We start from the raw sequence: 56,316 nt of genomic DNA on the forward strand, positions 1-56,316 counted from the left end.
GTGATGGCATCGAGATCGAGCTTCGCGGTGTCGACCAGGCGAGTACCGACCGAGCAATGTTCGAGGATCGCGTCGTCGATGTAGGTACCGGCGTAGACACACACCGGACTGGATCGCAGGAACTCGACGGCCCGCAACGTGAGCAGGTCTGCCGCTCCGGGTCCGGCTCCGATGAAGTGCACAGTCACAGGTGGAAAGCGTAGGTGACGCGCCCGACGCGCCGCGCCATTGGAACTTCCCGGCTGTGGCTAACTGTCAAGCTAAGGTTTAGCCTTGTGTCTGATGGGACTCATGTTGCTGATGTGATTCATATTGTTCAGCAGTGGGAGATCCTACGACGCGTACCTACCACCAACCAGGGAGTACCGCCTTGCCGAACCGTCGAACGAAGCCGTCGATCGTTCTCGGTGCTGTCGCACTACTCGCCGTCGCGACCCCGTTTGCGGTCGCTGGGCTGACAGACAGCACGACCACCGGAGTTCGACCGGCCAACGAGACAACCCCGGTCACCGTGCCGACGAAGATCGTCGAGACCGCGCTGAGCGCAGCACCGGACATCGTCATTCCGCTGCAGGAGCTCACCGGCCTGCCGCTGCCCGATCTGCGGCTCTCCGATCTGAAATACCTGCCGCTGCCGGACTCCATCGTGATCCCGCCGATCGAGATTCCCGACATCCCGGGTCTCACGACGCCGGCTCCGGGTGGCGCAACCGCGCAGGCCCCGATCCCCAGGGTGGACGCCTCGGCACCGGTCAATCCTGAAGCTGCCGACCCCACCGGGCCGCCGCTCGGAGCGGCAGTCAAGGAGATCTCGCAGGACACCCCGTTCAGCATGGTGGCGTTGACCTCCGAGCAGCTGAACGGCGCGAGCGCACAGGTTCGACGTCAGCTCGAGGACGGATCCTGGGGCCCGTGGCTGCAGACCGCACCGGTGGATACCACTGCGAGCGACGCCGTTCCCGCTGCGGAAAAGCAGGGCACCGAACCGATCTTCGTGGGGCTCACCAAGGCCGTGCAGGTGCTGTTGACTCCGCTGACGAGCAGCGCTGCTCCCGAAAGCTTTGCAACGCCGCCGGTTCCGGAGGTCCCGGTTGTTCCGCTGCCTTCCGATGCCACTGCACCTGCTCCCGCCGTTGCGGAGCAGCCTTTGGGCTACACACCCGCGTCGTCGAGCAAGCCGCTGCGCCAACAGGATCCGGCACCGACAGAGCCTGCTGCGCCCGAAGCCGCTCCTGAGGTGTCGGCCGAGCAGTTGGCGTCGGCAGTGAGCGACATCAGCGCCGTGCTCATCACCCCCGGCACGTCCCCCGCCGATTCGGCGTTGAGCGACCTCGCTACTCCGGTGGCGGGCGATGCAGGTCCCAACGTCATCACCCGCGCCCAGTGGGGTGCCGACGAGTCGATCCGTTGCGCCAACCCGACAATCGACGATTTCATCGGCGGTGCCACCGTGCACCACACCGCGGGCAGCAACGACTACTCGAAGTCCGAGTCGGCCGAGATCGTCCGCGCCATCTACGCGTACCACGCGCAGACTCTGGGCTGGTGCGACATCGGCTACAACGCACTCGTCGACAAGTACGGCCAGATCTTCGAGGGTCGCGCCGGCGGCTTGGACAAGCCGGTCCAGGGTGCGCACGCCGGTGGATTCAACGAGAACACCGTCGGAGTGGCCATGATGGGCGACTACTCCACTCAGGATCCGTCGCAGGAGACCGTCGATTCGGTCGGCAAGTTCCTCGGCTGGCGACTCGGCAAGGCCGGTCTGGATCCCAAGGGGACCACGACGATGACCTCCGAGGGAACGGATTTCACGTTCATCGGCAAAGGCAAGACCGTCGACCTGCCGGTGATCTTCGGTCACCGCGACGTCGGCAACACCGAATGCCCCGGTGACGCCGGATACGCCAGGCTCGGGGAGATCCGCGACATCGCGGCCGCGAACCTCGGCGGTGGCGGCGATGTCACACCGGCAGCACCCGAGACCGCGCCCGATGCCACCGCACCGGATACCGCGGTGACCGACCCGGCACCGTCACGCCCGGGCACGGACGTCAGTTCGACTCTGGGCGAGAACATCCCGGCCCTGGTCGCAGAATTGCAGCGCCTGGCGTCGACGAGCCCCGTCGCGCAGAAGTGGTTGTCCTCGGGCGGCGAAACCGGCGCTCTCGGCGTACCGGTCAGCGGCCTGGTTCAGGTCAGCGGCGGCCGCGAGAAGGCGCAGTTCCAGAACGGCGAGATCATCACCAACATGGCCGGCCAGGCCGTGGCCGTCATCGGCAAGATCTTCCAGCAGTACCTGCAGCAGGGCGGTGTCGACGGCGTCCTCGGTCTGCCGCTCACCGACGAGTTCAAGGTGCCGGAGGGCTTCCGAACGGACTTCGAGAACGGTTCGCTCATCTTCAACGAGCTCACCGGCATCGTGACCACGGTCATCAAGACGTACAACGACACCTACAACGCAGAAATGCAGAAGCCGGTCGCCGCGCCGGTGGAGCCGGCACCTGTTGCCGAGCCCGCTCCGGCACCGGAGCCCGCACCCGCGGGCTGAGTTCAGACAGTCGACAAGGGCCGAGTCACCGTGGTGACTCGGCCCTTGTCGTGTTCGATGCGCCGCTCTATCAGCGAATCACCACCAGCGTTCGAGTACCTGCGCCACTCCGTCGTCTGCGTTGGTGACGGTCACTTCGTCCGCGGCGGCGACGGCGGCCGGATGCGCGTTGCCCATGGCGACGCCCAGGCCGACCATCGACAGCATCGGGACGTCGTTGGGCATGTCCCCGAAGGCGACGATATCGGCGACGTCCACGGACAGCGTCTCGGCGACCTTCGCCAGGCCCGACGCCTTCGTGACGCCCGGCGCCGACAGTTCGATGAGCCCGTTGTCGGTGGAGAAGGTCAGGTCGGCGCGGCCGGAGATCAGCGGCGAGAGAATGTTTGCCATATGGCCGCTGGTCGATCCCGACAGACGTATCAGCAGCTTCACCGCGGGGACGTCGACGACGTCGTCCTCGGACATCTCGACGTTGTCGGGATTGAGCCACGCGTGCTCGTAGCCGGGCGAGCTGACGAACTGCGGCGTCGCCGCGTCGTGCGCCGATCGACCGACGCGCTCGGCCGCGAGACCGCAGCCGGGTAGCGCGCGGTACGCGACGTCGGCCAGCCACTGCAACGTCTCGACATCGAGGGTCTCCGCACTGAGCACGCGATCGGTGGCCGCGTCGTAGATGACCGCACCGTTGGCGCACACCGACATCGGCGCGTATCCGAGACCGTCGACGACGGGGTGGATCCACCGCGGCGGCCTGCCGGTGGACAGCACGAACGGCACTCCGTCCGCTACGACGGCTGCGACAGCTCGCTTGGTGCGTTCACTGACACGTTCGTGCTGGTCGAGCAGGGTCCCGTCGACATCGCTGGCGACGAGGCGAGGGGCGAGGCGGGCGGTGTTCGGCGCGTTGGTCATCGTGACGTCATTCTGCCCTAGTGTCGAAGGACCCTGTTTTCGACATGCACGTCTTCGATGTGGAAGGAACGGTAGATGACATCCGTGAACCGTCAGATCCGCTTGGCTCAGCGGCCCGTGGGGCGTCCCGACGAGTCGACGTGGGATCTCACCGAGGAACCCATCCCCACCCCGGGCGACGGGGAATTCGTCGTCACCGTCGACTACGTCTCCCTCGATCCCGCCATGCGCGGTTGGCTCAACGATGCGCGCTCGTACGTGCCTCCCGTCGGCATCGGTGAGGTGATGCGTGCTCATGCCGTCGGCCGCGTCCTCGAGTCCCGGCATCCGGATTACGCTGTCGGCGAAGTCGTTTCGGGCTCGTTCGGCGTCACCGAGCATGCGATCTCGGACGGGTCGGGAGTGCAGAAGGTCGACGAATCGATCGCACCGGCACCCACCTGGCTCGGTGCCCTCGGCTTCCCGGGATTGACGGCCTACTTCGGGTTGATGGACGTCGGCAAGCTGGCCGAGGGCGACACCGTCGTCATCTCCGGGGCGGCTGGCGCCGTCGGCAGCATCGCGGGTCAGATCGCGAAAGCCAAGGGAGCCACCGTGATCGGGATTGCCGGCGGACCCGAGAAGTGCGCCTGGCTCACCGAGGAGCTGGGCTTCGACGCGGCGATCGACTACAAGAACGAGTCGGTGTACAAGGCCCTGAAGGCCGCCGCACCGAAGGGCATCGACGTCTATTTCGACAACGTCGGCGGCGAGATTCTCGATGCGGCGCTCTCGCGCCTGCGTAAGGGTGCGCGAGTGGTGTTGTGCGGGGCCATCTCCGGCTACAACGCCACCGAACCGCAGCCCGGACCCGCGCACTACCTGTCCCTGCTGATCAACCGTGCGTCGATGACCGGGTTCATCATCTTCGACTATCTCGACCGCTACCAGGAAGGCGTCGACGCTCTGTCGGAGCTGCTCACCAGCGGCAAGATGACCGCGCGCGAGCAGATCGAGATCGGCGGAATCACGGCGTTCGGATCGACGCTCAACCTGTTGTTCGACGGTGCCAATACCGGCAAACTCGTCCTCGAGGTCGGCGAACGTACCCACGATTCGGAATTATGAGGACGACTCGTTCGTTGAACCCCACGTATCGCTCGATAGAGAACTAGGAGAGCACATGTCTGCAGCCACCGAAACCGCCATTCTCGCCGGAGGATGCTTCTGGGGAGCCGAAGAGCTCGTCCGCAAGCTGCCCGGGGTGGTCTCCACTCGCGTCGGCTACACCGGCGGTGAAATCCCCAACGCGACGTACCGCAACCACGGCAACCATGCCGAAGGCCTCGAAGTGGTCTACGACCCCACCCAGACGTCGTACCGGGATCTGCTGGAGTTCTTCTTCCAGATCCACGATCCCACCACGAAGAATCGTCAGGGCAACGACATCGGAGCCAGCTACCGCTCGGCCATCTTCTACCTGAACGACGAGCAGAAGCGCCTGGCCGAGGACACGATCGCCGATGTCGACGCGTCGGGCCTGTGGCCGGGCAAGGTCGTCACCGAGGTGACCCCGGCAGGAGATTTCTGGGAAGCCGAGCCCGAGCACCAGGACTACCTGCAGAAGTACCCCGAGGGCTACACCTGCCACTGGGTTCGCCCGGACTGGAAGCTGCCGCGTCGCGCAACCGCCTAGGAGCGGCTGCGCCGCATGTGCATGGAACTTCGTAGCCTGCTACGAAGTTCCGTGCACATGGGTAGGCGTAACGCCCATTCCGGACGGCCGACGGTCCACAGGTAGAACTACCGCGCACATGGAAGCCGAACTTGCGACACTGATCCGGTGACACCCGACAGAACCCCACGGTCGATGGCCGACGTCCTTCGTTCGCCGCGCTTCTGGCTCGCTCCGATCCTTGTCGTCTCGACCCTCATGTCGTTTCTCGCGGCCCTGTATCTGGGCGGCGTTCTCGATCCACGGGGCAACTTGCACGATCTGCCCATTGCGATCGTCAACCAGGACGAGGGCGACACCCTTGCGGGTGAGCAACGCAATATCGGCAACGACATCGTCGACGGATTGATTCAGAACGTCGATTCCGAGAAGGTCGCGTTCCGCGAGGTCGGCCCTGCGCAGGCCGAATCGTTGTTGTCCACGGCCGAGGTCTACGGCTCCATCGTCATCCCCAGTGATTTCACCAAGAGAATGGGAATCCTGGCCGAGGGCAGCATCATTCCCGGTGATATCGAGAAGCCGATCATCACCGTCTACACCAATCCGCGGGCGGGTAGCTTCGGGATGTCGCTCGTGACCGGAGTGGCCACTCCTGCCTTCGAATCGGTGAATCAGACCGTGGGCCAACAGATCACCGATCAGGTTCGCCAGCAGCTCGGCGACACTCCACTGGCCGGCGCGAGCGCACTGACGTTGGCGCAGCCGATCGATGTGATTGTTGCCCAGCACGATCCACTGCCCGACGGTACCGGCGGTGGCCTGTCTGCGTTCTACTACGCGCTACTGCTCGTCTTGGCGGGATTCACCGGTGCGACCATCGTCAGCACCCTCGTCGACGGCTTATTGGGGTTCACTCCCACCGAAATCGGCCCGAAGTACATCCACCGCGGACCCACCCGGATCAGCCGGTTCCAGACGCTGTTGGTCAAGTGGCTGGTGATGTTCGTTCTGGCCATGCTCGTATCCGCCCTGTACCTACTGATCAGCCACTTGCTGAGCATGCCCATCACCCATGCGTGGACCCTGTGGATGTACGGCGCGTTCGCGATCACCGCCGTCGGATTCACGGCGCTGGCGGTGATGTCCGCATTCGGCACAGCAGGGTTGCTGGTCAACTTGGCCGTCTTCATCATCCTGGCCCTGCCGTCCTCGGGTGGCACGATTCCTCTCGAGGCGAGCCCGCCGATTTTCACGTGGCTGGCCCAGTTCGAGCCGATGCATCAGATCTTCCTCGGCACCCGATCGATCCTGTACTTCAACGCCTCGCCCGACGCCGGCCTGCTGCATTCGGTGGGTATGACGTCCCTCGGACTGCTCATCGGGCTCGTGTTCGGCCTGGTATTCACCCTTCTCTACGACCGCAAGGGCCTCGACAGAAGCCTCGATTCTCCGGGTGTCATCAGCTGACGCCGGTACACTCGATCCAATGCTTGCTGTCAACCCAGCCGGGAGCGTCGCACCTCGACGGGCCGTCCGCGCTTACCTCGACGTCGCCATCGTCGTTCTCGTGCTCGTGGGCACCAACCTCATCGCACACTTCACCACGGTGTGGGCGAGTATCGCGACGGTTCCGATCGCCGCCGTTCTCCTGGTGATCCTGTCGAACCGTCGCGGACTCGGATGGGCCGAGCTGGGACTGTCACCCAAGCAGTGGAAGACGGGTTCGCTCTACGCACTCGGTGCCGTCGGCATCGTCCTGACGGTCATGGCCATCGGTGCATTACTGCCGATGACGCGGCCCTTCTTCATGGCCGATCGCTATGCCACCATCTCCGCGGCGCTGGTCGCCTCGATGATCGTCATCCCGCTGCAAACGGTCATCCCGGAAGAACTCGCGTTCCGTGGAGTGCTGCACGGCACGTTGGGCCGCATCTACGGTGCCCGCGGAGTCTTCGCGGCGGGATCTCTACTGTTCGGCCTGTGGCACATCGCGTCCTCGCTCGGCCTGACCGCCGGGAACGTGGGACTCAGCGGATTTCTCGGCGGCGGGCTGTTCGGGCAAATCGTCGGGATCGCGCTCGCAGTCGTCGCGACCGCCGCCGCCGGGGTCGTCTTCACCTGGCTGCGCAGTCGAAGCGGGAGTCTCATTGCACCCATCGCCCTGCACTGGTCGTTGAACGGACTCGGCGCACTGGCCGCAGCACTCGTGTGGCACGCATCGACGAGCTGAGCGACATGAAAGACGAGCTGCACCAATACCTTCGGATCGCTCGCCAGAACATGCTGTGGAAGCTCGACGGCCTCACCGAATACCAGAAGCGACGACCGATGACGCCGACGGGAACCAACCTCTTGGGGTTGGTCAAACACCTCGCCATCGTCGAATACGGCTACTTCGGCCTCACGTTCGGTCGTGAGTTTCCAGCTCGTTTCGCGGAATTGGAAGCAGAGGGCATGGCCCGGCTGAATTCCGACATGTGGGCCACCGCCGAAGAATCGTCGGAATCCATTGTCGCCCTGTACCGCGAGGCGTGGACGTATGCCGACAAGACCATCGATTCACTCGACCTGGATGCAGCGGGACGCGTCCTGCACTGGCCTGCGGACAAACAAGAAGTGACGTTGCATCGCGTACTGGTGCATCTGTGCATCGAAACGAATCGACATGCCGGACACGCAGACATACTGCGCGAATTGATCGACAACTCCGTCGGACTGCGCCTCGGCAACGAGAACATGGCCGACGGCGACGCAGCATGGTGGGCACAGTACCGATCCGAGTTGGAAACCGTTGCTCTAGAGGCTGATCAAGCCCGTCCCGCCGACTGAGCTATTTTCGGCTCGACGGCTATTTTCGCGGTGTACCTGTCCAACCGCGATCGATGACCCGATTCAGCGCGACGACAGCCTGCGCGGAAATCCCGGGCAGTGATCACTGTCCGTCTACCGTTCTTTTTCTCGATTCTCACGGCCTTCCCGGAGCGCAGCTTCGATACCGGTGTCGCCCCTGCTATCGAAGCGAAGACCCCAGCCTGCCCGATCGCGCATCGGATGCACGTCCGACACGGATGTACCCCAAAATGTCTTCGGCGATAATCTGCGCCCGCGGCCAACCACGCGTTGCCCACGCATCGATGCCACGATCCCCGGTGTGGAAGGGGTGGAATTACCAGGAGAAGGGGCAAAGTTTCGATGAGCGAGACGTATCGGGAATTTCCGGCCATGGCGACTGTTTGCGCCCACGTGCTTGATAACGAGACCGCCGCCGAAACCGAGCTGAGCCCCAAGTCCTGGGTCCGCGAGCTGACCGAGCAGATTCTCGAGCAGGGCACCACCGAGGGGGCCGAGTATCAGGGTCTGCCTGTCGTGCTGTTCACGATCACCGGGGCGAAGTCCGGCAAGAAGCGGTACGTTCCCTTGATGCGCGTCGAAGCCGACGGCAAGTACGCCATGGTCGGTTCCAACGGTGCCGGTGCCACGAACCCGTCGTGGTACTACAACATCAAGGCAAACCCCACCGTCACGGTGCAAGACGGGACGAAGGTTCTCACCCTCCAGGCCCGCGAGCTCGACGGGGCCGAGCGCGAGAAATGGTGGACGCTAGCCGTCGGGTCCTTCGCTCAGTACGCCGAATTCCAGTCCCAAACAGACCGGCAACTCCCCGTCTTCATCCTGGAGTGACCCCGGCTGTGATCCCACTTCACGCCCCGTGCACGGGCGACACCCGACGTTAGGAACAGCCTTGAAGATCGGAATCTCCACCTTTGTCACCGACGACGGGATCGACCCGGTGTCGCTGGCTCGCGCCATCGAGGAGCGTGGATTCGACTCGCTGGTTGTTGCCGAGCACACTGACATCCCAGCCAGTAGGGAGACGGCGTTTCCCACCGGCGAAGAGATGCCCGACTTCTACTATCGGACGCTCGACCCCTTCGTCACTCTGGCAGCGGCCGCAGCGGTGACATCGAAGATCGAGCTGGTCACCGGTATCACCTTGCTCATTCAGCGTGATCCCATCACCACTGCAAAAGAATCCGCCAGTATCGACCTGATCTCACGGGGCCGGTTCGTATTCGGCGTGGGAGCGGGTTGGATCCTCGAGGAGATCCGCAACCACGGCACCGACCCGAAGACACGGGGTGCACTGTTGGACGAGCAGATCGAAGCAATCAAAGCCCTGTGGACGAACGAGCCGGCCGAGTATCACGGCAAGCACGTCGATATCGAACCCTCCTACCTCCGTCCCAAGCCGGTGCAGACACCGCACCCCCCGATATTCATCGGCGGTGCCTCCGATGCGACGGTGAAGCGCGTCATCCGGCACGACGGCGGGTGGATAGCCAACCCACAGCCCGTCGATGTCATGTCCGCGCGCATCGATGCGATGCGCGAAGGACTCGGGCACGACGTTCCGTTGCTACAGTTCGGCACCCCCGCGGATCCCGAGTACTGGCAAGCCTGCGAAGAGTTGGGATTCGGGCAGCTTGCGCTCATGCTGCCCACCGCGCCGCACGACGAATCGTTGAAAATCCTCGACGAGTACGCCGCGCTGGCGTCCGCGTACCGCGGGAGATAAAACCCTGGGCGCGTTCGGAAGTCGCGCCTCCACCCACACCGGTCCCCGCACCGATCCGGTGCGGGGACCGACCGAGCTTGCGTTCAGGAACCGGACGGCGCTGCCGGCGGTGCGGGAGGCGTCGCACCGTCAGCGGGTGCCGGCAGCGCGGGCGGAGTTGTGCCATCGGCCGGTGCCGGCGGCGCGGGCGGCGTCGCTCCGTCTTTTGGTGCGCACACCGCTCCCGGGCCACCTGCGCCCGGCCCACCCTTACCCGGACCACCATCGGCCGGTCCGCCCTTGCCCGGACCACCCGCGGGCGGGGCAGGCGGAGTTGCGCCGTTATCCGGCACGGCCGGAGTTGTTCCGTCCGCGGGTCCCGGTGGCGTCGGAACCGCGGGGACCGTAGATCCGTCGCCGGAATCCGTCGCCTCGGGGCTTGCCGGAACAGCAGGCACGTCCGACCCGCCGCCGCCATCGGTTCGCTGTCCGAGGGCAGACGACGACACCACGGTCGACACGCCAGGCGAGGCGTCGGGTCCGGTGGCTGCGAACACAGCCGCGGTCACCAGGGCTCCGACGGCGAGACCCGCTGCTGCGGTCGCGGCCAGCGGCACCCGTCCCTTCCACCGCTTCGGCTTGCTCTCCCGAGCGGTGCCGGGCTCGGGGTTCGATGCGGCGGGAATCGGTTGGGTCTGATCGTTCACGTTCACTCCTTGTTCGGACTGCGTCGTTCGTTTCGGTCTGTCACCGACACTGCCGCCGCTAGCTGAAGTCACCCTGAAGCCGAGCGCATCTTCAGGATCACTTCAGCTGGTGGGTGACAATCGAGGCATGACATACAGTTCCGCTCCCCGGGTGATGGTGGTGGAGGATTCGTTACCCATCAGGGAAGCGCTCGTGGCCGCGTTCGAGGACGCGGGTTTCACCGCCGTGTCCCTGCCCGACGGCGACGACTTCGAAACCACGATGGCAGGCTTCCGTCCGGATGTGGTGATCCTCGACGTCATGCTGCCCGGTGCACGGGACGGGTTCTATCTCATCGACGTCGTCCGGCAGAGCAGCGACGCAGGCATCATCATGGTCACCGCGAAAGATCAGCTGGCCGACCGGTTGCGGGGCCTGGGCGACGGCGCTGACGACTACGTGGTCAAGCCCTTCCAGCTCGACGAGGTGGTCGCCCGCGCCAAATCCGTGCTGCGGCGTCGTGGTCGTTCTTCCGACGCGGTCCAGGTCGGTGATCTACTGGTCGACGAGCCCGCCGGAGTGGTCACTCGGGCAGGTCAGGTTCTCGATCTGACGGCGACGGAGCTCCGCTTGGCCACGTTCCTCGTCGCACAACGCGGACGTACCGTCTCCAAAACCTCTATCCTGGAATCGGTCTGGGGCTACGGCGCGTACGACGGTAACCTGGTGGAAGTTCACATCAGTGCGTTGCGTCGCAAGATGGAAGCGCATGGGCCGCGGTTGATCCATACCGTCCGCGGCTTGGGTTATGCATTGCGGGCTCCGCAGTGAAGCGGACGCCGACCCCGTCGCTTCGGATGCGGGTGGTCGCCACCGTCGTCGTGTTGTTCGCGGCACTGCTGGTGATTATCGGATCGTCGGTGGATGTCGTTCTGGGTCAACAGCTTCGGCGTGATCTGGAGGCGCGGTTGTCGGATCGGGCAACTCGGGCTGTCGAGCTCGTGGAGAGCGGCGTCGGGCCCGGGGATCTGGTGCAGGCCCTGCAGGGCGACGCCATCCGAGTTCGGGTCACCGCTGCGGACGGCACGGTGTACGGCGCTCCCGGCAGCGGACCGCCTGGCCCGGACATCCGGCCTGCCACCCCGGCTCCGCCTGCGGGCCAGTCGCGAACTCCCAGTCCCCCTGGTCCGCCCGATCCTCCTGTGCCCCCGTCCGATTCGTTCGAGATCACCGAACCATTGCCCGACGGTTCGACGCTGTCTCTCCTCGGCGATACCACCGCCATAGCCGATGTGCGGCGACAACTGCGCATCCTCATGCTGGTAGCGGGTGCTGTGACGCTGCTACTGGCCGCCGCTGCGCTGACCTTTGCCGTGCGGCGAGCACTGTCCCCGCTGGACTCGATGACATCGGTCGCGCGCCGAATAACCAACGGCGACAGGGGTAGACGGCTGCTTCCCACCAAACCGAACACCGACCTCGGCCGTACTGCCTCGGCCGTGGACGAGATGCTCGACGCCCTCGAGGACGCCGAGCGCCGCGAGGCAGCAGCGGCGCGCACAGCCCGCCTCGCCGAGGAGGACATGCGGCGCTTTCTGGCCGACGCCGCACACGAGCTGCGCACTCCCGTCGCCGGCATCTCGGCGTTGGCGCAGTCGCTGCAGCGCGACGCCGAACATCGCCCCGATCGAGTCGCGCGCTGGAGCGAGCTGCTGGTCGGGGAATCGAGCAGGGCGTCACGATTGGTGGGCGACATGCTCGATTCCGTTCGTGCGGAGAGCACGTCGGATCTCGATGCAACCGATATCGATCTGGTCGACATCACCCGGCGCACAGTGGAGCGAGCAGCGCTACTGATGCCGGACATTCGGTTCGATGTCGATGCGACGCAACCGGTTCCGGTTCGAGTGGACGTCGGACGCATCGAACAGATCCTGTCGAACGTACTCGACAATGCCGGTCGCTTCACCCCGTCCGGCGGCACGATTCGGGTAGCGGTCGGCAGGGACACCCACGCATTCATCACCGTGGACGACGAAGGACCGGGTGTCGCGGAGGCAGACCGTGAGCGCATCTTCGAACGGCTCGTCAGGCTGAACTCCGCCCGTGACCGAGCGTCCGGCGGCGTCGGGCTGGGGCTGTCGATCGCTCGAACACTGGCGCGCGCCCACGGCGGCGAACTCGTCTGCCTCGCAGGGCCTTCGGGCGCGCGATTCCGGCTGACTCTCCCCCTGAACGCGTGAACACCTGAAGCACTGAAACCCCGAACATGTCGGCTATTCGACGATCAAGTCCATCAGCAGGCTGTCGTGCCAGCCGTCCGGTCCCTTCTCGTACTTGCGCATGATCCCGACCGGCTCGAAACCGACTGCGCTGTAACAGGCTATCGCTGCCGCGTTGTCGGCGGCGGGATCGATCACCAGGCGGTGATGACCGAGATCGACTGTCAGGTAGCGCACCAGCGTGCCTACCGCGTCCTTTCCGATGCCGCGGCCGTGTACCGCCGGATCGAGGAAGATGTCGATCGACGCGTGCCGGTACATCGGGTCGGTCTCTTCGCCGTACTGGATCAAACCGACTGTCGCGGAGCTTAATTCGACAACCAGGCGGATCTCTTCAGGGTTGTCGAACGGCCAGTTCTCGTCGGCGTCCTCGTCACCCCACCGCGCATGCACCTCGGGGGTGTGCAGTATTCGGCGTAGCTCCGGCACGTCCTCGGCGGTGATCGGCCGCAACACGACCCGTTCACCGCGGAGGTTCATGCCCGCCGACTACTCGACGCGCTTGGCCGCGCGTGCCGCCAGATCCTGGGCGTCGAGCTTGTCGGCTTCCTCCAGGGTCGGGGCACTGCCACCGAGTCGGGCCGGAACCCAGTACGCGCCGGGCTCGTGGTGGTAGCCCTCCTGAAGCTCGAGCAGCATCTTCTGCATGACCGACCGCAGCTTGTCGGTCAGTTCGTTCGGCGGCCCGACCGGCGCAATCAGTTCACCGACGGCAATGGAGATCGGAGTGTTGGTGCGGCCCAATCGCTTCGGGTAGCCCTTGGTCCACACTCGCTGCGCACCCCAGATGACCGTCGGGATGATGGGGACGCCGGCCTCGATGGCCATACGCGCTGCACCGGACTTGAATTCCTTGATCTCGAAGCTCCGGCTGATGGTGGCTTCGGGATACACGCCGACGAGTTCGCCCTTACGCAGACTGTCGACGGCCGCCTTGTACGACTGCGCACCGGCACCGCGGTCGACGGGGATGTGCTTGAGTGCGCGCATGATGGGGCCGGAGATCTTGTTGTCGAAGACTTCCTTCTTGGCCATGAAGCGGATGTAGCGCTTCACTCGCCGCGGCGGCAACCCGGCGTAGGTGAAGTCCATGTATCCGGTGTGGTTGACGGCGATGACCGCTCCACCGGTAGCAGGGATGTGCTCCTCGCCCTCGACCTCGAACTTCAGGCCCTCGAACGCGAACACTGTGCGAGCGATGCCGATGACTGATCGGTAGACGGGTTCCACAGTCGGTTAGCGTAGTCGGTGGACGGGGTCGGAGAAAGGTCCGGCCAGGAGCGCGGTCGGGTCGTGCGCAGTTCGAGAAGCTACGGGGGAGAGAATTCACGTGAAGAACAGAGCGGCTTCACCGCGGCGCAGCCGGGTCTGCCGAACCGCGCTGCCGCTGATAGCGATGATTGCGCTGGTCGGTGCCTGCGATTCCGCGGTCGGGATCCCATCCGATCAGGCCGCAGCCCCGTCCAGCAGCAGTGCAGGGTCCACCGCCGAGTCCGCGAATGCCGCCGGGTCGAGCACCCCAGAGCCCACCACCACCCCGGCACCGCCGCCCATCCCACCGGGTCCGCCCGTCGGCGAAGCCCCCGGAAATCCTGCGGCCGCCGCGGCACTACGGCCGTTCGTCAACGATCTCACCGGCGGCGGAATAGGTGTCGTCACCGCGAGGTGCTGGACTGTGCCGCCGACCGACATTCCGACGATGTACTTCGACACCGGCGCCATCCTCGCAGCGGTGGCGGCTCCCGCGGTCGACGGTCAGTACGCGGTGACGTGGACCGGACCCGCGGCAACGGTCGCCATCAAACGCAGCGAGATCGCGTCGGGCTACGCCTGCCCTACCGTCTATCCCACCGGCACGACGCCGGTGTTCGACGCGACGGACGCGGTCTACACCGTCGATCGCTATCTGGGACGCATCGCCGGTATCCCCGTCAATCGGGGCGACGTCGAAGAGAGCTACCCGCTGGTGTGCGACAGCCGCGGCACGTGGGATCCGAACGGCACCGGGTCTCCTACTGCCCCACCTCTAGCCGAGAACCCGGCAATTCTGCCGAGCATCACCTCGTTCGATCCCGACAGTGTGTTCGTGACGGCTCAGAACGGCGTCTACACGCAGGTCAATGCAGACATCATCGACGCCTCGGGGGTCTACCAGAACCGCACGTTCCTGCTGGCGATCGGCGGCGAGGGCTACTGCATCGGCGACATCGCCTGATCCTGCATTACTTCAGGACATCGGTCCCGACGAAGGGCACGAGGGCTTCCGGAACCCGGACGGTGCCGTCGGCCTGCTGGTGGTTTTCGAGGATCGCCACAATCCACCGCGTGGTGGCGAGGGTGCCGTTCAGGGTGGCGGCGGTCTGAGGCTTGCCGTTCTCGTCGCGGTATCGCACGCCGAGGCGTCGGGCCTGGAAGGTCGTGCAGTTCGAGGTCGAGGTGAGCTCGCGGTATGCCTTCTGCGTGGGGACCCATGCTTCGCAGTCGAACTTGCGCGCGGCCGAGGACCCGAGGTCTCCGCCTGCGGTATCGATGACGCGGTAGGGCAATTCGACTGCGGCGAGCATTTCCTTCTCGTACTGCAGCAGCTTCCGGTGCTCGGCCGCCGCGTCCTCGGGCTTGATGTACGAGAACATCTCGATCTTGTCGAACTGATGGACGCGGATGATGCCGCGGGTGTCCTTGCCGTAGCTGCCCGCTTCACGACGGAAGCACGACGACCAGCCTGCGTAGCGCTTCGGGCCGTCGGCGAGGTCGATGATCTCGCCCGAGTGGTAGCCGGCGAGAGCAACTTCGGAGGTTCCGACGAGGTAGAGGTCGTCGGCTTCGAGGCGGTAGATCTCGTCTGCGTGTGCGCCGAGGAAGCCGGTTCCCGACATGATCTCCGGCCGCACGAGAACCGGCGGGATCATCATGGTGAACCCGTTCTTGACGGCCTTCTGCGCGGCGAGCTGAAGCAGCCCCTGCTGCAGCAACGCGCCGTAGCCGGTCATGAAGTAGAAGCGCGAGCCCGAGACCTTGGCACCGCGTTCCATGTCGATCAGGTTCAGCGACTCGCCGAGTTCGAGGTGGTCCTTCGGCTCGAAATCGAACTCCGGGATCTGCCCGACGGTCTCGAGAAGGACGAAGTCGTCCTCGCCGCCTGCGGGCGTGCCGTCCTGGACGATGTTGGAAATCGCGCGATGGGCCGCGTCGAGGGCTGCGTCGGCCTCGGCTTCGGCGGCCTGGGCGGCCTTGACCTTCGCGGCGAGTTCCGATGCGCCGGCGAGTAGCGCGGGGCGGTCCTCGGCGGAGGCCTTACCGACCTGCTTTCCCAGCGCCTTCTGCTCGGCACGCAGCTGATCGCCGGCCAGAACCGCGGCCCGGCGGGATGCGTCGGCATCCAGAAGTGCGTCGACGAGAGCGGGGTCCTCGCCTCGGGTGCGCTGCGAGGCGCGCACTGCGTCGGGGTTCTCGCGAAGCAATTTCAGGTCGATCACGAGAGCAAACCTTACTTGCCGAGCAAGCCCAGGTAGTCCTCGCGTCCGAACATCGTGGCTGCGTCGATCGCCGAGGGGTGGCCGCCGTGTGGGTCGGCTCCGCCGTCGACGAGCAGCCGCACCACCTCGTCCTCGCCTTTGAACACAGCGCCCGCGAGTGGGCTCTGACCCTTGTCGTTGGCCTTGTTCACATCGGCACCGCGTTCGACCAGCACCCGTACCGCATCGGCGTGACCGTGATAGGCGGCCAACATGAGCAGGGTGTCCCCCGACTCGTTGTGCAGATTCACCGGAACTCCGGCGTCGACGTAACTCGCCAGACCGACGGCGTCACCGGTACGTGCCATTGCGAACAGTCGACCGGCCAGCTCACTGAGGTCGTCGTCACCCGTTGGGTCGCTCATGTCGACCGAACATACTCGGGCATGATGGAGGGCGATGTCCGCTACAGAACCAGACCCCACGACGAGCGAGAGTCGGAGAACTCTCTCGGCCACCACTGCTCGACGCGGCCTCGCCATGGTGGCCGTCGGTGCAGTCCTGGCCGCGGGGGCAACAGTGTTCCTGTCCGGCGGATTCTCGACTCCCGAGAAGATCACCACGCATTCGACGGCCAGTGGCCCCGCCACCGCAGGTCCGGTGTCCGCGAAGTCCTTCGGTGCCGCCGACCCGGGCGTATGCCTGCAGTGGACGCCCACCGACGATCCCGAAACCGATCGTCAGGACCTCAGCGAAGTGCCGTGCGCCGACGCCCACCGCTTCGAGGTGGCCCGCGACATCGACATGAGCGTCTACCCCGGCATCGAATTCGGCCCTGGCGCGCCGTACCCGGGAGCGCTGCGCTTCGGCGAACTGCGCGACGAGCACTGCACCGCCGCCGTCGACGGCTACGTCGGTGCCAAGTTCGACCCGAACGGCCGCTACGGCGTCGGCCTGATGTTCCCCAGCCAGGCCGGATGGGCCAAGGGCGAGCGCACGCTGCGGTGCGGTGTGCAGATGCCGTCGAACACCGGTGCGCTGCTCGAGATGACCGGCTCGATCCTCGACCAGGACCAGTCCAAGGTGTGGCCGACGGGCACGTGCATCGGAATCAACCAGAACGTGCCTGCCGACCCGGTGGACTGCTCGACTCCCCACGCGTTCGAGGTTGCCTCGGTGATCAACCTCACGCAGCAGTTCCCCGGCGGGCATCCGTCGGAAGGCGACCAGGACGCGTACCTGGAGAAGACCTGCACCGACGCCGTCAACGGATACCTCGGCTCGGAGAACGCGCTGCGGGACAAGACGTTGACGTTGTTCTGGGACACGATCGACGTCTCGAGCTGGCTCGCCGGTAGCCGTCAGGTGACCTGCTCGGTGGGCAAGGAACTCGACTCCGGTGGATTCGCGACCATCGTCGGCAGCGCGAAGGGCGACATCCTCATCAACGGTGCCGCGCCCGTACCGCCGCCCGCAGCCCCCGACGGCCGCGCCCTCCCGACTCCGCTGCCCGGTGCCGCTCCGATCACCACCGGAGGCTGACATCCCCACGCACATGACCCGCGTCGATTTCGAAGAAGCGGTGTCCGACGCTCTCGACACCCTGCCGCGAGAACTCACCGACTTCATGAACAACGTGGTCGTCCTCGTCGAGGAAGAACACCCCACCGAGGACATCCTCGGGTTGTACGAGGGAATCGCGTTGACCGAACGCTACGAATACAGCGGACACTTGCCCGACGTCATCACGATCTACCGCAAACCGATCCTCGACATGGTCGACGACGAACACGAGGCCCGACGCGAAATCGCCATCACCGTCGCGCACGAAATCGGCCATCACTTCGGCATCGACGACGAACGCCTGCATCAACTGGGATTCGGCTGATCGCGCTCGCCCCCGATCGCCACCCCCACCCCCGTAATGCCACCCCCGGTTGGGATCAATGTGGGTTTCAGTCGGTCAGACTGCAACAAAGGCGCATTGATCCCAACCTGGGGGGGCGGGCAAAACAGGGTTAAGCCGAGACAGCCTCTCGACGAACCGGCCGCACCGCGCGGTCGGTCAGGAACGCGAATCCCAGTCCCAGAGCCAGCCACAGGGTTGCCTGCGTGGCCAGTGACGAGAGTCGGAATTCCCACAGCAGGGTCGCCGGGAAGTCCGAACCCACTTCGTTCACACCCGGTAGAAGTGCATAACCCACACCGACGATCACGAGGAACGCCACTGTCGGAGCACCGACGCGAACCGCCACCGACGACTGCGACGCCACCGCCTTCGCCACGTAGATCGCGACTCCCACGGCCAGCAGACCGAGAATCACCGACGCCAACCACAGCCAGGTGCGCTGGGTGATCGTCTCCGGGTCCCCGACGGCCGGTGGGTTGGCCGGATACTTGAAGAACGGCACCGCTTCGATTGCCAGCCATCCGGCCCCGGCTCCGAGGAGCGCGAGGATCGAGCCCGGAAGCGAGCTGAACCGTCGGGCATAGTGCAGTACCGAGGCGAAGATCGCGCCGAGTGCGAGTCCGGCGAGTCCGGTGGCGAGGAACAGTCCGACGCGTTGCCCGTCGCGACTGACGAGGGCGTCCTCGTCTCCGTGCGAGTGCGCAGCAGTCGCATCGGAGTCGGCGTGGTGTGCCTCGCCTGCTGCTTCTTCGATGGAGATGGCCGAATCGACGTGCGGCTCACCGATGACGAAGGCAACTCCGCCGGCGAGCAGTCCCGCGACGAGACCGGCGAGCAGACCTCGCACCAGCAGTTGAACGAACGTCCCGGTCAGTGGCATGGCAGGCCCAGCAGGTGGCGGCCGTCGTGCATCAGTTCGTGCATGTACATGCCACTACGCGAGATCGCGCCCTGGTCGAATCCGACGAGGTAGAGCACAACGAATGCGAGCAGTATCGTCGCGGCGACGATGACGGCGAGGGCCGCCGATTCCGTCGTGTTGCTGGGTGCATGAAGTATTGCCATGGGGGTGTCCTCCTGGGATTGTGCGTCCCGTAGTCCCTTCGGAGATGAAGGGACGGCCATGTGATGTACGAGTTTTCTGGCTCTCGAATTCGGACATCTGCCCGACGTCGATCACAGTGGCGCAACCGTTCCGGATTTTCACCGGATTACCTGCGTACATCGCGTCTTACCTGCGCACTGTGGCACCGCGTTCGACTCTCTGTCAATCACTGTCCTCGAGAGAACACAGTCCGATGCCACAATGACGCGGTGACTGCGCCTACGACCCGCCTGACGTTGGTGAGCCACGCAAGGACCGATGCGATGCGCTCGGGCCGCTTTCCTGCCGACGAGCCACTCGACGAGGCGGGTGTGCGCGCACTCGCCGAGGTGACCGACTTTCCGCGTGCCGACCGAGTGGTGTGCGGCCCGGAGCTGCGGTCCCGATCCACTGCCGACATCTTCGGCAGCGACGTCGCCGTCGAACCCGCGTTGGCCGACGTCGCGTACGGCCGGTGGTCCGGTCTCGAGATGACCGATCTGCCCGACGCCGACGCGATGGCCTGGCTCGGCGACCCGGCATTCACACCGCCGGGCGGTGAATCTCTGGAGGCGTTGTTCGCTCGCGTCCGGACGTGGCTCGACGAGGTCGGTTCGACGCCGGGCCGCACGCTGGCCGTGACCGCACCCGCGGTGATCAGGGCCGCGGTCGTGCTGGTGCTGGCGGCACCGGTCAGCTCGTTCTGGCGGGTCGACGTCGCACCGTTGACGCGCACCTCGATCCATCGCCGAGGCTCGCTGTGGACGACGGATTCGGTGGCACAAAAGTCTCTCTGAATTCTTTCCGGCATCGATGGAACCGATCCGGGCACGGCGGCGTCCTACCTACCGACAGCCCAGTTCGTCGATCGCAGGGAGCGTGCTCATGACCGTCATCAAAGTCGATCCGGTGGCTCTGCAGCTCGCTGCCTCGGAACTCGATGCGGTCGCTGCCCGATTGCAGGCCGCCGTCACTGCGACGGCTCTTCCTGTTCGGCCGCTACCGCCGGGCACCGACGAGGTGTCGCTCTTGACCGATCGCTTCTTCGCCACCGCGGCCGATACCTTCGGCCCTGCTGCAACACAAGGCATTTCGGAGCTACACCGGGCCGCCGAGGAACTGCGCAAACAGGCCGCGGACTACCTGGCGACCGACGACGACACCGCCGGAGGCCTGCCGGGGCTCGCCGGCATCTGACGCACTCATCGACCGGCAACGGTTTCGAAAACGACACGGGGGCTCGAACATCATGGGGGCTGGACAATGACGCTCGGTGTGACAGGTGTGGTGTGGCTACCACGAACTGCGACAGGGAATTCGACGCGACTGTTGGGGCCCGGACCGGTGCCTCTACATGTCGCCGGCGGGGCCTGGGGTTCGGTGGCCGCGGCCTTCACCGAGGCCTCGGTGAGCATCGCCGCCATCACGACAGCCCTGACCGCGGGCTGGGAGGGTGAGTCGGCCCTCCTCGCGCAGGCCGCCCTCGCCCGGTTCACCACGTGGACCGGAGCCACCGCACTGAAGGCAGCGGCACTGTCGATCGAAGCCCCCGCCGCGGGAACCTCGTACGGCGTCGCACTGGCCACCATGCCGTCGCTCGTCGAGATCGGTGCCGTGCAAGCTGCCAAGGTGACGGCTGCGTCGACCGGCGGCGCACTGAACGGAAGTTACGAGGCAGCCGAGGTCGCAGATCGATTGCTCGACATCCGCGCAGCCATGGTCATGGAGGGATTCGAGCTGGTCTCCTCGCACCTGATCGCGAAGACGACGTTCGATCATGCACCCGCCATCGTGTCCGAATCCGGCAGTGGTCTCGGCAAATTCGCCAACGGTGCGCTGATGACGTCACCTGTTCAGGCTGCGGTCGGCAGTTTGATGGCCGCGACGCAGAACCCCGGCGTCGCAGCCGCAGCCGGGCAGCTCGGCAGTGCCGCCACCTCGATCGCCGGAACGGGCGTGTCCACGGTGGCCACCGCGGCATCCAACCTGGTCTCGACGCCGCCGCCGAGTGGACCCGGTACCGGCATCGGCCACTCCTTCGCAGCCGGCGGTTCGGCATCTCCCGCCGTCGGGCCGGCATCCACCCGTCCAGTGGCGTACGGCGGACTGGGCGGAAGCAGCGGCAGCATCGGCGGCGGACCGGGAATGCCCGGTTCGGCGTCGAGTCCCCTCGGCGCTGGATCGGCACTCACGGGTGCAGTACAGAGCAGTCCTGCTTCCACGGTCGGCGCACCGACCGCAGCCGAGGGTGGTCTCGCTCAGCGCGGAACCGGAACTGGTGCTGCGCCCGCGTCGGGAACACGGGCGCAGGACGACGACGAACACGACACCCCGGAATACCTCAAACAGTTCGAGCACTTCGCCGACGGCCGCACGGTGGCACCGTCGGTCATCGGAGCAGACCCAGCCCTCGACAACCCAGCCCTCGACAACATCAGTGAGAACGGCCGGTGATCGACTTGGGAACCGTGCCGGTGGGCCACACACTGCCGAGTGCCGCACTCGGTATCGACGAGATGGATTTCCTGGTCGACGAACTCTCGATTGCCGAACTACCCGTCGTGCTCGACGTCTTCCCACGCTTCGACGACGCGAAAGCCCGCGACCGTGCTGTCGACCGCGGCCGTCAGGCCCTCGCGGCGGCAGGACTGTGGGACGGCACCGCGGTCCACGAGGACGTTCGCCACTGGCTGCGGGTCCTGGAACAACCCCGCTGGTACGTCTCGGCGCGACAGTTCGAGGGCGACACCGTTCCCGTGACTCGGATCTGCATCGCATCCGACGACACCATCGCGGTGTCGGCGGTACGGCGAGAGAACGTCATCACTCTGCGCGTCATCGCCGGGGATACGGCTCGCGATCTCGTCTCGTCGCTGGGATCGGCACCGCCGTTCGATCCCGGCAGCGTCAACGCGCCCACCGACCTACTGGCCGAGGCACTGGACGCGGCACCGTCCGACGTGGGCGGCACCGCTTCCCGTCTGCGTAGCATCGGAATCGCCGACGACCGGGCCCTCACTCTGGCCTCGGCGATGGCCACGTGCGCGGGCAGGACCGAGATCACGGCCGTGACCCGCAGGCATGGGACTCGGCGCGGGGCCGGGCGTCCGGTGGCCCTGTTCGACACCCGCGCCGGACGGATCGTCGCCACCTCCACTGTCGCCGCGGACGGTCGTTCGTGGAGCTCGTTGACCGGCGCGTCGGATCACCGGGTGACCGCGGCTCTGACAGAGCTGATCTCGTCGGCCAAGGACCCAGCGACCACCAACCCAGCGACCACGAACCCAGCGATCGGCAATCCAGCGATCAGCTGATCGGGTTGTCTGCCTTGTCGCTGCCCTTGCCCTCGAACGGCGGCAGGAACGTGCCCCACTTGGCGCATGCCCAGCCACCGTCGGGTAGCGGCAACAGCTCGATTGTCTGGGTGTTGTCGAGATGGTTGTCGGCGGCGAAGGTGCCGTCGACACCGGTGAGGGCCGCCGCGACCAGTCGAATTGCGGCTCCGTGGCTCACGACGACGACGTCTCCGGCGGTGTCGTCACCCAGGTACTGTCCACGCAGCTCGTCGAGCACCGGGACGTAGCGCGCCAACACTGCGCGCCCGCTCTCGCCACCCGGCGCGGCCGCATCCAGATCTCCGGTATGCCACCGGTAGAAGATTTCGGTGAACAGTCGGTGCGCCTCGGGATCGTCTCGATCTTCCAGCTCTCCGGCGGACGTCTCCTGGATACCGTCGGTCACGACGAGGGGCACTCCGGTGCCGCGCTCGACGTAGCCCGCAGTCTGCTTGGCGCGCAACGCAATCGACGAGACCAACACGGCGGGGGGATTACCCAGCCGCGTCTGCGCGTACGCCTCGGCTTGCCGGTGCCCGAGCTCGGTGAGTTCGGCTCCCGGCGGCGCTGTGTCCAGCTTCTTCGCGACGTTGGAGACGGTCTGCCCGTGCCGAACGAGAATGAGCTTGCCCATCACAGATCACCCCGACCGGAACGAATTTCGGACAACCACTGCACGTGCTCGTCGATCGGTTGCGGCACCGAACCTCCCGATGTCGTTGCTGTGGGCCATGATCCGAGGAACCGTAGCGGCATCTTCCGGTGGAACGCGGTCAGCGCCTCGGCGACGAGGGGATCGTCCACATGCCCGGCGCAATCGACGAAGAACATGTAGGTGCCCAATTGCGAACGGGTAGGGCGTGATTCGATGAACGTCAGATCGATGTTGCGAATTCCGAACTCCGCCAACGCTGCCGGCAGCGTACCCGGGTCGTTCGGCGGCTTCAGCACCACCGAGGTGCGGTCGGCACCGGTGCGGGCGGGCACCGGCTGCGGCGGAGTCACCAGCACGAAGCGGGTGCGCGCACCCTCGACGTCGATGATGCCGTCGGCCAGCGTCGGCAGAGACAATCGCTCCCCGGCCAACCGTGTCGAGACAGCGGCGTCGACCACGCCGGCGGCAACATCTTCTGCTGCACCGGCATTCGAGGTCGCAGACTGCACGACGGCGTCGGGCATCGTGGCCTGCAACCACTGCCGGACCTGGCTGAGGGCGATGGGGTACGCGCTGATCGTGCGGGCCGAGTCGAGCGTGACACCGGGCCCGCCGACGATGGTGAACGCGACCTCGATCTCGGTCTCGGCGACGATCTGCAATCGCCGTCCTTCGGACAATGCGTCGAGCGTCGGCGGCACGGCCCCCTCGATGGAACTTTCGATGGGAACCACTGCGGCGTCGGCGGCACCGGATCGAACGGCCTCGAGCGCCGCGGGCGGGCTCGCGGCCGACACCCTCTGGACGTCCCCAACCAGGCCGACCCCATCGAATGCGCCGAGCGTTTCGAACTGCGCCAGCGCCATCTCCGTGAACGTTCCCGATGGGCCGAAGTAAGCGATGCGAGGCACGTCTCGAGGTTACGTTGTCGACGTCCCCGAAGCGATCAAACCGACATCGACCAGCCGGGCGCGGGCGGCGACGACGTCGGCGATCTCGACCCCCAGCAGCACCTCCCGCACGGCCTCGGCGGCCTCGGGTACGAGCTTGCGCAGAGCGTCGACATTCGGCGCGGCCAGAGCCGACGCGATGTCGTCTCCGCGCAGCGACGCCACCGTCGCCGCGAGGATCGCGATCACGTCGTCTCCGGTGTCGGCGCGGGCGACCAGACCGACATCGGCATGCGAGACGACGGCGAGCACGTCGGCGATACGCCTCGCCGTGTCGCCGACACCGATGCCGGGGGTTCGATGAGCGGTAACGATGGTCACTGCGGTCTCGGCCACGTCGATCGCGTCGAACACCGGGAAGACGACGAGGGGCGAGGGCAGTCGCAACCCGAGCGCGTCGGCGAGATGCTCGGAGACTGCGTCGACCTCGAATCTGACGGCTTCGTAGTTGCCTGCGCTCGAGGCGCGGAGCTTGTCCGGGTCGATGTCGAGTCGCACGACGATGCGCCCGAGGTTCACGGTGGGCGGCAGCGTCAGCAGTGTCGAGGCCAGCACGACGGGCGGGCCGTACTCGGCGGCGCGTGGAGCGGCCTGCACGGCAGGGGCATCGGCGCAGAACGGCTGCAGCAGTCCGGCGACGAGCGCGTTCGGATCTGGTCGGTGCGGCACACCGAGGGTCAACGGAATCGGCACGTCTTCACGGTAGTCCCAGCTGCCCTTGCGATACCCGCCACATCCGGCTAACTTAGGGGCACATTACTTAGGTATGCCTCACCTACTGGCCATTCAACTGTACCGATCGCATCGGAGGAGCCCATGCTCGGCGCAACCACCACCACCGGACCGACCACCGCCGAACGCGTGCGCAGCGCCTGCATGCGTGCCGAGGGCGCAGCTCTCGTGATCGACGGCAGCGACCCCGTCGTGACGTCCCTGCACCACCTGCGACCCAACGGCGAGATGATTCTTGCCGTCCCCACCGATTCCATCGACGACGCGATCACCTGGCAGTCCTCCCGCGCCGGCGTTCCCGCCGTCGTCGAGCTCACCGATCACGCACCTCTGGCACTGCGCGAACCGGTGCGGTCACTGGTGTGGCTGCGCGGAGAACTGCGTCCGGTGCCGGAATCGCTGATGCGCCCGATGGCCGGCGCGGTGGCCGCCGAGCATCCCCACTCGGCCCTGCTCGACGTCGGCCACACCACCTCCCTGGTACGTCTGATCGTCGGCTCCGCAGTGGTGGCGGACAGCACCGGAGCCGAGCCGGTCGACGTCGACTCGCTGCTGGCAGCCGAGCCCGATCCGTTCTGGGAGATGGAAACGAGCTGGCTCGAGCACCTCGACTCCGATCATCCCGACCTCCTCGCGCAGCTGTCCCGACGCCTCCCACCGTCGCTGCGGCAGGGACGCGTGCGTCCGCTGGGCATCGACCGCTACGGCATTCGTCTGCGTATCGAGGGCGAGTGCGGCGACAACGACGTCCGGTTGGGCTTCGCCGCGCCCGTCGACGACACGATCTCCCTGAGCCGGGCCCTCCGGGTTCTCGCCGGTTGCCCGTTCCTCAACGGCCTGCGCGCCCGGGGCTGACGTCGCCGCCAGGCTCGACAGGGCACACTCGTGCCGTGATCGACTTCAGGAATTGGTTGACGCCACCGCCGCCGGAGAGCACTGCGCCACCGCCCGGTGCGCGCGAACGCACGACCATCAAGGTCGAGATCGCGATCGTGCTGCTGGTGACGTTCGGCCTCAGTGGCATGAGCAGCATTCTCTCGTTGGTCGAGGATGCCCTGCAGACCGCAGCGCTGTCCGACCAGACGGTCGCACTGAACTCCTCGCGATCGAGCTTCAGCGTCATCGACCTGCTGTTCCAGCTGCTGAGCATCCTGCGCCTGTGCGCATGGGGAGCATTGGGGCTGTACCTGCTGTGGCGAGCAGATCTGGCACCGCGTGCGATCGGACTGGCGAAACCGCGCCTGAAGATCGATCTCGGCCACGGCGTCGGGCTGGCTGCACTCATCGGGCTGCCGGGTCTCGCGCTCTACCTGGTCGGCAACGCCCTGGGATTCAATCTGAACGTCGTCCCCAGCGCGCTCGACGACCACTGGTGGCGAGTGCCCGCCCTGATTCTGTATGCGCTGGCCAACTCCGGTGCCGAGGAGATCATCGTCGTCGCCTACCTGATCTCTCGACTCCGCCGACTCGGCCTGAGCGAGAACAAGTCCTTGCTGTGCTCCTCGCTGCTGCGCGGGAGTTATCACTTCTATCAGGGGGTGGGCGGCGGAGTCGGCAACTTCCTGATGGGCCTGGTGTTCGGCCGATACTGGCAGCGCACCGGGAGGCTGTGGCCACTGCTGATCGCGCACGCACTCATCGACATCGTCGCGTTCGTCGGTTACGCCCTGCTGCGCGAACACCTGGCGTGGTTGCCGTGATGGGTACAGTCGATTCGTGAACGACGACGATCGCTACGGACGGCACGGCGCGCCGAATCGGCGTACCCCGCCGCCGAGCCAGCCGCCGCCACCGCGTCGACCACCCGGCCAGCAGCCCCCTCCCCCGCCTCGGCGCGCCGGTGGAGCCCCTGGACAGCCACCGCCGCCACCACGTCAGTACCGACCCGGTCCGCCGCCGGTTCCGAACCCCCGTCGGTACAACCCGGAACCTCCCGCGGAGCGAGGGTCCCCTCGCCGTCCGGGGCCCGCACCCGAGGGCACCGAATTCATCAGGCGCGACGGTCGCCCGGCCGCACCTCGTCACGGTGCCCCGGTGCCACCGCAACAGGCGTGGTCGCAGGCACCCGAACCCGGCCCTGCCGGTTCCGTTCCGCCGAACTCGACGCGCCAGTACTCCCGCGCTGCCGAGGACGAGGCCGGGCGCACCGGGTACGCACCGCGCCAACAGCCGGAACCGTACGTCGACGAGCGCAGGCAGCCACCGGCTTCTCCGCAGCGCGCCTTACGACGACCGGAACCAGCTCGGCCACAACGTGATTCACGTCCCCCCAAGGTTGCGAAGCCGCGCAAGCGTCGGCGCTGGGGCCGTCGCTTCCTGATCGTTCTCCTCGTCCTCGTTCTGGGCATCGGCGGCATCGTCTACTACGTCGACAGTTCGCTCACGCGAGTCGACGCTCTGACCTCGTACCCCGGGAGGATCGGCGACACCCCGGGCACCAATTGGCTTCTCGTCGGATCGGATTCACGAGCAGGTCTGACGCCGGAGCAGGAAGCATCTCTCGCGACCGGCGGCGAGGTGGGCCCCAGCCGGACCGACACCATCATCATGATCCACATCCCCGAGGGCGGCGGGGCGACGACGATGGTCAGCCTGCCCCGCGATTCGTACGTGCCGATTCCCGGCAACGGCGAGGACAAGCTCAACGCGGCGTTCGCATTCGGCGGGCCGTCCCTGCTGGTGCAGACGGTCGAGGGTGCGACGGGAGTACACATCGATCACTACGCCGAGATCGGCTTCGGTGGTTTCGCCGGAATCGTCGACGCCGTCGGTGGAGTCAACGTGTGTGTGCAGAACGCGATCGACGATCCGTTGGCGGGCATCAACATTCCCGCGGGCTGTCAGGATCTCGACGGTTCCGAGGCACTCGGCTTCGTGCGATCCCGCGCGACCGCATTGGCCGACCTCGACCGGATGAACAACCAGCGGGCCTTCATGTCCGCTCTGCTCGACAAGGCAACCAGCGCTTCCACTTTCCTCAATCCTTTGAAACTGTGGCCGTTGGTGTCCGATACCGCGTCGTCGTTGAGTGTCGACGACGGAGACCACATCTGGAACCTGGCCGGGTTGGCCTGGGCGATGCGCGGTGGGCCGGTGACGACGACCGTGCCGGTCGGCGGCTTCCAGGACTCCGATGTCGGCAACGTCCTCGTGTGGGACGACACCAGGGCACCGGCATTCTTCGAAGCCATCGCTCAGGATCGGGAAATTCCGGCAGATCTGCTGACCGGCGGCCCCTGACGGGGGACGTGCGGCCGGTACGTTGTGGATCATGACATTGCCGTCGCATGAGCCCACCACCTCGTTTCACGATCTACTGCGCGCCCAGGTTCGGTACGAGTTCACCGCCTCGCAGCAGTACGTCGCCATCGCGATCTGGTTCGACCGCAACGATCTTCCGCAGTTGGCGCACCGCTTCTACGCCCAGTCGGCCGAAGAGCGTCGGCACGCCATGATGATGATTCGGTTCCTCATCGACAACCGACTCGAGGTGGACGCGTCGGGCATCGACGACGTGGTGACCGCGTTCGATTCGGTCGCCGAACCGGTGGAGTTGGCGTTGGCGCAGGAGGTGGCGGTCACCGATCGGGTCACCGCGCTCGCACAGGCGGCCAGAGCCGAGGGCGATTACATCGGGGAGCAATTCATGCACTGGTTCCTCACCGAACAGGTCGAGGAAGTAGCCGCGATGCAGAGCCTGCTCAACATCGTGCGGCGAGCAGGTTCGGATCTGTTCGACATCGAGCAGTACGTGGCACGCGAGCTCGGCTCGGTGACCCGCGCCACCAATGCACCCAAAGAGGCCGGAAGCGCGTAACTTACGCCCTGCTCAGAGCCGACATTTAGGATTGACTGTATTAGGCTACGTTCGCCTCAATAAGGCTCGACTTGGATGACAATGCCCTCTGACCAGGCATATTGTCCTCACCATGAGCGCAGACATCAAAGAAACGAACCACACCAAGTTCCACGCACTTCTTCGCGACCAGATCCGCAACGAGTTCAACGCCTCGCAGCAGTACATCGCCACCGCCGTCTACTTCGCCAATGTCGACCTGCCGCAGCTGGCCAAGCACTTCTACGCGCAGTCGGTCGAAGAGCGTAACCACGCGATGATGATCGTCCAGTACTTCCTCGATCGCGACATCACCGTCGAACTGACCGGTGTCGACGCGTCGAAGTCCGTGTTCACGGACCCGCGTGAGGCCATCGCCCTCGCACTGGCACAGGAAGAGACGGTCACCGAGCAGATCATCGCTCTGGCGAGCACCGCCCGCGAAGAGGGCGACTACCTCGGCGAGCAGTTCATGCAGTGGTTCCTCAAGGAGCAGGTCGAGGAAGTTGCCAGCATGAAGACCTTGCTCAACATCGCAGACCGCGCCGGCCACAACCTGTTCGACCTCGAGCAGTTCGTTGCCCGCGAGATGAACACCAGCGTCGTCGCCGATGCAGGCGCACCCACCGTCGCCGGCGGATCGCTGTAATTTCGCTCCACGCGACACGCATCGACGAGTAACGCGAGAGATCTCGCGCTCATACGGGTGGTCGTCGGACAAGCAGCCCCTTGTCCGACGGCCACCCGACGTGCGTTTCGGTGCACCAACTTTCGGGCCGCCGCACCTCTCAGTTGGGCTCGACTGCTCAGCGCAGGGTGACCTGACGGCCACGAAGGCCGTCCCGCGAGCGCAGCTGCGCTCCCGTGAGCGGGGCGTCGACGGCAAGAGCCTCGTTCAGCTTCTCCCCGAATTCCTTTGTCGGAGCAGCCCATTCGGTGGGATGCATCTCCGGATCGAGATCGAACACCGGCACCAGCAACCCGTGCGTACGGAACGAGCCTGCATACCGCGAGCCCTCACCGAGATTCAGGTCTCCGGCAGCGTGCAACCGCGCGAGGGCGAGCATGACGTCGTCCTCGCTCTCCGGGCGAACCCACCGGATGTGCGCCTTGTCGCCGGCATCGACCCACCATGCTGCAACGACACCGTCCGCCTCGATCCGCGCCGAGGGCATGATCGCCTGATTCGCGCGCTCCACGGTTGCGGCCACATCGGCTGCGGGAGTGGCACTTTCCGGGATCCACCAATTGAAATCCTGATGCACGGTGATCTCGAGGAGTGCGGACGGGTCGAGGACATCGGTCAATGCGGGGGTGTTCTCGTCCACCGTCGAGGCTTCGAGCGACTCACCTGCTGGGGCGGCGGCGACCCAGCCCAACGCGCTACTGATATCTGCTGCAACGTCTTTCGACTGCGTCTGAACCTGCAGGCCGACGAATCCTTCTACAGTGCCCGCCTCTTCGCGTACCAGAGCGGCGACGGCTCCCGGCAATACCGTTGCCAGAGTGACGGTGCGGCCGCCGGAGGTGATCGGCGCGGTGGCGGTGGCCGACGGCACGAATTCGCGCAGCGCTACCAGGTCGCATTCTGCGGCCAGGCCCTCGAACGGCCGCGTCGTCCCCGACTCGAGGCTGGCGCGCTCGGCCTCACGCTGTGCGAGCTTGGCCGCCCGGTTGCTGTCCTGCTTCGGTCCGCTGTTTCTTTTGCTCTTACCCACGCCAGAAAACCTACACGTTCTTCGATTCCAGCCAGGCGCGCGTTCGTCCGGGATGGTTGGTCGCGATCCACCCGACACCGAGTTCGCGGCACAGGTCCACGTCCTCCTTCTCGTCGACCGTCCACACGTAACTGGCACGGCCCGACGCGGCTGCTCGATCGACGAGCGTCGGGTGCTCACGCAACGCCCGGATCGACGGACCGACCGCGGTGGCACCGACGGTCGTCGCTGCTCCGCCGCCCAGATAATGCGAGCTGTCGCCGAGGAGGACCGTCGGAAGCATCGGTGCCGAGCGGCGCACTCGCCACACGGCCGAGGGCGCGAAAGACATGATGACCGCCCGCGAATGATCCGCCGAGGCAGGCGCGCCGATGCCGAAGTGGTGCAGCTCGGCCAGCACCGAGGCCTCGATCAGCGAGCCGTAGCGCACCGGATGCTTGGTTTCGATGAAGAGCTTGACCGGCTTGCTGGTCCAATCCAGAATCAGCGCGATCAGGTCGTGCAGCGTCAGAAGTTCGGCGGGTTCGTCAGCATCGCCGTAGTTCAACCGGGCGAGCTCGTCGAAGGTCATCTCGCTGACGATTCCGGTGCCGTTCGAGGTTCGGTCGACGCGGCGGTCGTGCACACACACGATGCGGCCGTCCTTCGTGAGCCGGACGTCGCATTCGACGCCGTCCGCTCCCTCCCGCAACGCGAGATCGTAGGCGGCGAGCGTGTGTTCCTTCTTCGCCGCAGATGCTCCTCGGTGCGCGACGACCAAAGGGCCGCGTCGGTCCGGGCTCACGAGACCGTCACCGCCCGGTCGTCCTTCTCGGCCCCGGAGTCCGCATGAGCTGCGTCGGCCGGCTCGGTCTGCTCGGTCTCGGTCTGCTCGGTCTCGGTCTGCTCGGTCTCGGTCTGCTCGGTCTCGGACTCCGTGGTCTTTCGCTCGATGCTGGGTGCGATGACCCAGCGGGTGGGACGAGACAGCGCCGAACCGCGCAGGGTGCGGCCCTCGAGTCGGCGCATGACGGCCAGAGTCAGCACCGCGGAAACTGCGGCCACGAGCGCCACGACGGCGGCGAGCAGAACGCCGTCGGCGCGGGCTTGCAGTGTGTTGCGCAGACTCCACAGCACCTGCACGACGACCAGCGCGTTGCTCGTCACCCAGACGGCCCACCAGATCCGGATCAAGGTGAGCTCGCGGTACACGTCGCCGTCGGCTTCGGCTCGGAGGCGCACGATCTCCGTCAGGTACACCCCGGGCATGACGATCCGAACCAGAGGCAGCATCGAGAGCAGCAGCATCCATCGCACCGACCGCGGCTCGGTCGCCCCGACCGATGCGTAGGCCAGCCGGCGTTGCCGAATCAGCCAGCAGGACGTCGTGATCAGCGCGAGCAGACCGACGATGAGCGCGCCGACCTGTGCGAAATAGACCAGCGCATCGGAAATTGCCAGTGTGATCGGCGACAGCAGTCGGGTGCGGTTGTACAGCAGAATTCCGTAGCGAAACAGCTCGGCGAACGCCGCCAGCCCGAGCAGCAGCGCCGTGATCCAGACGAACGTCTGCGCGTTGGCTGCGTACTGCTCGACGCGGCCGGCGGGCGTGTGTGCTGAGGGGTCGCGTGGGGTGTCGCGCAGCCCCCACGTGGGCGTCGAGTCGTACCGCGGAGTGGGGGTCGGTGCCGCGACCCGGGCGGGACCGACGGCTTTGCCCTTCGACGACGCAGGCCGCGCAACCCACCGAAAATTGCGGCGGCCCTGTGCCGGTGCCCGAGCGGACACCGGCGAGAGCAGCACGCCGTGGCAGCGGGGGCACCACGTACCCGGCCGTGCGCCGACCGCCCAGCGAGTGCTGCAGCGGGCGCAGACCTGGAACGCCTGTGCGCGCCCCTGCGGTGCCGACATCTAGATGATTCTCGCTTCGTCCGAATCGTCGTCGCGCTGGATCGGCCTACCGGCGGCGTGCCAGTCGAGCATCCCGCCCTCGACGTTGATGGCCTCGTAGCCCACGCGATTGAGGTATTCGACGACCCGAGCCGAGCGCCCGCCGGCTTTGCAGACGACGTAGATCTCGGATTGGTTGTCGATTTCGCCTGCTCTGGACGGAATGTCGCCCATCGGGATGTGCACGGCACCGGGTGCGTGTCCGGCCTGCCACTCGTCGTCTTCTCGGACGTCGAGCAGCACTGCCGCTTCCGGGAACGGCACCGGAAGGCGGTCTACGGTGACGGCGGGCGACTGCTCGGGGTGAGACACCTCTCGATCTTGTCACGGGTGCGATCGCGACTGCCACTCGTGCCCGCCTGACGATGGACGGCCCCAGCTATGACCTACGTCACTTTGGCTCACGAAAGTTATCCACAGTATCCACAGGTTGATGCACAGAATCGGGGCCCGTGCCGGTTTCTATCCACAGGTCACGGCCTCACAACTGATTGCCGGTGTATCGAGTACCAACGAAGGCTGTGGATCGATCGTGATTTGACACAGCTGTTGTCTGCGGTCGTTTATCCAAGCTGATTACCCTGGCAAACATGACTTCTCACTCCTCGGTCGAGCTACGCGTCTTCACCGAACCGCAACAGGGCGCCACCTACGACGACCTCCTCCGGGTCGCCACAGCCGCGGAGGAATTCGGCTACGGTGCCTTCTTCCGATCCGACCATTACCTCGCAATGAGCGGCGACGGGTTGCCCGGCCCCACCGACGCGTGGATCACCCTGGCCGGCCTGGCTCGTGAGACGTCGACCATCCGGCTCGGCACGCTCGTCACCTCCGCCACATTCCGCTACCCCGGCCCCCTCGCCATCAGCGTCGCGCAGGTCGACGCCATGAGCGGTGGCCGCGTCGACCTGGGGTTGGGTGCCGGCTGGTTCGAGGACGAGCACAAGGCGTACGGCCTGCCGTTCCCGGTGCTCGGTGAGCGCTTCGACCGACTGGAAGAGTCCCTCGCCGTCATCACCGGGTTGTGGGAAACACCGACCGGCGAGACGTTCTCGCACCCGGGAACCCACTACCCTGTCACCGATTCCCCCGCCCTCCCCAAGCCCGTCCAATCGCCGCGTCCACCCATCCTCATCGGCGGCGGAGGCAAGAAGCGCACCCCGGCCCTGGCCGCGAAATACGCGGACGAATTCAACATCCCCTTCGCCTCGCTGGCCGACACCGAAACGCAGTTCGGACGCGTCCGCGCCGCCTGCACTGCCGCCGACCGTGACCCCGATTCCCTCGTCTACTCCAACGCACTCGTCCTGTGCTGTGGTCGCACCGAGGAGGACATCGCCCGACGCGCCGCCGCCATCGGCCGCGACGTCTCCGAACTCCGCGAGAACGGGGCCGCGGGAAGTCCCGCCGAACTGGTCGACAAAATCGGCCGCTTCGGGGCCATCGGCGCGACTCGCGTGTACCTGCAGACCCTCGACCTCACCGATCTCGATCACCTCGAACTGGTCGCCTCCGAGGTCATCCCGCAGCTCTGATCTCCCCCGCCTCCCATCCGCCCTTGTCCACTCAACGTGACATTGACCCCCGAAAAGGCCACCACATGTCACATTGACTACCCAGCAGGGGCGAGTAGCCGGCGAGGCCGACACTCGGGTGATGTCGGTCGACCGGAGAAGTCGGGTCGGCGGGAGATCGAGCGCAGTCGTGCCACCCCAGTCCACTCAACGTGACATTGACCCCCGAAAAGGCCACCAAATGTCACATTGACTACCCAGCGGGGGGTGACTACCCAGCGGGCTGGGGTCAGGGGGCAGATCGGGTGCGAAGTTGTCGGTATCGCGTGCTGATGTGTCGTGCTGCGGGCAGTTCGATCCAGCGGTAGATGATTTCGGCGAGTGCGGCGGTGCCGGTCAGGAAGGCCAGGACGGCGGCGGTGGGTCCGAAGTGCGGTTCCACGGCTGCGTAGATGCGGTAGAGCACGAGTGTGTGGATCAGGTAGATGGCGTAGCTGCGGGTGCCGATCCAGCCGATGATGGGCCAGCGGGTGATGGGTCCGTCGTATCGAGCCAGGAGCAGCACGGTGCCGGTGACGACGAGCAGTGACCACAGGTAGGTCTCGCCCATCCAGAAGGTGTGGACGTCGATGGCGAGGCGGATCACTTCGATCTGTGCGACGACGCCGATGACGATCCAGCGCCAGGTGACGAGTTTCGCCCAGCCGAGGTAGAAGATCTGGCCGAGGAACAGGGTGGGCAGTACTCCGGCGACTTTGGTGAGGAACGGGATGGTGTACGGCTGCGGCAGGTAAAGGTTCCAGAGGATCACCAGTGTGCAGAGTGCAGCTCCGATGAGGGGCACGGTGATCGGGCTTGCTCGGAGCGCCGAGCGCATTGCGACGCAGTAGAGGTAGAACACGATCTGTACGACGAGTGTCCAGGTGACGCCCAGTACGGCGACCTCGGGTCGGAGGAAGAAGCCGCCGAGGAAGAAGCTGAGTACGGCCTCTCCGTTGCTGATTCCGGGTTGTCCGCTGAACATGCCGTTGACGCCGAGTTTGACGAGTACGACGGCCAGGGCGATGGCGAACCAGAGGGCGGGCACGAGTCGGGCGAGGCGCGCGACCATGAAGTCCCGACGCGATTGCCGCATAGCGGATCGGGTGATGAGCAGCCCCGTGAGCAGCATGAACATGCTCACGCCCACGAAGGAGAGGTGGAGGTTGAGGCCTACGTCGTCGATGAGGACGAGGTTGACGATGTCGAGCATCCACCAGTCGCCGCCGACGTCGTCGAGTAGGTAGAACGAGATGTGCGAGTAGAGGACGGCGCAGACGGCGATGACGCGCAGGAGATCGGCACCGTTCATCTGGACGCGGGGCGCAGTCACGGCCGGTGCGGCGGCGGACTCGTCGACCGAATTTCGGTTCGGACGGTCCCCTTTCACACCCTCGAGTTTAGGTTCCGTTCATGGTGTGGACCAATTCGGCGCTGTTACGCAACTATTTCGTGACAATCGCAGGTTTTCGCAGCCCAGGAATTCGACTGTCTTGTTCACGTGGATTTATTCCGAGAAAAGCATCTCGATTACAACGGTTGCACAAGGGGTAGGAATGAGATTGGGTTGAACCCTACGAAAGATCCGCAGTAGGACGAACGTGCCCGCATCACGCGATGGGCACGGCGTCGTTAGAGAAGGGAACCACGTGTCCGAGTACACCTTGCCCGACCTTGATTTCGATTACTCCGCCCTCGAGCCGCACATCTCGGGCGAGATCAACGAGCTCCACCACTCCAAGCATCACGCCACCTACGTCGCCGGTGCCAACACCGCGCTCGAGAAGCTGGCTGCAGCCCGCGAGGCCGAGGATCACGGCAGCATCTTCCTGCTGGAGAAGAACCTCGCGTTCCACCTCGGTGGCCACGTCAACCACTCCATCTGGTGGAAGAACCTCTCGCCCAACGGTGGCGACAAGCCCGAAGGCGAACTCGGTGCCGCGATCGACGACCAGTTCGGTTCGTTCGACAAGTTCCGCGCACAGTTCACCGCTGCTGCCAACGGCCTGCAGGGCTCCGGCTGGGCAGTGCTCGGCTACGACTCGCTGGGCAAGAAGCTCCTCACCTTCCAGCTCTACGATCAGCAGGCCAACGTGCCGCTGGGCATCATTCCGCTGCTGCAGGTCGACATGTGGGAGCACGCCTTCTACCTGCAGTACAAGAACGTCAAGGCCGATTACGTGAAGGCGTTCTGGAACGTCGTCAACTGGGCCGACGTCCAGGCTCGTTTCGAGGCCGCCACGTCGAAGACCCCGGGCCTGATCTTCCCGTAGGTTTCGAGATTGCCGCACGACGCGCAATCGCAGACAGGGCCACCGCGTTCGACGCGGTGGCCCTGTCGCATTTCGAAGGTCACGCCCTCCCGGCGGCGGGCACCGACCCGATGGTCGTGACGCCGTGGTCCGGTCTCGCGACGTCCTCGGAACGGCAGGTCGTTCGGCGCGGGGGCTCGGGATCGGGTGTCACGTGTACCTGCACGCTTCCCGACGTCGTCACCACCACAACATCCGACGCGACATCGGACGACGTGACATCGGACGGGTGGACGTCGTCGATTCCCGTGAGCCCGTATTCGGTTCGTACTGCGTGTTCGGCGATCTGGGCGACGGTGTCGTCGGTGCAGCGGCCTCGGTAGTGGCGCAGCGTGAGATGCCCGCGGTCGTGGTCGTCCACGACGGCCTGCGCGTTGGTCGGTTCGAGGTTGCCGTAGTAGCTGCCGTCGGGCAGGGCCACCATGCCCGCTGCGTATCGATCCCCGCCCAGGTGCGTCGATTCCCATACCCGCCCGCTGGGTCGGGCGAGGGCCGCCGCCACCGGCCGACCGAGCACCGCGCAGCACGGATCCTTCTTTCCGTGCGTGCAGACGAGGTAGAGCCGCTGGTCGACGCGAGTCCCGATCCCAGGTGGGGTGCCCGCCGCGGCGGCTTCGAGCGGTAGTTCGAGTATCTGCTCGACGGTGTCGACCGTGTATTTCTCCAGCCACGGGCCGCGGCGACCCGAGTGCGCGAGAAACACCTGTCGCGTCTCGGTGGGTTCACGCCTGCCGTGCGTTTCTCGCACCAGTTGCGGGCGTATCCCGACGGCCTTGCAGCGACGCGAGAGTTCGGTACCGATTCGGCCCAGGGGCCCGTCCGGCCCCCACGGTTCGCGCCCCCACGGGCCTCGGTGCTCGATCAACACCCAGCCGTGTGCCCGTGCAGCTGTCCCGCGAAGCGATTCGTCGTTCTCGCGCGCCACTGCAGCGCAGCCGACCCAGCGTTCGGATGCCGGCACGTCAGCCCCCGATTTCGGTCGCGGTCTCGACCAGGGCTTGGGCGGTCAGCACGTTGCCGAAGAGAAAATCCTTGGACGGCAGCTCGGTCACCCGAGCTCCGAGACCGGTGAAGAGCGGGTTCTGTCGCAGTTGCGCCACGGCGTCCTCAGTCCCGGCGTCGGTGAGCAGAAGGATGTCGTCGGCCGCCAGCACGTCGATCAGTTCCGGGCTGACGTCGACGGTCTGCACCGCGTCGGATCCGCGATCCTGCTGTGCGGGCGCCCGGTAGCCGAGATCGGCCAGAACTGCGTAAGGAAACGATCCGTCCTGCGTCATGTACCGCAACGAGTCGGTGCGCACTCGCGCGACGGTCAACGTGCTGTTTTCCCGAGGTGAGTGTGACTCGGATTCGTCGACCGCCTGCCGATAGACGGCCAGCAAACCGTCGGCGATCTCCTGCCGATCGAAGATTCCCGCCAGCTGCTGCAAGGTGTTCTGCCACGAGGCCGGGGTGTATTCCACGACGACGGTCGGCGCGATCGGGGCGACCCGGTCGTACAGCGCTCGGTTGTCCTCACCCGTCGTTCGCATGACGATCAGGTCCGGTGCGGCAGCCGTCAGAGCCTCGATGTCGACGTCGGCGTCGACGGATCCGATGTCGATCGGTTCGGTGGTGAGCCGATCCCGGACGACGGGTGCGTAGTCACCGGTGAGCGGCGGCTTCACTGCCGCGACGGGTTGGATGCCCAACGCGACGACGGCTTCCAACGTGCGGTCGCCGTCGAGCACGGCCACGCGCTGTGGATCGACGGGAACACTCGTCTCATCGAACGCATGCTGCACGGTGCGAACCTCGCCGCCGGTCTCGCCCGGGGTCGATTCTTCCCGACTGCATGCGGCGACACTCAGCAGTAGCGCAACGGACAGCAACGAGACGACGGTTCGCCGGGCGGATCCTCTGTTTTTCACCGCAGCAGCGTATCGGCTGCCGAGCCGCAGTGGGCCGGCTACGTTTTCGGCTGGCACTCTCCCCATCTTGTGTGCCAGCCGTTTTCGGGTCATTCTTCTCCTTACCCAACGTCGTGTACCCGGCTTCCGCCTCGTACCTGTCTGGGAGGGATGCGCAATGGACGATCGAGATCTCATCGGTGTCGCACCTTTTCACGCCGCCGGTCTACTGCGCGGGTTCGTGATCTCCGGTCGTTGGCCGGACACCACCAAGGAGTGGGCTCAATTCCTGGCGCTGGCCGTCCGGGTCGCGTCGATGCCGGGTCTGTTGGCGACGTCGACGGTGTTCGGGGTGCGGGAGGAGCTGCCCGAGGATCCGGAGCCGGGGACGGTCGGCCTGGTGTTGGCCGAGGGACCGGTGATCGGCGATTTCGCGTTGGCTCCCGGGCGGTTCTCGGACCATCAGCCGGCCGCGTTGCTGATGCTGCATCCACCGTCGGAGACGACGCCTTCTCTGCCGGAATGTGCGGGCGCGGCCTCGGGTTGCGTTCTGCTGCCCGGTCTTCCGCATCTGGGCCTCGATCACCGGGCCGCGTGGGTGGAGGCAGAATCCGACGGCACCGTGACGTCGATGATCAGTCGGGTCGGCCTCGATCCGATCAGCGATCCCGACACCGCAGTTTTGGCGATGCTCCTCGCATCCTGACCGCTCCCCGTACACGATTTTTCGGGTCACCAAACTTATTGGCGCATTGGACAATTGGAGAAACGGCACTTAAAGTCGTCTGCAGCGAAGGGGAGTAGCCCCCAATCAACGTGTCGACATACTGGTCGTTTTCCACGACCCGGCACCTGAACCGGTACTTCCGGTGGGCGAGACCTTCGGTCCGTTCGACGACCGAGGAGTCTGCTGTGCTGTCCGCTCTACTGTTGAGTTTCGCTGTCATTTTCGTGGCCGAGCTGGGTGACAAATCCCAGCTGATGGCCATGACGTTCGCCTTGCGCTACAAGTGGTACGTCGTCATCGGCGGCATCACGGTGGCCACGACCGTCGTGCATCTGGTCTCGGTCGCCGTCGGCCATTTCCTCGGTGTGTCCATCCCCACCGAAGCCATCTCGATCGTCGGCGGGCTCGCGTTCGTCGTGTTCGGTCTGTGGACCCTGCGCGGAGATTCGCTGTCCGACGACGAGGGTGCCAAGGCGTCGCGAGTCACCAAGTCGGCCTTCCTGGCCATCGCGTCCGCGTTCTTCCTCGCCGAACTGGGCGACAAGACGATGCTGGCCACCGTCACTCTGGCCGCCGACAACGATTGGGTCGGAGTGTGGATCGGCTCGACGGTAGGCATGGTCGCCGCCGACGCCCTCGCTATCGTGCTGGGTGCCGTTCTCGGAAAGCACTTGCCGGAACGGCTGATTCAGTACGGTGCGGCCATTCTGTTCTTCGTCTTCGGCGCGGTCCTGTTCTTCGAGGGACTGATGCCGGGTACGTCGGCTCCGTACGTGGCGGCCGCAGTCGTAGTGGCGATCTCGGCCCTCGTCGTTGCCGCTGCGTTCGTCCGACGCTCCCGCAGCGACGCTCCGCAGGAAGTGGAGAAGCGCAGCACCACCGAAGACGTCTGACCTTGGTTTACACTCCTCGCGGAGGGGTGAATGAACGACAACCTGCAGGCGACGGGTAGCGACGCGGCACACCGTTCGACCGATCGGCTCATCAGGATCTTCGGCCGGTTCGTCGGTACCGGCTACGCGGCGTATCTACTGCTGCTCGTTCCCGACATCGCGCGCAGCAGCGTCACCGTCCCCGGGTGGTGGACCCCGGCCGCCGTGATCGTCGTGTTCGGTACCGGTCTCGCGTTCGGAGCCTTCACCTTTCACCCGAGCATCAGGGTCAGCCAGGTTGCGGGTTCGATCGCAGCTTTGGCGTTCCCGGTCATGGCCCTGCTGTGGTGGGTGGCCTGGGACGGGACCACCTTCGATCGGAACGGAATGTTCCTGTCCGCATTCCCCGGCCTGGCCTCGCTCGCGGCCGCCACCGTGTGGCGACCCATCCCGGCATTCGTGCACACGGCCGTCTCGGTGGTGATCGTGCAACTGATCAATCAAGCTGTGCGAGAGCCGTTTCCTCGCAGCAACATCATTGCCGAAATATTCTTCGGGCTGATGTTCTGCACGGTGTTCGTCGCGGCGACTCTGGCCGCACTGCGTACCGGTCGCATTCTCGATGCCACCATCAGCGCCACCCACGGCGATGCCGCACGGGCGGCTGCGGCGAATGCACGCGAAGTCGAACGCGAACGGTTCGACGCCCTCATCCACGACGAGGTCATGTCGTCACTGCTGGCGGTCGCTCGCCAGGGCCGCACTGCGAGCCTCGCCCGTCAAGCACGTTCGGCATTGGCCCATCTGGACGGACTGCACACCGACACCGCCACAAACGATTTCACCGTCGACGACACGATCGCTCTGATGCGAGCCTCCGCATCGACGGTCGACGAGTCGATCGATTTCAGGGTCCGCGAGGACCCCGCCGATTCCTCGGCGAACTACCCTGCCGATGCGGTCCGGTCGATCGCGGGCGCACTCGCAGAAGCACTGCGCAACAGCGTCGTTCACGCTCAGGCGTCGACCAGATCGGTGACGGTCGAGCTGGCCCCGTCGGCATTGCGAGTCATCGTGCGAGACAACGGTATCGGCTTCGATCGACGCTCGGTGCCTCCGCACCGACTCGGCGTCGCCGTCAGCATCGAGGGGCGGATGCGTCAGCTCGACGGTGGTTCGGCCGAGATCGACACCTCCCGCCGCGGAACCACTGTGCGATTGAGCTGGGCGCGATGAACGGCGAGGATGTTCGCGACCTGCTGTCGATGAAGTCGGGGGCCGCGTACGCCGTCGCCGGCTTCTACATCCTCGCGTGCGCCGTGTGTGCGTCGGCGACGCTGAAGGGTATGTCCGCGGTGTGGCCGCCGTTCGTCTCGGTGCTGGTGTTCTCGGCCGCGGTTATCCTGCTGCTCAGAGCGCCGGGGGATCCACTGAGCCCACGGTCCACGGCGTTGCTCACGGTGTCCGGGCCGGTGGCCGCGTCGTTCGTCTTCGCCGTGGTGCCGGTGCCGCTGACCGGCAGTCTGCAGTCCTGGCCTCTGGGTATGTCCGTCGTGATCTACACGTTCATGTGTGTCCGTGGCCGCACGCCGGCCGCGTGGTTCGGACTCGCGCTCACCATGTCTGTCGTCGTCGGTTGGGCAGCCTGGACGGGTCAAGGCGCACTGTTCGGATTGTCGTTCAGCGCCATCAATATTGCTCCGTTGTTGATGGCGACGTTCTTCGCCTTCACCATCCGACCCCTCGGTGCAGCGATCTTCGAGCTCCGTGAACAATCCACCATCCGCATCGCCGCCCAGGCCGCCGCTGCGGCGGTACTCGAAGAACGTGACGCCCGCCTGGCCAGTCTCGATACGCTCGCCCGTCCGCTCCTGCAGCGCATCGCGGACGGCCCCGATCTCACCGACGAGGAAGTCCTGGCGTGCCGACTCCTCGAAGCCGAGCTCCGCGACACCCTGCGGGCCCGCGGGCTCGTACTGCCCGAGTTGGCCAGGGCGGCACGCTCGGCTCGCGCCCGCGGCGTCGAGGTCACGATGCTCGACGACCGAAGCCCCACAGCATTGAGCGAGAAGGTCCGCAACGACATCGCGGCGGGGGCGTCGAGCAGTCTGGACGGTGCCGTGACGGGATCGGTGACGGTTCGCTTGCTGCCTCCGGGCAGACCGGCCGCGGCGACGATCCTGCTCGACGACCTCGGTGACGGCGCTCAGCGAGTCGAATACGACGACTCCGGCCGCATTCTGCCCTGATCGGCGGGCACGGGAGGGAGGTTCCGTCCTGCCTGGTGTGGGGCCGGAGCCGACCCTCATCGGCCGCCGTCCTACTACTCCTGGCCGGATGCGGTTTCGTCAAGGCATGCCCGTCGCAGCCGACCGAGGCGATAACGTTGGCTGCATGTGATGGAACGACCACGATTCAGTGTCAACGGGGCACGGGCTCCCGTCGGGATGCAAGGAGTTGGCGATCAATGTTCCGATCGGGACAAGGTGGGTCTTCTTCTGGTCGGCACTGACGCTGCTGTGGGCCGTTGTGTCCGTGAGTCGAACTCAGGACGGTGAGTTTTCGATCTGGTCCTGGGTGGCTACTTGTTTGTTTGCTGCGGCCGCAATCCTGACCGGGCTTCGTACATTTCGCCGCAGAAGTGATGACGAGCGCAGAAGTGACGACGAGCATGGACTCACGAATCCGTAGGGAGTATCACCGTCACTCGAAGGGCGGTAGGCCGACCGACCCCTCGATGCGGGAGAGTCGGGTGCGGGAGAGCGGGGTGCCTGGGAGTGGGGTGAGGTCCCCCGCCGGTTATGGTGCAGAACACAGCGTGGTCGCTGCCTGTGCCGCGACCCGACACCGCTAACGAAGGGGATCGTACGACGTGGAGATTTCAGGAACAGCAGCGCTCGTCACCGGTGGCGCGTCGGGCCTCGGAGCAGCAACCGCAGCACGTCTGGCAGGCGCCGGCGTCACGGTGTTCGGTCTCGATCTGCCGCAGTCCATCGAGCGCGCCGGAGACAGTGTCCCGGACGGCGTGACCCTCATTCCCGCCGACGTCACCAGTGAGGCCGAGGTCGAGGCCGCACTGGACACCATCGTCGAGTCCGGTGTGCCGCTGCGCATCGTCGTCAACTGTGCAGGCGTGGGCTGGGCGGGTCGCATCCTGTCCAAGAAGGGACCGCACGATCTCGAGCTGTTCCGCACGGTCATCACCATCAACCTGCTCGGCACGTTCAACGTGATGCGGCTGGCCGCCAACCGCATTCAGTCGCAGTCCACCGTCGACGACGCCGGCCAGCGCGGCGTTGTCATCAACACCGCATCGGTCGCCGCATTCGAGGGTCAGATCGGCCAGATCGCCTACACCGCCTCCAAGGGCGGCGTGCACGCGATGACCATCACCGCGGCCCGTGACCTGGCCCAGGTCGGCATTCGCGTGAACACCATCGCCCCCGGCATCGTCGACACCCCGATGCTCGCCGGTGTCACCGAGGAATACCGTCAGGGACTCGAGGCGTCCGTGCCCTTCCCGTCGCGTCTCGCACAGCCCAGCGAGTACGCCCAGCTGGTGCAGATGATCGCCGAGCACGACTACCTCAACGGCGAAACGATCCGCATGGACGGCGCGATCCGGATGGCACCGCGCTAGAAGTCCTTTCGCGTGTGGCCCCGACTTCTCGGGCGCGGGGTCACACGCGAGCGCGCAGGTCCGCCACGGTCGGGATCTCGTGCTCGGCGCGGTCGGACATCCACTCGCGCAACACTTTGGTGGCGAGCACATCGTCCTCGTTGTAGACGAGTAGCCGTTCTCGCTGGGTGTGATCGGGATCGGCGTCGTATCCGACAGCCTCGCGGTACCAGCCCATCGACGCCTCGCCGCCGGCTTCCTCGTCGCGCCAGGAGAATCCGGCCACCGGGGCAATCTTCTTCAGCCCCTTGCCGTTCGGGCAGATGAACTGGTCGCTGACGGCTTGATAGATATCCACCCACTGCTCGCTGTCGATGAATTCGCGTATCTGCGCCTCGGTGGGCACTCCGGGGACGTCGGCGAAGCGTCGGGCCGAGTCGAGTAGCCATTTGTCCTCGGCTTGTCTCGAATAGCAATACGCTGCAAAGGTTTTGCCGCGAGCCGCGGCATCGGCCCGCGTGTCCATCAACCAGTTCCAGAACACCGCGAACGAGCGTCCCTCGTCGACGGTGGGCAGCGGATCCCACGTGACGAAGCCGCGATACTCCGGCGGCGGTCCGCCTGCCTCGGTGAGGAGCGTGCCCCACAGGTACGCACCGTGCTCCTGATAGCTCTCCATGTCGACGTCCACCTCCACGTCGGCGCGGTGGACCGTCACGGTCTCCGATCGACGCAGCAGCGGCACGTCGGCGCGCCAGGCCAGCGCCGCGGACACCGCGTCCTCGAAGTTGCTGAAGGGCCACTCCTCGGGAGCCGGACCGGTCCATTGCGCCAGCTCGTCGATCGTCCGCACTCCCACGCTGCGCAGTACGTCCGCTCGGGATCCCGATGCGACGAGTGAGACGTCGCGGGCCGCCACCAACTGTGGCTTGCAGTCGAACCACCAAGCACACGAACGGCATTCGCTGATCTGCGAGGGAACGGTCACCGCGTCACCGCTCGCGACAGCAAGCCGGTCCGCGAAGCGAATGTCGTATTCGTCGAGCGCGGCAGTCAGGTCGTGTACCAACACGCACTCTCCGCGATAACCTACTGCGCCCCCGACCGGGGTGGCCGTGGCCAAGCCCTCGTGGGCGAGCATGCGGTACAGGTGCGCGAGGCGGAGCTGATCGCGCAACTGGCTGCGCACCTTGCGGGTTTCGTCGACGGCCGGAGCCCAATGCGTGAGCGGGGTGGTGCGCGCGCCGCGCCCGGGGTCGGTCACCTTGTGATTGACGACGATCACCGGAATGTAGCCGCCCGACGCGTCACGCACGAGAAGCTCGCTCCGTCCGCGGCGGCCGGTATCGCGTTCGAGTGGCAGAACTGCGTTCCAGATACGTTCGACGCCTGCGCTGCAGGCCGCGACGGTCGCATCGGCCGCAGCACGGGCCGTGGGCTCGTCGATCTCGGTCCACTGCATGGGGTCGGCCGCTGCCAACTGCGCGCGAATGTTCTCGCGATGCGCCTGGGCCGCCTCTCGGCGTTGCCGCACCCCGGGATTCTCGGGTTCACCGCGCAGGAGCGCCCCGTAGGCGGTGTCGAGATAGAGCCGGTGCCGACATCGCGTCAACGATCCGGCGTCGAGCAGCACAGGTGCGTGCGACGCTGCCGCATCTCGTTGACCGTTCACACCGCTAGACATTAGGTGAGCCCTCCGACAGCCGAAGAAGAACAGCTGCCTATTAGGCGGGAGTGGAGCCTGGGGACCAACCCATTAGGCGGGAGTGGAGCCTGCGGAATGACCCATTAGGCTGTGTGGAACGCACCGTTACCGCCTAGCAGCACATGTCAGGAGCCTTGTCGATGGGTCTGTTCCGTAAGCGCAAAGGTCGTGCCACTCGCAAGGCGGAGGCGAAGGCCCTCAAGCACAAGGCCACTCTCGAGGCGAAGCTCGGCGCGAAGAACGAGCGCAAGCAGCTGAAGTCGATCGCCAAGGCGCAGCGCAAGCTCAGCGCGGTGGAGGCGAAGTCGCAGAAGAATGTCGAGAAGGCCCAGGTCTCGGCGTTGCGGGCGCAGCAGAAGGCGGCTGCGGCCGGCACGCTGAACGTGGCTCAGATTCGTAAGTATCTCGGTATTGCTCGGCTTCTGCTGCCGGTGCTGGCTCCGATCGCCTACCGCGCTGCCACCGTCGTTCGTGGGCAGCTCGACAACCGCAAGGCGCAGCAGCTGGGTGTCGCACCCGATCAGCTGAGCGAGTACTCGGGCCACGGCGGCAAGCTCAGTGCCCGGATCGCCGGTGCCGAGAAGTCGCTGAGCACCATCGGATCGCGTCATTCGGATCCGGAGACCAAGAGTTTCGGTGCCGCGATCAGCGAGCGTCTCGACGATCTGACCACCGCTGTGCGCGCCGCCGAGCAGATGCCGCCTGCACGTCGCAAGACTGCCCACGCCGCCATTTCCGCTGAGCTCGACGGCATCGAAGCGGACGTGCTCGCTCGCCTCGGCGTGCGCTGATCTCACCGACCATCCGATGACCGACGGCTCTGCTGCACCGCTTCGCGGCGGAGCTGTCGGTACGGTCACCGCCGCCCTCGCGGTGGCTGCGCACGGAATGGCGGGCGGCGGCTATCTCAGCGGATCGGGCCTGGCTCTGCTGATCGTGGTCAGCCTCGGCGTGGGTGCCATGACTGCCGTTCCGCGTCGCTCGACTGTTCTGTTGCCCGCCCTGATGGGTGGCCAACTCCTCGCCCATACCGCACTGAGCCTGAGCGACATGACCGGCATGTCGGGCTCATCACACAGCCATTCGCTGCTGCCCAGCGCCGCGATGATCGGCTTTCACGCGGCCGCGTCGCTGATCGCCGCGCTGTTGATCGCCGCAGCCGAACGTCTCTACGGCCCGATCACATCGATCGTTCGTGCCGTTCTCGCGCTCCTCACTCCCCTGCCCGACGGTTCCGCTGTCGGCCGCGTCAGGTTCTCCGTCGCGATGCCGTCGGTGCACGGTATTGCCCTGGACTGGGCCATTTCTCGTCGTGGGCCTCCGATGTCGATCAGCTCGTAGCTCTGATCCGACATCCCCTTTCACCTTCGTACAGAAATGACCCAACACTCATGAAGAGTTCCATTCCGCGTGCCTTGTTCGTATCCGGTGCCACCGTCGGCGCACTGCTGATCGGCGCAGGCGCAGCCTCCGCCCATGTGGTCGTCTCCGCGCCCGACGCCGCGCAGGGCGGCTACTCGGTCCTGACGTTCCGCGTCCCCACCGAGTCCGACACCGCATCGACCAACTCGGTCAAGGTCACCTTGCCCGGCCTCAATTCTGCTCGCACCCAGCCCATTCCGGGGTGGACGTCCACCGTCGAGAAGGACTCCGCCGATCTCGCCGTGTCTGTGACGTGGACGGCGAATCCCGGTGCCGAGGTCGGTCCGGGCCAGTTCCAGCAGTTCCTGCTCTCCGCGGGGCCGCTGCCCGAGCAGGAAACCGTGTCGTTCCCGGCCACCCAGACCTACACCGACGGTGAGGTCGTGCAGTGGAACGAGCCGATGACCGAGGACGGCAGCGAGCCCGAGTTGCCCGCTCCCACACTGACCCTCGCAGCGTCGAGCGGTGACGCGCACGGCGGAGCCCACGCCGAGACGACGGACGCAGCCGAGCAGACGTCCACGTCCTCCTCGGACACCACCGCCCGGTGGATTGCCGGTGCCGGGCTCGTTCTCGGTGCCGTCGGCGCCGGCCTCGGAATCGGTGCAACCGTACGGAGCCGACGCTCGTGAGGGCGCTGACCGTGTCCGCCAAAGCGGTGGTCGTATCGGCGGTGGCCTTGCTGGCACTGCTGATCGCGGCTCCGATTGCCTCGGCTCATTCGCAGGTCACCGGGTACAGCCCGGCCGACGGCTCCTCGCTCGACGCATCTCCGGCGACGGCATCGGTGACCTTCAACGAGGTGCCGCAGTCGCAGTTCGCAACGCTCAACGTCGTCGGCCCCGACGGCAACATTTGGTCGAAGGGCGATGCTCGCATCGAGGGCCAGAGCGTGGTCGTCGATGTCGGTGATCTGGGCCCTGCCGGCGAGTACACCCTCGCCTACCGCATCACCTCGGCAGACGGTCATCCGGTGAGCGGCACGGCCACGTTCACGCTGACGCAGGAAGGGTCCGGAACACCCGGGGCACCGGCCGATGCGTCGGGCACCTCGGAAGAGTCCGAGGACGGGTTCCTCGGCGGCTACGGTCCCATCGTGCTGGTCGTGGTTGCGGTCCTCGCCTTCGGCGGAGCATTGGCATTCGCACTGCGTAAGCCGAAAGACCAGCGTAAGTCAGAAGACCAGCGTAAGCCGAAGAGCGAGAAGTAGATCCGACGTGGCTGCGGTGAGCGAGAGGAGCGTTCGGCTCGTGCTCGCCGCCGCAGCCTCGGCGGTGGTGGGGGTCGCGGCAGCGTTCGCGCTGGCGTACCCCACCTTTCCCAGCGGGTCGTCGTGGCTCCGCGTCATCGCTGTCGCGTCGGGTTCGGTGGTGTTGGGGTTCGGAATTCTCGCTGTCCTGGACGGTAATTCCGCATCTCGACGCCCCGCCCTCGACTCGCTGGTGATGTGGCGGTCGATCGGGTTCCTGTCGGGTCTGTGGGCGGTGGCCGAGTTCGTCCTGTTGGCAGCGGCCGCAGCCGAGGCCGAGGGCCGAGCAGTGACGGCGCTGTCGCCGAGTGCATTTGCGGCCTTCGTCGCGTCGATCTCCGTCGGTCGACTCGGCGCGACGACGGTGCTCCTCGCGCTCGTTCTGTGCGCCATGGGCGTACTCGGATATCGACGAGACGCATCCTGGTCCCCGGTTCCCGTGGTCACACTGGCGGCGCTGGCCCTGGTCGCGCGACCGATCACCGGACACATGTCGCAATTCGCATTCGGGTCCATTGCCGTTGCCGTGCATGTGGTGTGCGCCTCGGTGTGGCTCGGTGTACTCGGCGCGATGGCGTTGAGTCTGCGGACCAAGACAGCGTGGGCGACGCTTTTGCCGGCCTATTCCCGGATCGCGCTGTGGTGCGTCGTCGGGGTGACCGCGACCGGCGTGTTCGACGCGGTCCTGAAGTTGGAGAGCCCGGCCGCTGCGATCGAGACCGGTTACGGCCGAATCGTTCTCGCCAAAGTCGTGATGACCGTGATCCTGGTGGTCGTGGCATCTCGGATCCGCCGCACGTGGTTGCCGACCGCCACTGCGCACCGCTCCACGGCGGACTACTCGGTGCGGCGAGCTGCCGCTCATGTCTGTCTGCTGACGGTGGCGTTCGGACTGGCGGCGGCGTTGGCGACCACGGCCTGAGGCCGGAGTTCAGCCAGCGGAACGACCAGGAAAAGCCGGAGTGCAGCCAGCGGAATGACCAGACAAGCGAGTCTGTCGGGGCTCTGTACTAGCCTGAGTGCATGCCGAAGTTGACTGTGGTGCCGGGTGGTTCCTCGGTGTCCGCGCGCGATCGGATTCCCACGGTCGCCGAGTTCTTCGCCGGTATCGGTTTGGTGCGAATGGGCTTGGAGCAGGCCGGTTTCGAGGTGTGCTGGGCCAACGACATCGAGCGCGACAAGCACCACATGTATCGCCAACACTTCGGTGACGACGCGGCCCATTTTCAGCTCGGGGATGTTGCCGGCACGCGCGGCGACGATCTGCCGGACGGTCTGTCGTTGGCATGGGCGTCGTTTCCGTGCACGGATTTGTCTCTGGCCGGGGGCCGGGCCGGTCTCGCGGGCAAGAACTCCTCGACATTTCGGCACTTCACTCGAGTGTTGGACGAAATGGGTGACGGCCGTCCCGAGGTGGTCGCGCTGGAGAACGTCGTCGGTCTGGCCACCAGTCATGGGGGCGACGATCTGGCGGCTGCGGTCCGTGAGCTCAACGAACTCGGTTATTCGGTGGACGTCCTCACCATCGATGCTCGACGGTTCGTCCCGCAGTCCCGTCCTCGTCTGTTCCTAATCGGTGCGCAACATCCGCCGGAGGATGCCCGCGATCCCAACAGTGAACTGCGTCCGGATTGGTTGCAGGCGGTCTACGGCGATTCGACGCTGTCGACGCATCGGGCTCCGCTGCCCAGCCCGCCGATCCCGTTGACCAGCGGTCTCGGCGATCTGGTCGAGCGGATGGATTACCGCGACGAGCGCTGGTGGGATGCAGACCGCACCGAGGCGTTCGTACGCTCGTTGTCGCCGATTCAGTTGCAGCGCATCGAGATTCTGAAGAAGGCGCGCAAGGTCAGTTACCGTACCGCCTACCGCCGTACCCGCAACGGCGTCGCGGTGTGGGAGGCCCGCCCCGACGACATCTCCGGCTGCCTGCGTACTGCGCGCGGTGGGTCGTCGAAGCAGGCGGTGGTCAAGATCGGCCACGGCCGGTTGCAGGTGCGCTGGATGACGCCTCTCGAGTACGCCCGCTTGATGGGAGCCGGCGACTACACGCTCGGCGGTCTGCGAAACAACCAGGCGCTCTTCGGTTTCGGTGATGCGGTGTGCGTTCCGGTGGTCGCGTGGCTGGCGGAGCACTACCTGATGCCCCTGGTGAACGGGACACTCGGTTCCATCGCGCCGAATGCGACTGCTGCGCATGTCCAGTCACGGTAAGTCCTCGCTGCGGGCGTCGGCGGTCGCGCCGCGCAAGAGCAGTCTGCCTGCGGACGATGTGCAGTCATTTCGAGCTGCACTGCGAGAAGTGCTGAGCGAGAAGGACGATCGAGGGCGCGTCTGGTCGGCGGCCAAGTGGGGCGTGTATGCGTTCTACGACTACGACGGCGAGCCGATCTACGTGGGGCAGACCAAGGAGAAGCTCAGCGTTCGGGTGCAGCGGCATCTGACCAATCAGCGGACCGACGCCGTCGCGATGCGAGTGCTGGACGTGTTCGAGGTCGCGGAGATCGAGATCTGGCCGCTCTGGCAGTACGAGGACCTCAAGAAGTCCGACGGCGCAGAACAATTCCGCGCAGCCGAACGCGATTTGAACGCCCACGAGTACACGGCGTACCTCGAGGCCATCGACAGGTCGCGCCACAAGGCGATCCTGAACGAGAAGATCCCGCCGGTCTCCGAGCCCGTCACTCTGCCTGCGTCACTGCGGCGGTCGCTGATCTCCGAGCAGACCCGAGTAGAGCGCGGGCACCCCGACATTCGGATCGCGCGACGCGCGGAGACCATCTCCCGATTGGCTGCGGTCACTCGCGAGCGCGGTGAGGTGTCGGAGGGTCTGCGACGCGTCCTGGTGGTGCAGGCGGTGCGGCTGGCGTATTTGTCTGCGGAGCGACTCGCCTTCGTCGAGGGTCACCCCATTCCCGATCCCGCGGCCATCGACGTCACCGCCCTGGTGGGTTCGGTGCTGCACGAACGTAGTGATCCCGAGGATCCAGACGACCCCGAAGATCCAGAGGACCTACCCGAGCCCGACGCCGAGCTGGACCTGTTCAGCGACTACTGACTCCCGTCGCCGTAGGCTCGACCTGTGCCGCTTCCCCCTCACGTTGCCGATCTCACCAGCATCGATCTGTTGCTGTCGGTGGCAGAGCTCGGCAGCATCGGCCGTGCCGGACACGCCCACGGCATGTCGCAGCCGGCGGCAAGTTCTCGCATTCGCGCGCTGGAGCGTCGCGTCGGAGCGCCGTTGTTGAAGCGGGGCGCACGCGGAACGGTGCTGACCGAGTTCGGCGAGCTCGTCGCGAGTTGGGCAGCGCCGGTCGTCCGGTCGGCCGAGGACTTGGCGACGGCGATCGCCACGCTGCACGCCGAGCGCATCGGTCACCTGCAGATCGCGGCCAGTCAGACTGTCGCCGAATATCTTCTGCCGAGATGGCTGGTCACACTGCACACGACGCTGCCCCAGATCGTGCCCACGCTGAGCTCGGGCAATTCGGCGGTGGTCGCCGCGACGGTGCTCGCCGGAGACGCAGACCTGGGGTTCATCGAAAACCCCAGTGTCCACGCCGAACTCACGTACCGCACCGTCGCAACCGACGAACTGGTTCTCGTCGTGGCGCCCGGACATCCGTGGGCACACACTGCACCGTCGACCGCGCAGGTAGTCGAGACGGCGCTGGTCACCCGCGAGGCCGGGTCGGGAACCAGGTCCGTGTACGAGAGTGCGGTTGCTGCAGCAGGTTTAGGCCCGCCCACGACTCCTCTACTGGAAGTGTCGTCGACGACGGCTATCAAGTCCGCTGTGGCGGCGGGGATCGGCGGTGCCGTCCTCAGTTCACTGGCCGTCGCGACGGAGCTGACGGCGGGCAGTCTGATCGGAGTGCCGCTCCCCGATCTGTCCCTGCACAGAGACTTGCGCGCCATCTGGCGATCGGGCCGTGAGCCCAGCGGCCCGGCCGCGGAACTTCTGACGGTCGCGACGTCCATCCAGCCATAAGCTTCGGTTATGGCCGGCTAGCGAATTGCTGTCTACCGGACGTGGGCCGCGTCGCGCACAGTGAAGTCATGACCGTCCTCGAGTCCGTCTCGTATGCACCCCGGCTGTCGCGCAGGCGGACCGTCGAGCACATCACCCCCAACTGGTTCGCCGCCGTCATGGGAACCGGCATCGTCGCCACCGCGGCCGCCACACTTCCCGTCGACCTTCCTGCGTTGCACGTCTTCGCCGTCGTCGTATGGGTACTCGCTGCCGCAGCAGTCGCAGTGATCGGCGCGGCGTTCGTGCAGCATTGGATCGGTTACCGCGCACGCGCAGTCGACTACGCGCAGCACCCGGTGATGATGCAGTTCTACGGCGCACCGCCCATGGCCCTGCTCACCGTCGGTGCCGGGGCCGGCCTGCTCGGCGGAGACCTCATCGGTCCCACGGCGGCGACCGCACTGTTCGCAGTCCTGTGGGTCGCCGGCACGGTCACCGGCCTGCTCACCAGCGTCGCCGTCCCCTTCCGAATGATCACATCCGCTCACCGGGAGCAGGTCACGGCACTACCCGCGTGGCTCATGCCCGTCGTCCCGCCGATGGTGTCCGCGTCGACCGGAGCGTTGCTGCTCCCTCACCTGCCCGACGGCCAGTGGCGGTTGGCGCTGCTGTGCGCGTGCTACGCGATGTTCGGGCTGTCGCTGATCGTCGGAATGCTCACCATGACGTTGATCTACGGACGCCTGCTGCACGGCGGTCTGCCGTCCGTCGACGCGGCTCCGACGGTCTGGATCACGCTGGGTTTGATCGGCCAGTCGGTCACGGCGGCCAATCTGCTGGGCAACGATGCAGCGATGGTGTTCACCGGTGCGCAGTCGTCGATCGCCGTCGGGCTGCACGTCGTCGGGATCGGCTACGGACTGATCATGGGCGGATTCGGCGCGCTGATGTTCGCACTGGCCACTGCGCTGACCGTCCATGCGGCACGGAGGAAGATGAGCTTTTCACTGACGTGGTGGTCGTTCACGTTCCCGATCGGCACCTGCGTCACCGGAGCGACCGCGATGGGCAATGCCCTCGATTTCGGCGCGGTCCGTGCCCTTGCCGTACTGCTGTACGTCGTACTCGTGACGGCCTGGATCACTGTCGCTGCTCGAACCCTCCGAGGCGTGATACGAGGAAACCTGCTGCAGCCCAGCTGATCTCACATGTGCGCGAGCACGTTCACCACGTTGCCGCCCGCGTCTCGGAAGAAGAATCGGCGCACGCCCCACTCCTCGTTGGTGATCTCGTACACGATCTCGAAATTCGCATCCACCGCGGCGCGGTAAGCCGCGTCGACGTCGTCCACTTCGAGAGACGCCGACGGATTCACCGGGCCGGTGGGGTCGACGGTGATCAGACTCAGTTGCGCGGTGCTGTCCCCCGGTGACGCCAGCGTGGCGATCCAACCGTGGTTCATCACCACCTCCATGCCGGTGACCTGGACATACGCGTCCAGCGCCGCATCGAGATCGGTGACCGTGAGCAGGGGCATCGCGCGCACAACGTCCATGTTCGGACAGTATCGCGCCGAAAGCGTCCCCGCGGGGACGTTCTCGACGGGCATCTCGCGCATGGGGGACGATGTTTCGATGCTGACGATCAAGGTAACTCTGGCCGACATCGAACCAGCGGTGTGGCGGCGGTTCACCATCAATTCCGACGCCACACTGCCCGAGCTACACGACGTCATCCAAGATGTCATGGGCTGGGAAGACCGACACCTGCACATGTTCTTCGTCGGCGACGATCCCTATCGAACCAGTCGACGCTACGAGATGAAGTCCGCGCTCGAAGAGTGGGACGACGGCGCCGGGACGCTCGAGGACGGCGTTCGAGTGGACGAAGTCCTCGGTGCCGTCGGGGATCGTCTCGGGTACGAGTACGACTTCGGTGACGGATGGACACACCACCTGGTCGTCGAAGAAATATCGACCGTTGCCGGTACTGCAGCCTGCCTCGACGGCAACCGCGCCTGCCCACCCGAGGACTGCGGTGGCACGTCGGGCTACGACGAACTGCTGAAGGTTCTGGCTGATACCGATCATCCTGATCACAACCATATGAAGCAGTGGGCGGGCAGCTTGGAAGAGCGCTTCGCGGTGGCCGACGCGAACAACAGAATCGCGTTGCGGCGCGCGGTGACGGAGTTGGCCGGCCGCGTGCGGGAGCGCCTACCCAAACTCGGCTCGCTTCTCGAACGCGGGCCCCTCGAGTATCACCCCGATCTGCCCGATGTCCTCGCACGCGTCGATTTCGATGTGGCACAGCTGGACCCCGTAGCGGCGGCATCGGCAATGGAAAAGCTGACATGGATGCTGGCGCGGGTGGGCGCAGACGGAATCACGCTGACTGCTGCGGGCTATCTCCCACCCAAAGACGTCGCTGCGATGCGTGCAGAGCTCGAGTGGGGTGCCGAATGGTTCGGAAGCTCCAACCGCGAGGTGGACCATCAGCAGGTGCACTGGCTTCGGGCTGCAGTGACGCAACTCGGGCTGGTTCGCGTGCTGAAGGGACGGCTACTTCGCACCCGGTTGGGCAACACCCTGGCCACCGACCCGCTCCGACTGTGGTCGCACGCCGCGGCTCGGATGCCCTTCGGCCGCGAGCAGTACGAGAAGGATGCAGGCCTGCTGCTGCTGGTTTCGGTTGCAGGGGGTTGCTTTGCGAACGAACGCAATTCGCTGATCCTACGAAGCCTCGAGACCATCGGGTGGCGAATCCCCGAAAGCGAAAGACGCTACGCCCAGTACCTCGCTCGACCGACCTTCGACTTCCTCACTCTGATCGGCGCTGTGCCGTCGACTTTGGGTCGCGACGGGGCCGTACCGGATTGGGGACGCACTTTTGCCGTACATGCACTCGGCTCGTGAACCAGAAGGTGCTACCGGCCGCTCGTCAGGTCATGCTGCGCGCCCTACGCGCCGCAGACGATCTCGATCGAGCGCCTCGAGCAGCAGGGGCGCCAGAAGGTCAGGTACGCAGAACTTGTCGTTCACCTTGACGAGCAATCCGAGGTCGAACATCGACATGAACCGGAGTGTCGCGACGGTCTGAATCACCTTGCTGTCGGACATCGTTCCCAGGACGACACCGTCGGATTCCCCTACCGGATCACCGACGAGGCTGCGCACGAGCACGGTGGTCGCCAACGTCGAGCCTGCCACGAGCTCGGACTGCACGGAATCATCGCCGGAGTCGTACACAGGCGTCAAGCAGGATGCGTACGCCTCGACCACGGCGGCGCGAGTTCGGTCCGCACTTGGAGACACCACCCAAGCTCCGGCTTCGGGTCCGCGGGTGTAAGTCTGGCCCGCGTGCTCGAGAACCCCGACCCTACGGGCGGTATCCAACACCGATCGATAGTTCACCATTGCCATGAAGTCAGGTTGTTCAGGGATGCTGTGGAAACCCGGAATCCCGAGCGCGGCAACGATCTCGGCCGAGTCGTCCCAGTAGTCGATTCGGGCCGATGGCGCGCGGCGCTCGGTCGCAGCCCACGATGCCAACCGTTGCAGGAGTGAGACCATTATGGGTGTACTCAGTGGGCTCGAGCGCCCCGGCGATATCGGAGAACTGGGCACCGACGCGAATGCAGACGGGAACCCGATCTCTCTCGAGATCTCTTCGTTCTGAGATGGCGACAACCGTTCGGCGACGACGAACGTGCCGAACAGATCGATGGCGCGACGAATCTCGTCGCGCTCCCATGGCGACCGCTCATAGTCATCGAGGTCCAAGTACTCGTGATCATCGAGACAGAACATGTCGATCGGAAAATCTGCGCCGTACACGCTCACGTTCCGCTCGCGGACCGACCGATCGACTGTCATTGCTGTCGCAAAAGCCGTCAACTGATCTGCGACCCAGGCATTCTCGATCAGCCAATCGGAGAAGTGAAGAAGCGCGCTCGGCCAGAATAGAGGTTCCCTTTCACGCTGAACCTGACTGTAGGCCTCGCGACTGGTCTTTCTGCTACGCGATCTGCGGTTGCTCATGATGTCCCCCCGGATGTGTGTGGTCGAGAGAGTAGACGAGGGGTACGACAAGCGAGCGAAGGCGGCTGATGACCCGCAATGCCGAGGATCTTCGAGGCATCGAGCAGATCGGCTCACCCGAGGACGTGGTGCGCGCTCCGACATCGGCGTTCGTCGCGCGTTTCCTGTCCGACGCCACCCTCGTCGACGGCGTTGCCGCAGACGGCACCTTCACTTCGGGCTCCCTCACACTCGAGGCGGAGGACTCCGGACCCGGGACGCTCGCAATCCTGCCGACCGACATCGACATCGTGCCCGGATCTGCGGGCCACACCGGTGAGGTCAGTGGCACCGTCACGTCGTCGTTGTTCGGCCGCGATGCGAGCGACGTCCTGGTGCACTGCGACGACGTCGACTTCCGCTGCTCGACGCGTGGGCCGCGGCCCGAGGTGGGCGAGACGGTCGGCCTGTCCGTGCGCCGATCGTTCTTCTATCCGCACTATCGTCACCGGCCCGAAGGATCTGGCCATCCCCCACATCGACGCTGTGACCCACCAGACAGGAATATTGTTTGCTTAGCGCATGTATGTATATATATGGTTGCAGACAGCAAGTAAATCGAACTCAGCGTTGGAGTACTCATGGCAGTTCAATCCACGACAGCGGAATCGCTCGTCGAAGAGGTTTTCCTCTTCGGGCGCACGCTGAAGCGGGCCGTGACCACCGGAGT

Annotated in this window: 63 protein-coding genes (2 of these 63 cut by a window edge); 41 read left to right on the forward strand and 22 right to left on the reverse strand. The window is 65.7% G+C overall.

Going from position 1 to position 56,316, the window contains the following annotated elements; translation table 11 throughout:
- Positions 1 to 188: the start of a precorrin-4 C(11)-methyltransferase gene (gene cobM, locus VF34_RS13020; protein ID WP_032374178.1), read on the reverse strand. 556 nt of this gene lie to the left of the window's left edge; 188 of the gene's 744 nt are visible here — the first part of the coding sequence; the start codon lies at positions 186 to 188; its stop codon lies off the left edge, out of view.
- Between the two features lie 182 nt (positions 189 to 370).
- Between cobM and VF34_RS13025 the strand changes: the two genes are divergently transcribed.
- Complete coding sequence (locus VF34_RS13025; protein ID WP_032374179.1) at positions 371 to 2,551, forward strand: N-acetylmuramoyl-L-alanine amidase; 2,181 nt, start codon at positions 371 to 373, stop codon at positions 2,549 to 2,551.
- A gap of 78 nt (positions 2,552 to 2,629) precedes the next feature.
- Here the strand turns inward: VF34_RS13025 and VF34_RS13030 are convergent, their stop codons facing one another.
- Entirely contained in the window at positions 2,630 to 3,466 is an 837-nt protein-coding gene (locus tag VF34_RS13030) for a Cof-type HAD-IIB family hydrolase (protein ID WP_032374180.1), read from the reverse strand.
- A gap of 75 nt (positions 3,467 to 3,541) precedes the next feature.
- On the opposite strand from VF34_RS13030, the gene VF34_RS13035 reads away from it, so the two are divergent.
- From VF34_RS13035 to VF34_RS13065, 7 genes are all read left to right on the forward strand, one after another.
- Positions 3,542 to 4,573: an NADP-dependent oxidoreductase gene (locus tag VF34_RS13035; protein WP_032374181.1), complete on the forward strand. Its 1,032-nt coding sequence runs from the start codon at positions 3,542 to 3,544 to the stop codon at positions 4,571 to 4,573.
- Positions 4,574 to 4,628: 55 nt separating this feature from the next.
- Positions 4,629 to 5,141: a peptide-methionine (S)-S-oxide reductase MsrA gene (gene msrA, locus VF34_RS13040; protein ID WP_032374182.1), complete on the forward strand. Its 513-nt coding sequence runs from the start codon at positions 4,629 to 4,631 to the stop codon at positions 5,139 to 5,141.
- A 147-nt stretch (positions 5,142 to 5,288) separates the two neighbouring features.
- The gene (locus tag VF34_RS13045; RefSeq protein ID WP_371828123.1) at positions 5,289 to 6,587 is read left to right on the forward strand and encodes a YhgE/Pip domain-containing protein; all 1,299 of its coding nucleotides are present in this window, start codon (positions 5,289 to 5,291) and stop codon (positions 6,585 to 6,587) included.
- 19 nt (positions 6,588 to 6,606) lie between these two features.
- Positions 6,607 to 7,350: a CPBP family intramembrane glutamic endopeptidase gene (locus VF34_RS13050; protein WP_032374184.1), complete on the forward strand. Its 744-nt coding sequence runs from the start codon at positions 6,607 to 6,609 to the stop codon at positions 7,348 to 7,350.
- A gap of 5 nt (positions 7,351 to 7,355) precedes the next feature.
- Entirely contained in the window at positions 7,356 to 7,949 is a 594-nt protein-coding gene (locus VF34_RS13055) for a DinB family protein (RefSeq protein WP_045841681.1), read from the forward strand.
- 414 nt (positions 7,950 to 8,363) lie between these two features.
- Positions 8,364 to 8,801 carry a nitroreductase family deazaflavin-dependent oxidoreductase gene (locus tag VF34_RS13060; protein ID WP_032374285.1) on the forward strand — a complete coding sequence of 146 codons (438 nt, stop codon included), beginning with the start codon at positions 8,364 to 8,366 and terminating at the stop codon, positions 8,799 to 8,801.
- Positions 8,802 to 8,862: 61 nt separating this feature from the next.
- Complete coding sequence (locus tag VF34_RS13065; RefSeq protein ID WP_032374185.1) at positions 8,863 to 9,696, forward strand: LLM class F420-dependent oxidoreductase; 834 nt, start codon at positions 8,863 to 8,865, stop codon at positions 9,694 to 9,696.
- An 83-nt stretch (positions 9,697 to 9,779) separates the two neighbouring features.
- Here VF34_RS13065 and VF34_RS24340 read toward each other — a convergent pair whose 3' ends face one another.
- A complete protein-coding gene (locus VF34_RS24340; RefSeq protein WP_155289565.1) occupies positions 9,780 to 10,382 on the reverse strand; it encodes a hypothetical protein in 603 nt (200 codons plus the stop codon).
- 127 nt (positions 10,383 to 10,509) lie between these two features.
- Here VF34_RS24340 and VF34_RS13075 point away from each other — a divergent pair, with 127 nt between their 5' ends.
- Complete coding sequence (locus tag VF34_RS13075) at positions 10,510 to 11,193, forward strand: response regulator transcription factor (protein ID WP_080733310.1); 684 nt, start codon at positions 10,510 to 10,512, stop codon at positions 11,191 to 11,193.
- Positions 11,190 to 12,605: a sensor histidine kinase gene (locus VF34_RS13080; protein WP_155289566.1), complete on the forward strand. Its 1,416-nt coding sequence runs from the start codon at positions 11,190 to 11,192 to the stop codon at positions 12,603 to 12,605. Before VF34_RS13075 ends, VF34_RS13080 begins: the two co-directional genes overlap by 4 nt.
- A 33-nt stretch (positions 12,606 to 12,638) precedes the next feature.
- On the opposite strand, the gene VF34_RS13085 is transcribed toward VF34_RS13080, so the two are convergent.
- Positions 12,639 to 13,124 carry a GNAT family N-acetyltransferase gene (locus VF34_RS13085; RefSeq protein ID WP_032374188.1) on the reverse strand — a complete coding sequence of 162 codons (486 nt, stop codon included), beginning with the start codon at positions 13,122 to 13,124 and terminating at the stop codon, positions 12,639 to 12,641.
- A gap of 9 nt (positions 13,125 to 13,133) precedes the next feature.
- Positions 13,134 to 13,874, reverse strand: coding sequence for a lysophospholipid acyltransferase family protein (locus VF34_RS13090; RefSeq protein ID WP_032374189.1), 741 nt, complete (start codon positions 13,872 to 13,874; stop codon positions 13,134 to 13,136).
- Between the two features lie 100 nt (positions 13,875 to 13,974).
- Between VF34_RS13090 and VF34_RS13095 the strand changes: the two genes are divergently transcribed.
- Complete coding sequence (locus VF34_RS13095; protein ID WP_032374190.1) at positions 13,975 to 14,859, forward strand: hypothetical protein; 885 nt, start codon at positions 13,975 to 13,977, stop codon at positions 14,857 to 14,859.
- A gap of 7 nt (positions 14,860 to 14,866) precedes the next feature.
- On the opposite strand, the gene serS is transcribed toward VF34_RS13095, so the two are convergent.
- Positions 14,867 to 16,120, reverse strand: a complete 1,254-nt coding sequence (gene serS / locus VF34_RS13100) for a serine--tRNA ligase (RefSeq protein WP_032374191.1) — start codon at positions 16,118 to 16,120, stop codon at positions 14,867 to 14,869.
- An 11-nt stretch (positions 16,121 to 16,131) separates the two neighbouring features.
- Positions 16,132 to 16,524, reverse strand: coding sequence for an ankyrin repeat domain-containing protein (locus VF34_RS13105; RefSeq protein WP_032366735.1), 393 nt, complete (start codon positions 16,522 to 16,524; stop codon positions 16,132 to 16,134).
- A 34-nt stretch (positions 16,525 to 16,558) separates the two neighbouring features.
- Here VF34_RS13105 and VF34_RS13110 point away from each other — a divergent pair, with 34 nt between their 5' ends.
- Together VF34_RS13110 and VF34_RS13115 are read left to right on the forward strand one after the other, a co-directional pair.
- A complete protein-coding gene (locus VF34_RS13110; protein WP_027494837.1) occupies positions 16,559 to 17,641 on the forward strand; it encodes a septum formation family protein in 1,083 nt (360 codons plus the stop codon).
- A gap of 13 nt (positions 17,642 to 17,654) precedes the next feature.
- Entirely contained in the window at positions 17,655 to 17,987 is a 333-nt protein-coding gene (locus VF34_RS13115; RefSeq protein WP_027494838.1) for a metallopeptidase family protein, read from the forward strand.
- 130 nt (positions 17,988 to 18,117) lie between these two features.
- On the opposite strand, the gene VF34_RS13120 is transcribed toward VF34_RS13115, so the two are convergent.
- On the reverse strand, positions 18,118 to 18,888 hold the full coding sequence (locus VF34_RS13120; protein ID WP_032366733.1) for a CbtA family protein: 771 nt from the start codon (positions 18,886 to 18,888) through the stop codon (positions 18,118 to 18,120).
- A complete protein-coding gene (locus tag VF34_RS13125) occupies positions 18,879 to 19,073 on the reverse strand; it encodes a CbtB domain-containing protein (RefSeq protein ID WP_027494840.1) in 195 nt (64 codons plus the stop codon). The genes VF34_RS13120 and VF34_RS13125 overlap by 10 nt, the downstream gene beginning before the upstream one ends.
- A gap of 249 nt (positions 19,074 to 19,322) precedes the next feature.
- On the opposite strand from VF34_RS13125, the gene VF34_RS13130 reads away from it, so the two are divergent.
- The 4 genes from VF34_RS13130 to VF34_RS13145 all read left to right on the forward strand — a co-directional run bounded on the left by VF34_RS13130 (position 19,323) and on the right by VF34_RS13145 (position 22,406).
- Positions 19,323 to 19,889 (forward strand): histidine phosphatase family protein, encoded by a 567-nt coding sequence (locus tag VF34_RS13130; RefSeq protein WP_032366732.1) that lies wholly within the window; start codon positions 19,323 to 19,325, stop codon positions 19,887 to 19,889.
- A gap of 88 nt (positions 19,890 to 19,977) precedes the next feature.
- The gene (locus VF34_RS13135; RefSeq protein WP_032374192.1) at positions 19,978 to 20,289 is read left to right on the forward strand and encodes a PE family protein; all 312 of its coding nucleotides are present in this window, start codon (positions 19,978 to 19,980) and stop codon (positions 20,287 to 20,289) included.
- Between the two features lie 66 nt (positions 20,290 to 20,355).
- Entirely contained in the window at positions 20,356 to 21,546 is a 1,191-nt protein-coding gene (locus VF34_RS13140; RefSeq protein WP_045841513.1) for a PPE domain-containing protein, read from the forward strand.
- Positions 21,543 to 22,406 carry an ESX secretion-associated protein EspG gene (locus VF34_RS13145; RefSeq protein ID WP_052063017.1) on the forward strand — a complete coding sequence of 288 codons (864 nt, stop codon included), beginning with the start codon at positions 21,543 to 21,545 and terminating at the stop codon, positions 22,404 to 22,406. Before VF34_RS13140 ends, VF34_RS13145 begins: the two co-directional genes overlap by 4 nt.
- On the opposite strand, the gene VF34_RS13150 is transcribed toward VF34_RS13145, so the two are convergent.
- From VF34_RS13150 to VF34_RS13160, 3 genes are read right to left on the reverse strand one after another with little or no spacing between them, the layout of a single operon-like run.
- Positions 22,399 to 23,064 (reverse strand): histidine phosphatase family protein, encoded by a 666-nt coding sequence (locus tag VF34_RS13150; RefSeq protein ID WP_032374193.1) that lies wholly within the window; start codon positions 23,062 to 23,064, stop codon positions 22,399 to 22,401. The genes VF34_RS13145 and VF34_RS13150 overlap by 8 nt on opposite strands.
- Positions 23,061 to 23,993 carry a prephenate dehydratase gene (gene pheA, locus VF34_RS13155; RefSeq protein ID WP_032374194.1) on the reverse strand — a complete coding sequence of 311 codons (933 nt, stop codon included), beginning with the start codon at positions 23,991 to 23,993 and terminating at the stop codon, positions 23,061 to 23,063. Before pheA ends, VF34_RS13150 begins: the two co-directional genes overlap by 4 nt.
- Before the next feature lie 9 nt (positions 23,994 to 24,002).
- Positions 24,003 to 24,725, reverse strand: a complete 723-nt coding sequence (locus tag VF34_RS13160) for a hypothetical protein (protein ID WP_045841514.1) — start codon at positions 24,723 to 24,725, stop codon at positions 24,003 to 24,005.
- A 123-nt stretch (positions 24,726 to 24,848) separates the two neighbouring features.
- Here VF34_RS13160 and VF34_RS13165 point away from each other — a divergent pair, with 123 nt between their 5' ends.
- The 5 genes from VF34_RS13165 (at position 24,849) to VF34_RS13185 (ending at position 29,248) form a co-directional block, all read left to right on the forward strand.
- The gene (locus tag VF34_RS13165; RefSeq protein ID WP_032374196.1) at positions 24,849 to 25,619 is read left to right on the forward strand and encodes a DUF2470 domain-containing protein; all 771 of its coding nucleotides are present in this window, start codon (positions 24,849 to 24,851) and stop codon (positions 25,617 to 25,619) included.
- 35 nt (positions 25,620 to 25,654) lie between these two features.
- A complete protein-coding gene (locus VF34_RS13170) occupies positions 25,655 to 26,464 on the forward strand; it encodes a CPBP family intramembrane glutamic endopeptidase (protein WP_032374197.1) in 810 nt (269 codons plus the stop codon).
- Between the two features lie 334 nt (positions 26,465 to 26,798).
- Positions 26,799 to 28,004 (forward strand): LCP family protein, encoded by a 1,206-nt coding sequence (locus tag VF34_RS13175; protein WP_230595293.1) that lies wholly within the window; start codon positions 26,799 to 26,801, stop codon positions 28,002 to 28,004.
- A gap of 31 nt (positions 28,005 to 28,035) precedes the next feature.
- A complete protein-coding gene (locus VF34_RS13180; protein WP_032371710.1) occupies positions 28,036 to 28,581 on the forward strand; it encodes a ferritin in 546 nt (181 codons plus the stop codon).
- 112 nt (positions 28,582 to 28,693) lie between these two features.
- Positions 28,694 to 29,248 carry a ferritin gene (locus VF34_RS13185; protein ID WP_027494851.1) on the forward strand — a complete coding sequence of 185 codons (555 nt, stop codon included), beginning with the start codon at positions 28,694 to 28,696 and terminating at the stop codon, positions 29,246 to 29,248.
- 157 nt (positions 29,249 to 29,405) lie between these two features.
- On the opposite strand, the gene VF34_RS13190 is transcribed toward VF34_RS13185, so the two are convergent.
- From VF34_RS13190 to VF34_RS13205, 4 genes are read right to left on the reverse strand one after another with little or no spacing between them, the layout of a single operon-like run.
- Positions 29,406 to 30,317: a DUF5926 family protein gene (locus VF34_RS13190; RefSeq protein WP_032374198.1), complete on the reverse strand. Its 912-nt coding sequence runs from the start codon at positions 30,315 to 30,317 to the stop codon at positions 29,406 to 29,408.
- A 10-nt stretch (positions 30,318 to 30,327) separates the two neighbouring features.
- The gene (locus VF34_RS13195) at positions 30,328 to 31,101 is read right to left on the reverse strand and encodes a glycerophosphodiester phosphodiesterase (RefSeq protein ID WP_027494853.1); all 774 of its coding nucleotides are present in this window, start codon (positions 31,099 to 31,101) and stop codon (positions 30,328 to 30,330) included.
- Entirely contained in the window at positions 31,098 to 32,207 is a 1,110-nt protein-coding gene (locus tag VF34_RS13200) for a DUF4328 domain-containing protein (RefSeq protein ID WP_052063018.1), read from the reverse strand. The genes VF34_RS13195 and VF34_RS13200 overlap by 4 nt, the downstream gene beginning before the upstream one ends.
- Positions 32,208 to 32,558, reverse strand: coding sequence for a rhodanese-like domain-containing protein (locus VF34_RS13205; protein ID WP_027494854.1), 351 nt, complete (start codon positions 32,556 to 32,558; stop codon positions 32,208 to 32,210).
- A gap of 278 nt (positions 32,559 to 32,836) precedes the next feature.
- Between VF34_RS13205 and VF34_RS13210 the strand changes: the two genes are divergently transcribed.
- Positions 32,837 to 33,781 (forward strand): LLM class F420-dependent oxidoreductase, encoded by a 945-nt coding sequence (locus VF34_RS13210; RefSeq protein ID WP_032374199.1) that lies wholly within the window; start codon positions 32,837 to 32,839, stop codon positions 33,779 to 33,781.
- Positions 33,782 to 34,049: 268 nt separating this feature from the next.
- Here the strand turns inward: VF34_RS13210 and VF34_RS13215 are convergent, their stop codons facing one another.
- Positions 34,050 to 35,189, reverse strand: coding sequence for an acyltransferase family protein (locus VF34_RS13215; protein ID WP_032374200.1), 1,140 nt, complete (start codon positions 35,187 to 35,189; stop codon positions 34,050 to 34,052).
- 259 nt (positions 35,190 to 35,448) lie between these two features.
- On the opposite strand from VF34_RS13215, the gene VF34_RS13220 reads away from it, so the two are divergent.
- Positions 35,449 to 36,072 (forward strand): superoxide dismutase, encoded by a 624-nt coding sequence (locus VF34_RS13220; RefSeq protein ID WP_019667073.1) that lies wholly within the window; start codon positions 35,449 to 35,451, stop codon positions 36,070 to 36,072.
- Positions 36,073 to 36,151: 79 nt separating this feature from the next.
- On the opposite strand, the gene VF34_RS13225 is transcribed toward VF34_RS13220, so the two are convergent.
- Positions 36,152 to 37,072 (reverse strand): sucrase ferredoxin, encoded by a 921-nt coding sequence (locus VF34_RS13225; protein ID WP_045841515.1) that lies wholly within the window; start codon positions 37,070 to 37,072, stop codon positions 36,152 to 36,154.
- Position 37,073: 1 nt separating this feature from the next.
- The gene (locus VF34_RS13230; RefSeq protein ID WP_196249554.1) at positions 37,074 to 38,021 is read right to left on the reverse strand and encodes an ABC transporter substrate-binding protein; all 948 of its coding nucleotides are present in this window, start codon (positions 38,019 to 38,021) and stop codon (positions 37,074 to 37,076) included.
- Between the two features lie 157 nt (positions 38,022 to 38,178).
- Between VF34_RS13230 and VF34_RS13240 the strand changes: the two genes are divergently transcribed.
- From VF34_RS13240 to VF34_RS13260, 5 genes are all read left to right on the forward strand, one after another.
- The gene (locus tag VF34_RS13240) at positions 38,179 to 38,706 is read left to right on the forward strand and encodes a hypothetical protein (protein ID WP_032374202.1); all 528 of its coding nucleotides are present in this window, start codon (positions 38,179 to 38,181) and stop codon (positions 38,704 to 38,706) included.
- A 206-nt stretch (positions 38,707 to 38,912) separates the two neighbouring features.
- Entirely contained in the window at positions 38,913 to 39,620 is a 708-nt protein-coding gene (locus VF34_RS13245) for a TMEM165/GDT1 family protein (RefSeq protein ID WP_032374203.1), read from the forward strand.
- Between the two features lie 30 nt (positions 39,621 to 39,650).
- Positions 39,651 to 40,835, forward strand: coding sequence for a sensor histidine kinase (locus tag VF34_RS13250; RefSeq protein WP_045841518.1), 1,185 nt, complete (start codon positions 39,651 to 39,653; stop codon positions 40,833 to 40,835).
- Positions 40,832 to 41,848, forward strand: coding sequence for a hypothetical protein (locus tag VF34_RS13255; RefSeq protein WP_045841519.1), 1,017 nt, complete (start codon positions 40,832 to 40,834; stop codon positions 41,846 to 41,848). Before VF34_RS13250 ends, VF34_RS13255 begins: the two co-directional genes overlap by 4 nt.
- Before the next feature lie 623 nt (positions 41,849 to 42,471).
- Complete coding sequence (locus tag VF34_RS13260; protein ID WP_027494862.1) at positions 42,472 to 43,239, forward strand: SDR family NAD(P)-dependent oxidoreductase; 768 nt, start codon at positions 42,472 to 42,474, stop codon at positions 43,237 to 43,239.
- 40 nt (positions 43,240 to 43,279) lie between these two features.
- On the opposite strand, the gene VF34_RS13265 is transcribed toward VF34_RS13260, so the two are convergent.
- Positions 43,280 to 44,902 carry a TM0106 family RecB-like putative nuclease gene (locus VF34_RS13265; RefSeq protein WP_045841520.1) on the reverse strand — a complete coding sequence of 541 codons (1,623 nt, stop codon included), beginning with the start codon at positions 44,900 to 44,902 and terminating at the stop codon, positions 43,280 to 43,282.
- A gap of 161 nt (positions 44,903 to 45,063) precedes the next feature.
- On the opposite strand from VF34_RS13265, the gene VF34_RS13270 reads away from it, so the two are divergent.
- From VF34_RS13270 to VF34_RS13310, 9 genes are all read left to right on the forward strand, one after another.
- On the forward strand, positions 45,064 to 45,714 hold the full coding sequence (locus tag VF34_RS13270; protein ID WP_027494864.1) for a DUF6474 family protein: 651 nt from the start codon (positions 45,064 to 45,066) through the stop codon (positions 45,712 to 45,714).
- 16 nt (positions 45,715 to 45,730) lie between these two features.
- Complete coding sequence (locus VF34_RS13275; protein WP_032374204.1) at positions 45,731 to 46,264, forward strand: hypothetical protein; 534 nt, start codon at positions 45,731 to 45,733, stop codon at positions 46,262 to 46,264.
- A 50-nt stretch (positions 46,265 to 46,314) separates the two neighbouring features.
- Positions 46,315 to 46,977: a YcnI family copper-binding membrane protein gene (locus tag VF34_RS13280; RefSeq protein WP_032366718.1), complete on the forward strand. Its 663-nt coding sequence runs from the start codon at positions 46,315 to 46,317 to the stop codon at positions 46,975 to 46,977.
- Positions 46,974 to 47,555 (forward strand): copper resistance CopC family protein, encoded by a 582-nt coding sequence (locus VF34_RS13285; protein ID WP_155289567.1) that lies wholly within the window; start codon positions 46,974 to 46,976, stop codon positions 47,553 to 47,555. Before VF34_RS13280 ends, VF34_RS13285 begins: the two co-directional genes overlap by 4 nt.
- Before the next feature lie 16 nt (positions 47,556 to 47,571).
- The gene (locus VF34_RS13290; protein WP_230595295.1) at positions 47,572 to 48,516 is read left to right on the forward strand and encodes a CopD family protein; all 945 of its coding nucleotides are present in this window, start codon (positions 47,572 to 47,574) and stop codon (positions 48,514 to 48,516) included.
- Positions 48,517 to 48,617: 101 nt separating this feature from the next.
- Positions 48,618 to 49,808 carry a DNA cytosine methyltransferase gene (locus tag VF34_RS13295; RefSeq protein WP_230595297.1) on the forward strand — a complete coding sequence of 397 codons (1,191 nt, stop codon included), beginning with the start codon at positions 48,618 to 48,620 and terminating at the stop codon, positions 49,806 to 49,808.
- Complete coding sequence (locus VF34_RS13300) at positions 49,792 to 50,652, forward strand: GIY-YIG nuclease family protein (protein WP_045841684.1); 861 nt, start codon at positions 49,792 to 49,794, stop codon at positions 50,650 to 50,652. Before VF34_RS13295 ends, VF34_RS13300 begins: the two co-directional genes overlap by 17 nt.
- Before the next feature lie 24 nt (positions 50,653 to 50,676).
- Complete coding sequence (locus VF34_RS13305; protein WP_032374205.1) at positions 50,677 to 51,585, forward strand: LysR family transcriptional regulator; 909 nt, start codon at positions 50,677 to 50,679, stop codon at positions 51,583 to 51,585.
- 68 nt (positions 51,586 to 51,653) lie between these two features.
- Positions 51,654 to 52,769, forward strand: coding sequence for a TDT family transporter (locus VF34_RS13310; RefSeq protein ID WP_032374297.1), 1,116 nt, complete (start codon positions 51,654 to 51,656; stop codon positions 52,767 to 52,769).
- Positions 52,770 to 52,771: 2 nt separating this feature from the next.
- Here the strand turns inward: VF34_RS13310 and VF34_RS13315 are convergent, their stop codons facing one another.
- Positions 52,772 to 53,122, reverse strand: a complete 351-nt coding sequence (locus VF34_RS13315; RefSeq protein ID WP_032371721.1) for a VOC family protein — start codon at positions 53,120 to 53,122, stop codon at positions 52,772 to 52,774.
- Positions 53,123 to 53,201: 79 nt separating this feature from the next.
- Between VF34_RS13315 and VF34_RS13320 the strand changes: the two genes are divergently transcribed.
- Complete coding sequence (locus VF34_RS13320) at positions 53,202 to 54,482, forward strand: plasmid pRiA4b ORF-3 family protein (RefSeq protein ID WP_196249555.1); 1,281 nt, start codon at positions 53,202 to 53,204, stop codon at positions 54,480 to 54,482.
- A gap of 30 nt (positions 54,483 to 54,512) precedes the next feature.
- Here the strand turns inward: VF34_RS13320 and VF34_RS13325 are convergent, their stop codons facing one another.
- A complete protein-coding gene (locus VF34_RS13325; RefSeq protein ID WP_155289569.1) occupies positions 54,513 to 55,409 on the reverse strand; it encodes a hypothetical protein in 897 nt (298 codons plus the stop codon).
- Positions 55,410 to 55,675: 266 nt separating this feature from the next.
- Between VF34_RS13325 and VF34_RS13330 the strand changes: the two genes are divergently transcribed.
- Both VF34_RS13330 and VF34_RS13335 read left to right on the forward strand, forming a co-directional pair.
- Complete coding sequence (locus VF34_RS13330) at positions 55,676 to 56,203, forward strand: ATP-binding cassette domain-containing protein (RefSeq protein ID WP_052063020.1); 528 nt, start codon at positions 55,676 to 55,678, stop codon at positions 56,201 to 56,203.
- A 24-nt stretch (positions 56,204 to 56,227) separates the two neighbouring features.
- Positions 56,228 to 56,316, forward strand: partial view of a MarR family winged helix-turn-helix transcriptional regulator gene (locus tag VF34_RS13335; RefSeq protein ID WP_032366715.1) — the beginning only. It continues 397 nt past the right edge of the window; only the first 89 of its 486 coding nucleotides appear in the window; the start codon lies at positions 56,228 to 56,230; the stop codon falls past the right edge of the window.

It is taken from the genome of Rhodococcus sp. PML026, assembly GCF_000963615.1.
Taxonomy (GTDB): Bacteria; Actinomycetota; Actinomycetes; order Mycobacteriales; family Mycobacteriaceae; genus Rhodococcoides; species Rhodococcoides fascians.

Coding starts and splice junctions, on each gene's coding strand:
- VF34_RS13185 (WP_027494851.1), top strand. CDS start 28,694: ATGAGCGCAGACATCAAAGAAACGAACCACACCAAGTTCCACGCACTT.
- VF34_RS13270 (WP_027494864.1), top strand. CDS start 45,064: ATGGGTCTGTTCCGTAAGCGCAAAGGTCGTGCCACTCGCAAGGCGGAG.
- VF34_RS13035 (WP_032374181.1), top strand. CDS start 3,542: ATGACATCCGTGAACCGTCAGATCCGCTTGGCTCAGCGGCCCGTGGGG.
- VF34_RS13240 (WP_032374202.1), top strand. CDS start 38,179: ATGGACGATCGAGATCTCATCGGTGTCGCACCTTTTCACGCCGCCGGT.
- VF34_RS13200 (WP_052063018.1), bottom strand. CDS start 32,207: ATGTCGGCACCGCAGGGGCGCGCACAGGCGTTCCAGGTCTGCGCCCGC.
- VF34_RS13075 (WP_080733310.1), top strand. CDS start 10,510: ATGACATACAGTTCCGCTCCCCGGGTGATGGTGGTGGAGGATTCGTTA.
- VF34_RS13180 (WP_032371710.1), top strand. CDS start 28,036: ATGACATTGCCGTCGCATGAGCCCACCACCTCGTTTCACGATCTACTG.
- VF34_RS13115 (WP_027494838.1), top strand. CDS start 17,655: ATGACCCGCGTCGATTTCGAAGAAGCGGTGTCCGACGCTCTCGACACC.
- VF34_RS13330 (WP_052063020.1), top strand. CDS start 55,676: ATGACCCGCAATGCCGAGGATCTTCGAGGCATCGAGCAGATCGGCTCA.
- VF34_RS13280 (WP_032366718.1), top strand. CDS start 46,315: ATGAAGAGTTCCATTCCGCGTGCCTTGTTCGTATCCGGTGCCACCGTC.
- VF34_RS13250 (WP_045841518.1), top strand. CDS start 39,651: ATGAACGACAACCTGCAGGCGACGGGTAGCGACGCGGCACACCGTTCG.
- VF34_RS13085 (WP_032374188.1), bottom strand. CDS start 13,124: ATGAACCTCCGCGGTGAACGGGTCGTGTTGCGGCCGATCACCGCCGAG.
- VF34_RS13315 (WP_032371721.1), bottom strand. CDS start 53,122: ATGGACGTTGTGCGCGCGATGCCCCTGCTCACGGTCACCGATCTCGAT.
- VF34_RS13110 (WP_027494837.1), top strand. CDS start 16,559: ATGTCCGCTACAGAACCAGACCCCACGACGAGCGAGAGTCGGAGAACT.
- VF34_RS13210 (WP_032374199.1), top strand. CDS start 32,837: ATGACTTCTCACTCCTCGGTCGAGCTACGCGTCTTCACCGAACCGCAA.
- VF34_RS13120 (WP_032366733.1), bottom strand. CDS start 18,888: ATGCCACTGACCGGGACGTTCGTTCAACTGCTGGTGCGAGGTCTGCTC.
- VF34_RS13135 (WP_032374192.1), top strand. CDS start 19,978: ATGACCGTCATCAAAGTCGATCCGGTGGCTCTGCAGCTCGCTGCCTCG.
- VF34_RS13050 (WP_032374184.1), top strand. CDS start 6,607: ATGCTTGCTGTCAACCCAGCCGGGAGCGTCGCACCTCGACGGGCCGTC.
- VF34_RS13320 (WP_196249555.1), top strand. CDS start 53,202: ATGCTGACGATCAAGGTAACTCTGGCCGACATCGAACCAGCGGTGTGG.
- msrA (WP_032374182.1), top strand. CDS start 4,629: ATGTCTGCAGCCACCGAAACCGCCATTCTCGCCGGAGGATGCTTCTGG.
- VF34_RS13055 (WP_045841681.1), top strand. CDS start 7,356: ATGAAAGACGAGCTGCACCAATACCTTCGGATCGCTCGCCAGAACATG.
- VF34_RS13310 (WP_032374297.1), top strand. CDS start 51,654: ATGACCGTCCTCGAGTCCGTCTCGTATGCACCCCGGCTGTCGCGCAGG.
- VF34_RS13255 (WP_045841519.1), top strand. CDS start 40,832: ATGAACGGCGAGGATGTTCGCGACCTGCTGTCGATGAAGTCGGGGGCC.
- VF34_RS13295 (WP_230595297.1), top strand. CDS start 48,618: ATGCCGAAGTTGACTGTGGTGCCGGGTGGTTCCTCGGTGTCCGCGCGC.
- VF34_RS13125 (WP_027494840.1), bottom strand. CDS start 19,073: ATGGCAATACTTCATGCACCCAGCAACACGACGGAATCGGCGGCCCTC.
- VF34_RS13275 (WP_032374204.1), top strand. CDS start 45,731: ATGACCGACGGCTCTGCTGCACCGCTTCGCGGCGGAGCTGTCGGTACG.
- VF34_RS13140 (WP_045841513.1), top strand. CDS start 20,356: ATGACGCTCGGTGTGACAGGTGTGGTGTGGCTACCACGAACTGCGACA.
- VF34_RS13030 (WP_032374180.1), bottom strand. CDS start 3,466: ATGACCAACGCGCCGAACACCGCCCGCCTCGCCCCTCGCCTCGTCGCC.
- VF34_RS13300 (WP_045841684.1), top strand. CDS start 49,792: ATGTCCAGTCACGGTAAGTCCTCGCTGCGGGCGTCGGCGGTCGCGCCG.
- VF34_RS13105 (WP_032366735.1), bottom strand. CDS start 16,524: ATGAGCGACCCAACGGGTGACGACGACCTCAGTGAGCTGGCCGGTCGA.
- VF34_RS13165 (WP_032374196.1), top strand. CDS start 24,849: ATGCTCGGCGCAACCACCACCACCGGACCGACCACCGCCGAACGCGTG.
- VF34_RS13265 (WP_045841520.1), bottom strand. CDS start 44,902: ATGTCTAGCGGTGTGAACGGTCAACGAGATGCGGCAGCGTCGCACGCA.